The organism is Synechocystis sp. LKSZ1, from assembly GCF_040436315.1.
Lineage (GTDB): Bacteria > Cyanobacteriota > Cyanobacteriia > Cyanobacteriales > Microcystaceae > Synechocystis.
The window spans coordinates 1,434,189-1,491,859 of sequence record NZ_AP031572.1; the positions used below are offsets into that span (position 1 = coordinate 1,434,189).

The window sequence follows — 57,671 nt, forward strand, 5'->3', positions numbered from 1 at the left end:
CCGTACATACGAGGTGAATAACTCAACCGATGCTAACCGAAGCACAATTAAACCAAATCCCGTCGCCCTGCTACGTCATGGAAGCCGCCAAGCTAGCCCATAACCTGAGTATTTTCGAGCGTGTCCAGAACGAAGCCCCAGTAGAGGTCATGCTGGCCCTGAAGGGATTTGCTCTGTTCCATAGTTTTCCCTTGATGCGCTCTGTGTTGGCCGGTGCCTCCGCCAGCTCCCTCTGGGAGGCCCAACTCGCGGCGGAAGAATTCGGCAAGGAAGTTCATGTCTATGCCCCAGCCTATCGGGCCCAGGATTTACCGGCCATTGTTCCCCTGGCCACCCACATTACCTTTAATTCCCTTACCCAGTACGAACGCTTTGCGCCGCTCCTCGCCCAGGGCCAAGCCAAGGCCGGCCTACGGATTAACCCCGAGTATTCCCCCGTGCAAACCGCGCTCTACAATCCCTGTGTGCCGGGTTCTCGCTTGGGAGTCCGGGCCAAACAACTGGGCGAAAAACTGCCGCCGGGGATTACGGGTTTCCTCTCTCATAATCTTTGTGAAAGCGACTCTTTTGCCCTGGAAAAAACCCTCAGCCAGATTGAACAATTATTTGGCCCATGGTTGGAGCAGATCCATTGGCTGAATCTTGGGGGAGGACACTTAATGACCCGTCAGGACTACCAAGTAGATCATGCAATCCAGGTACTTCAGGCTTTTAACCAGCGCCATCCCCACCTCCGGCTCATTCTCGAACCCGGTTCGGCCATCGTTTGGGAAACGGGATTTTTAGTCAGCACCGTGGAAGACCTGATCCCGACCCCAGATTTTACCCACGTTATGCTCGATGTTTCCTTTACGGCCCACATGCCCGATTGCCTAGAGATGCCCTACCAGCCAAGGATTAGGGGCTCCCATCTTCCTCAGACGGGCGACCTTTGTTACCGTCTAGGAGGGTCTAGTTGTTTAGCCGGAGACTTCCTGGGAGACTACGCCTTTGCCCAGCCGCTCCAGATTGGAGACCGGCTTATTTTTGAAGATATGATGCACTATACCCTGGTGAAAACCACGATGTTTAATGGTGTTCCCCACCCTGCCATTGGCCTCTGGCAAATCGACAATACCTTTAAGCTCTGGCGAGAATTTACCTACCAAGATTACCGTAGCCGCATGGGCTAAGAAAATACAAAGAAATGTAACAAAATAGGCAAGCATCTTTCCCTTCTCTGGGGTGAATGTTATCTTAATAACAGGTACAAGGAAGGCGATCAAGAAAGCCAACCCAACCCCCGAGTCTAGAGCCTGTACCTGTTCTGCTCGACTCCCACAGTATTTTATTCCCTGCATCACCCAAACACGATGGTTGTGTTTTCACCCTCTTCCCTAGGGGAATTAGGTTGATGATGAACCAAGACCATACCAGATAATTGAGTTAGTTTGTGATGCTTTGATTTTGATTCAAAGTACTGTGCTACCAGTAAACCTTGTTATTCGTGTTTGCATTCCACCTTGTTGTTTTTTGGAGCTTAATTCATTTGCCTACTGATTAGCCCGCCTCCCTAGGCGGGTTCACTGTTTTAAGGCGTTTTAGCTAGTTCCAATTCAATCATTTTTGCCTTGAGTTTTTGGGGGTCTCCCTGGGCAATCACCCGCCCCTGTTCCAACAAGAAAGCTCCATCACAGTAATCCAGCTCTTCAAGGCGGTGGGTCACCCACAGGGCCGTGAGGCCGCGATGCTTAACCAAGCGTTGTACTTGGAGGACAAGTTCCTGCTGGGTATCGGCATCCAGGAGTGCGGTCGGTTCATCCAGCAATAAAACTTCACAATGGCGAGCAATGGCCCCCGCAATGGCAATGCGTTGTTTTTGTCCGCCACTCAGGGCGTAGATAGGGCGACGCTCTAGATCCAATAAATTGACGGCATTCAATGCCTCGGCCACTCGCCCCCGGACTTGTTGGGGGGATAAGTTTTCCGCCACTAAGCCAAAGGCCACATCGGCCCCCACCGTGGGCATGACCAACTGGTGGTCGGGGTTTTGAAAGACAAAACCCACGGGCTGCTGGAGAAAGACCCGGCCCGCCGTTGGCTTTAATAAACCAGCTAATAAACGGAGAAAGGTGGATTTCCCACTACCGTTGGTGCCAAGTAACATCCAAAATTGGCCCTGGGGCACCTCCAGGGAGCATCCGTTGAGAATGGGTTGTTCTGGCGTCCAGGCAAAGGAAAGGTCTTGGGCAGTAATGGCGGCGGGCAAGGGCGGGCTATCCAAACAGGGTCAGCAATTTTTTAATCATAGGGCGATCGGGTATGATTAGCTATTGACGAGTCTTTAACCCCGACCTGAGAGTGCTCCTGTGTTAGACGAACAAGCCAAAAAAACCCTGCTCCGTAAAATTCCCCATGGACTCTTTATATGTGGGGTTAAGGATGGTGATGAGTTCAATGGCTTTACCGCCAGTTGGGTGATGCAGGCCTCCTTTGAGCCGCCCCTGGTGGTTAATTGTGTCCGCAAAGACTCTGGCTCCAACGCCATGATCCAGAATAGTGGTGTCTTTACCCTCAGCTTTCTGGAAGAAGGCCAAAAAGACATTGCCGCCCAATTTTTTAAGCCGAAGCGTCGAGTCGGCAACAAGTTTGAAGATCTGGCGGCCGATGATGCCCCGGCAACCGGCTGTCCAGTTTTGCAAGATTGCCTCGGTTACGTGGAATGTCGCGTTGTCGGGCAAGTAGAGCACGGCGACCATACCGTATTTGTGGGAGAAGTGATTGGTGCGAAAGTCCACCGGGATGGCAATCCGTTGCTGTTAGAGAGTACCGGCTGGCAGTACGGCGGTTAATGCCGGCGTCCCTAGTCTTGCCTAAAAAGTTATCTCGTCTTTTGTTCTGATTGAAGCAATGCCCTTTCTTAAAATTCAAACGGCCCTGCCCCTAGAGGCCATCGCCTCCTCCGTAGAACCCCTACTAGCCGAACTCTCCCAAAAATTGGCCCAGCACCTCGGGAAGCCGGAGGCCTACGTCATGACCAGCTTTGAACCCAGCTTCAAAATGACCTTTGCCGGCAGTTTTGCCCCGACCTGTTACCTCGAAGTGAAGAGTGTCGGCACAATGTCACCGGCCCAAACCCAGGCCATGAGTCGGGATTTTTGCACCATTGTCCAACGTCATCTGGCTATTCCCCCAGACCGCACCTACATTGAATTTAATGATGCCAAAGGATCAATGTGGGGCTATAACGGGACAACCTTCTAAGCGCTTGCACTGCTAATTTACCGATGATTTTATATGACCGCCATGTCTTCTCCCCTGCCTGATGCCGCCTCTGATTTGGCCCAGTTAAGCGATCAACTCAACCAAGGTGCCGAAAAAAGTCAACGACAGGTGATTGCACAACTGGCGGCCCTGGGGGAAGTAGGATGGCCCCTTTTGCAGGACTTTTTAAAGACCAACTACTCAGACACCCCAAAGTTAGCTATGGCCGAGGCCTATCAGGCCCTGCGTCTAGTTGAGCAAGAAGCCGTACAAGAATTCCTGAATACCCAGTTTCCCCTAGGCATTTTTCCCCTCAAGTCCGCCCGCAACATTGATTATCGTCCCTTGCAGATGGCCCTGGCCCAGCAGGAATTTGAATTGGCCGATAACCTGACCCGTGAGAAGTTGTGTGAGTTAGCCGGCGAAGGAGCCATACAACGCAAATGGCTCTATTTCACTGAAGTTGAACGGTTTCCTGGCCTAGACCTGCATACCATTAATGCCCTGTGGTGGTTGCATTCAGGCGGAAAATTTGGTTTCTCGGTACAGCGAAAGCTTTGGCTCTCCGTTGGCAAGGACTTCACTAAGCTCTGGCCTAAAATCGACTGGAAAAATGGCAATAGTTGGACAAAATACCCCGCTGGTTTTACCTGGGATCTCTCGGCACCGGCGGGCCATTTGCCCCTACTGAATCAGTTACGAGGGGTGCGGGTCGCGGCCTCTCTCTATGGCCATCCCGTCTGGTCGGAATACCAATGGTAATTTTTATCGGGATGCGCGAGCAATACTCCTCTGTGCGCGAGGGGAAGAATATCAGAGACTAACGATGCCCGACCATTGGACATTTTTGGCCCCGGTGCGGCGGTAGGAAAAGAAATGGTCGGGATTTTTGTAGGTGCAGTAGGGAGCAATAGATAATTGTTCTGGTTTGAGACCAAGGTTTGTCAGTTGCAACTGATTAATACAACGCACATCGAGGCGGTAATGGTCTGGCTTGGTATCGGGTAAAAGAGGTGGCTCAGCTAGAGTCATCAGGCCTGCCAGATAGACATCCTCTGCCAGATCTGCATCCCCAGGATCTTGGGTACTTTTCCCCACCGCCAGGGCCACCTGACGATGCACTTGATAAACTTCTCCGCTAATGGCGGGCCCCAGGGCCACTCGTAGATCGGCTAACTGACTGCCATTCGTTAAAAATCGCTGAACCGTAACGGGCAGAATCCGTTGGGCCGTTCCTCGCCAACCCGCATGAACCGCCGCCACCTGGCCGGTGGTGACATCTCCAATTAGGGCCGGGGTACAATCCGCACTGGCCACCCAAACCGCTTGACGGGCTTGGTCACTCAAGACTCCATCAGCTCCGGGTAATATGGCTTCACTGTCTCCCTGGTGCATCTCGTGGGCAATTTCTTGAGGTGTGAGTACTGTATTGCCATGGACTTGCTTGACCCGAAAAACCTTAGCCTGAGGGTCTAGGGCCATCACCAAGGTTTCCGGCGTCTGGGGTGCAAAGTGCTGGGTAAAAAAACCGTGGGGCCAGGAAGCCAGAAGCTGACAGGTGAGGTAAGGCTTTTCCTGCCAAGTCTGCCATTGCCAAAGGGAGGAATCAGTCATGGGGCCAGAAATCACAAACGTTTCACCGCCCACTCTAGCAGACTCCCTGACTTACCCTGCGTTGAGGGGCTGCAACTGCCAATGGCCCCCCTCTAGAATTTCTAGACACTGACGATGGTAGCGGGTCAGGCTCGTGCGATGGCCAACGCTGACGTAGGTAGTCCCCAACTGCTCCAGGGCCTGATAAAGACGTTCTTCGTTATGAATATCCAGGGCACTGGTGGCCTCATCCAAGATGGCGTAGCAGGGCCGACTGACTAAAACGCGGCCCAGGGCCACCCGCTGTTGTTCTCCCAAGGACAGCACATTTTCCCAGTTTTCCTCCGCCGCAAAGCCGCCAAACCGCTGGGCCAGATCTGGCAAATTGACCGTTTGCAAGACCCATTGCAGAAAATCCTCATCAGCCTGTTGTTCGGGATTGGGATAGAGGAGTTGTTCCCGCAGACTGCCACGAATCATGTAGGGCCGCTGAGGTAAAAAGAGCATTTCGTGCAAGGCCGGCCGTTCGATCAGGCCCTGGCCCGTATTCCAAAGACCCGCAATGGCCCGCAGGAGAGAACTTTTTCCCGTTCCACTGGCCCCCATGATCAGTAAATGTTGCTGGGGCCCTACGGTTAAGGACAGGTCACGGATCAGACGACGGGAGGAATTAGGTGGCTGGAGCGTCAGGTTGGTTAACTGGAGAGTCGGCGCAATCTGGGTGAGGATTACCGGCGCAACTTCTGGAGATGTCTCCGGGTCGGGTTCCGCTAGGGATTCATAAAATTCCCCTAGACGGTTAATGCTAGCAGCAAATTCCGTAATCCCCTGAATTTGGTTTGTTACTAGAGACAGGGCCGATAACACCTGGCCAAAGGCGAGACTGGCCTGAGAAATGGCCCCAAAATCCAGTTTGCCCGATAGGTATAATGGGGCCACGATGATGTAGGGAATTAAACTCGTAAAGTAGTTATAGCCCAGTTGGAAAAGACTAATTAAAGACTGCCAAATAATCAGTAAATCGAAGTTGCGAATGGCCTGGAGGAGACGGGTCAGTACCTGCTCCCGTTCTAAATTTTCCCCTTGATAAAAGGCAATGGATTCGGCATTATCCCGCACCCGGACTAGGCTATAACGAAAATTTGCTTCCAGTCGTAATTGTTCATAATTAATCCGAATCAGGCGCGTCCCAATGGCAATGGCAATGGCCGTTCCGAAGACCGCATAGCCCACCAGGCCCCAGGTCAGGGCCTTGGATAAATTAAACAAAATGGCCGTGAAAGAAAGCAGAGTCAGGATAGAATCCAGAATATCCAATAAAAAATCGAGGGTAACGCTGGTAAAGGATTTGACATCCTGGGTAATCCGTTGGTCGGGGTTATCCAATTCGGTATTAACCGCATTGGAATCAAGACGATAATAGGCTCGTTGGTGAAAGTAACGATTCAGAAAATGTTGGGTTAACCATTCCCGCCAGAGTAGACCCAGCTTTTGCCGCAGGTAGCGATAGGCCACAATAATCGGAATGGCCAGAACAATCACCAAACCATAAGTCCAAAGGAACTGCCAAAAAACATCACTTTCTTTCTGGTTCAGGGCTGTATCGATAAACCGAAAGACAAAACTGAGGATGACATTCAGGCCATTAACCACAAACAGCAGGAACAGTAACAGTCCTAATAGAAGCCATTGCAGCCAGCGTTGACGAAGTTTAGACCGCTGAGAAAAAAAGGCACTGGCGGCCAGGGCCAATAGGCCAAGAAAAATTAAGGGTAGAGGCGATTTTAAAATTTGTTCAACCTGTGTAACCAGGCCCTGGGCCCCATTGCTAAAAAAAGCAGGAAATAGAGCCTTTCCTGCCAGGGTCAGGCCAATCGTCAGGAAAAAAGTCAGGCTAATAACAGTAATTAATAAGACAACAATAAGACCCAGAAAAATACGGGTTTGCTGATTGCCAACCGGAAAAAAATAGGGCTGGGAGCTTTCAATGAAGCGCCACCACAGTTTCTGATTAAATTGAAATTTCGTTTGGGACATACTTTAGGATTTGCGAATGACCGGATTGTCTAGTGGGGGACTGGAGGCAAGCCCAGCAATGGGAATAGCGGAATTCGATCTACTTTATCCTAAGGGTTATACGCCAATCATCATTAAAACCCATGTCTGACAAGTATTAAAGAACATCCTTACGTTTTTGTAGCCAAAAGGCGATCACCGAATACAGCAAAGCATGGAGCATCAGCAGTTGCCAGTTTAGGCTGAGGTTATGCCAACTGGGGTCATAGACCGCTGTGATCTTAAAGGGCGGGGCGATCTCGCGACCGTCGGGGAGTTGGATGGGGGCGGGAACCAGTCGGTTAATATCCACCAAAGCCCCGTAGGCCCCCACTGACCAGCGACTAATGGTCAACCAGGACAAATATTTACTGATTAATCCCTCGGTTTTGAATAGAACCCCAGAGAAAATAATTTGAGGCAAAAGCAAGATCGGCAGGGCACTGTTGGCTTGGGTGCTATTTTTTACCAGGCTGGAGATCATTAAGCCCAGGGCCATGGCCGCAAAGAGCGTTAAGAAACTGGTAATACTGACCCCCAGTAACCAAGAAACACTCCAGGATTCTGGTGCAGAAAAGCCCCAGGCAATCGCCGCGACCATAAAGACCGTTTGCAGGAGGGCCAGTCCGGCCAGGATCACGACTTTGGAACAGAGGTAAGCAAGGAGATTGAGATTCACCAAGCGTTCCCGCAGATAAATATCGTTTTCTTTAACAATTTCCTGCAGAGAACTGGCTAGGCCAACCCAGATGGCCGCACAGGTGAAAACAAAGACTACCGTTTGGGCCAAGGGGGCCAGGGCCGGATTCTCTTCTGTTCCTAGAACAAAAGGTTCTTTTTGCCGGATGGCCAGGTCAATCAGCAGAATACTGATGGGGGCCGTTACCAAAGTAGTGCCGACGCTAACCGGGTCTCGCACCAAGAGTTGAAAATAGCGTTGGCAAAGGATCGCCGTTTGCTGAAAAAAGTTGGCTTTGACCTGTTCGGGATGAGCTTGACTAGCCTGGGAGGGGTCAATGGCGAGGCGTTCATCAATATATTTCTTCTGGTAGGGAGACTGTTGATAGCGGCTGGCGGTGGCCAGGACGGCTCCTGGATTATCCAGTTGGATATAAATATCGGCAAAATCGCCGCCGTTCAGCGCAAAAAATTGGGCGGCATCGCTAAAATCGCCAAAATAGCAGAGATTGCCTCCCTGACCCAGAAATACCAGGCGATCACAGAGATTAATGTTACTGGTGGCATGGGTGACGAGGATAATGGTGCGTCCTTGGTCGGCAAGTTTCCGCAGGAGTTGCATCATCTTTTTGTCCAAGCCGGGGTCGAGGCCAGAGGTGGGTTCATCCAGGAAGAAGAGTTTCGGGTCAACCAGCAGTTCGACGCCAATGGAGACCCGTTTGAGTTGGCCGCCACTGAGATTTTTGACCAACACCTCCCGCTGTTCCTGCATTTCAATCTGTTCTAGGGTCTGGTCAATCACCCCATCAATGTCGCTATCAGCCGGGAGACGCAGTTGGGCCGCATAGCGCAGGACTTCTTCGACCCGCAGTTCCCGATGCACAATGTCTTTTTGAGGGACGTAACCGATCTGGTTGCGGTAGATATTGAAGTTGTTGCGGAGGTCTTCACCATTGAGATAGACTACGCCCTGAGTGGTGGGTTCAATGCCTAGCAGGGTGCGCATCAAAGTGGATTTACCGGCCCCGCTCCCCCCGACAAGGGCCACTAACTGCCCCGGCTCGATAGGTAGAGAAATATGGTTAAGTAAGGTAATTTCTTCGTTTTGCTTATTCTTAACCACCCGCAGAATATTTTGGGCATCTAGGCGGATATGGTCTCCCCGGTCGGCGATCGCCAGATGATTATTTTGTAGAACCAGCGTGAAGGGGGCAATTTTGATAATGGCACCGTCGTTGAGGTGAATTTTGCCCTTAACTTTGACATCATTGACGAAAATGCCATTGGTACTATAGTCGTGCAGAAGATAGTGATTGGGTTCTAGGTAATCCAGAACAGCGTGTTTACGCGAAACGGTGGGGGCCAGCAACTGTAGATTCGCGCCGGGGTCGCGGCCAATGACCGTGGACTTTTGAGCAACGGAAACGGCATTGAGAGCGGAAACAGAACGACTGGAGCTACTGCGGGGAGAAGCTAGAAATTTAAGGGTGATCAGAATCTGAAAGTTTTGCCCAATTTTGATCAGGTCGCCATCCTGGAGGCAATAGCCTAAGTCGTGAGTGATGAGATGATTGTTGATGAATAAGCGATTACGGCTGGGCTGGCGGCGATCGCCGTCGAAGATGTGGTAGCGACCGTTAATTTCCAGTAGGGTGGCCTGGCAACGACTAATCACGCCCCAATCCGGGGGGACGAGCAGATCTGCTAGCTGGGGGTCTCGACCAAGAATATGCTGGCGTTGCGTTAGAACAAAAGGAGAGCAGGTTTGCCCTTGATTATTGAGGATTAAGATAGGTCGATCAATCTGTGGCATTGGTCACACGTTATCAAGATAGTTTCTCGCAAAATTCAGCATTTCTTCAGCCTGGGCAATAACGGCTTCCGCTTCTTCTAGGGTAATTTCAATGTTGATGCTGTAATCCGTCACAGTTCGGAGCTTCTGGGCTTCAATCAGGTAGCGGTGATACTGTTGTGGAACCTTACCTGTTTTCGATAAGTACTTGCCGAAAGCGGCAATCACACCAGAATGCTTGGAGAAGCTCAAATTTTCTCTCTCTAGTAAGGCAGTCGCAACATAAAACATGGCATAGTAAGCCCTAGAGATTGCAAATTCAGGGGTTCCCAACTGGTTGATTTGTTTTGCAACTTCTAAACTTTTATTGGCTTTTTTAAGAAACTCATGGGGAACAGAGGTCATAAAGAGATTCCCTCTAGATGAACGTTGCGATAAAACGCATTATCTTCAGTGTTCCATTTTTCTAGGGTTGTAAACACACAAGATATTAGAATTTCATTTTCAATACACAGATCACTAATATAACCACTTATCTTTTTAACTTCTGAGTAATAAGAAAATTTATCTTTAAGGACAATCAAAATGTCGAAATCAGATTCTGGCCCTGCATTCCCCCTGGCGCGAGAACCAAAAAGAATAACTTTATCCAATTGTTCTTGATAGAGTCGGCTTAGATAGACTTTGAATTCTTGAAGAATTTTAAGGTCTCGGGAAGACAGTTTTAGGGAATTCATTTTTATTTAGAAGTTAGGCTGATCTCGGAAAGCGCTTTGAAGATGTTTCTGAGTCTCTAAAGTTGTTTGATTATTGCTTAAAATTGTGAAGCATTTTTATTGTTTAAGATACGCTTTTAGGGCGTTCTCTATCGCTGTTTTAATGGAAGCATCAGGGTTTCAAAGCATGATTTTTTGAACGGGATTTTCGTTTAAATTTAGGATAATTTATATGGAATATTGAAAATGACTTTGATGATTGGGCGAAAAAATTTTAAGACTCCAAAAGGTGGTGTGATTATCTATTACTTCTAGCAAAGGAAAAAATTTGATTTGAACGAGGACTGCCAACATAACGCCAATGCCAAGGCTCAAAACTGACTCCCTGGCTATTTCCTGGGGGAAAAGATAGTTCAAAACCGTAATTATGAGAATTGCGAGCTAGCCATTGATAGGCTGGAGTTGATTGAAAATCAAACTTAAGATCGGCACTAGGCTGAGTTCCATCACCAATATCTAGAGCATAACCAGTATGATGTTCACTATGGCCAGGAGGAGCACTTAAGCGAGCGGCGGCCTGTTTACTTCCTCGTCTTTGGATCTGTCTTTGAAACAGTTTTTCTTGATCCGCAATCGAACGAAATCCCGAAATAATGGTTAACTGAATACCTTGGGCTTTAGCATCACGTTGCATTTGCCAAAAAGCATTAGCGGCTTCTTGATCTAAAGACTCTGTTCGATCATAGTATTTGCCTACAGTAACTAGACGCTGACGAGGATTCTCAGCAAAAGTATGATGTCCTAAATAAGTTTTCGCTTGATTAGGCGGCAAATTATTATAGGCAACCTGAGGTTGTAGATTTTGCTGAGGAATATTGAGAGATTCAGGTGGCATTTCAGGTAATAAAGGCCTCATATTAGCTTCCGATACTTCAGGCGGCTTACCAATTGATGTCATTACCGAAGGATTCGTTTTAATGAGAGGAGAGTCTGGGGAAGATTGAGCTTTAGATTTCTCTAGAGTTTTTTTAAACTGTTCATTGAATGAGGGAGCAACTGATTTATCTACCTCAGATTTTTGATTGGTAGAAGCTAGATCCTTTGAGTTGGGAAGATACCACCAACCAAAGAGAATACCAACAATTAGAGAAGCCAAGAAAAAGTTAAAAACTTGGAAATTATCGGCTACAATCTTGGGGAATTTCATATTACCTCAGTACTAGTAACTAAAAGTTGACTAATTGACTAGCCATCCACCCTGTCGTTCCAGAATCGGGATGATAGACCCGATACCAAATATATCCCCCAGCATCAATGTCATTTCCCAAAATTTCTAAAGAATCACCTGTATATCCTTGACCAACAACACTATAATTAGTGCCAGGCCCCGAACGAATATTCTTGCTTCCTGATTGCCCGCCAATGGTTGCAGAACTACCACTACTACTATTACTAGGATTGTTAACAATAACTCTTCGGACAATAGTTTTTGGCGTTGCGGCCGCTTTCCTTTCTGCTTCCAGTCGCTTTTGCTCAGCTGCTAAGCGATTTTCCTCTGCCTTTGCTCTGAGCTTTTCAGCTTCTTCTCTGTCTTTTTTTTCTTCTTCTAATGCCTTTTGAGCTTCTTCTTTCTCTTTTTCTATCTGAGCCATTTTAAGATCAGCTTCTTTCATTTGATACATGATGAAGAAACCAGCAGATAACCCAACAATAGCAAGAATTGATGTTATAGCAACTGTGATTACACTAACACCAACAGAATTACTTTTTTTACTATTACTTTGAAATTGTTCAAAACCACTATTCCCTAAAACAACTGTAGGCGTTGGAGACGCGACCATCGGAGCTACTGCAATAGTATTGACTGTACTGAGATTATTTGAGGATACTGGAGATGAAGAGTGGAGAGCTAGAAGCATATCTTCTGCAGAAGAAAAACGACTGGCAATTTCCATTTTTATCGCCTTACTTAAAACAGACTTTAGCCGTTGATCTAAATGAGGAACGTCATATTCCCACTCTAGTTCGCCTGTAATTGGACTAGTTGAAAACTCTACGGGTAACTTGCCTGTCAAAGCATAAACCATCGTGAGCCCCAATGCGTAGAGATCTGTACTGAATACTGCACGACCGGCACTCTGTTCTGGAGCCATAAAACCCCTGGTACCCACAATTACTGAGCTAACTGTTGAGCCAGAGCCGAGAGTCACCGCCCCCATTGTTTCCTTAACAGCTCCAAAGTCAATGAGAACTGGTAGGCGATCCGTCTCTCGCAAAATAATATTTTCTGGCTTAATATCTCGATGGATGATTCCTTTCCCGTGAATGTGCTTCAAGGTATTCAGCAAAGAAGTCAGGATGGCAATCGCTTGTTCTGATCGAATAGGGCCAATTTGAGCAAGATTTTTTCCTTCAATATATTCTTGAACTAAATAGAACTGCTCATTTTCTATAAAATAGTCATACAAACGCGGAATCTGTGAACAGCCTTTACTCAATTCTTCTAGGGCTGTCGCTTCTTTTTTAAAGAGTTTTTCGATTAAGTCATAGGAAGAATGATTGCCAGAGTTAACAGGCTTTAGTTGCTTGACAACTACTGATTCATGAAATGGGCTTTTTGTATCTGTTGCCAGGAAAGTTTCCCCAAACCCACCGGATCCTAAAGCAGTGATAATTGCGTAACGATTAGCAAGTAATGTCGTCATAATTTTTAGGAATAAAGACAAGTCAATGCAATTATAGTGATTAGGCTTTTAGATCTTTATCTAGATGACTTTTTATCAATCAGCCATGTCTGCTCTCCATCATTCCAAACTAGATAAACATAGGGCTTTTCATCCTTGACAACTCTGCCATCATTCATAACATAAGAAAGATTTAACTTAAGCTTTGCTCGTTCAGAATTTTGACTAATTGGAATTATATTTCCTAGCCTCACTTCAGATACCTTATTCCACCAATCAATATATTGATCATAGGTTAAGGACTGGGAAAAGTTACTGCTCAGTCTTGCCCAGGTTGTCGAGTAGTCGCCATTATTTAGATCACTGTAATGGTTATCAATAAAATCCTCTGGGTTAGGACGAGCTACATCGGAGTTACTAGAGAGCAATGATTCGGAACTGGAGCGACCGGATGAATTGTTAGATGATGAGATATCACTATTCCGAGTTTCTACTAGCTTTCTTTCTTCTTCAAGCTTAAGTTTTTCCGCTTCTAAGCGAGCTTTTTCGGCTTCTTCTTTCTCCTTTTCTGCCTGTAACGCCTGCAAATGAGACTGATTCATCTGTTGCATTACTAACAGGCCTCCACCTAGTCCCAAAACGACTAATACCGCCGCTAGTGCAGTGGACAAAACTCCAGTATTTACCGATGATCCCGTTCTCTTTTCCGAAGTGGGATCACCCGAACGGGGAATTACCCGAGTCGGCTCTATCTCCCTTGCAGAAATCGACGGCCGACTATCGGGAATCACTCGCCGAGTTGCCATCTCACTGGGCGAAACCACCGGAACAGAGGGAAGCAAGGCATGGAGGTCTTGATACATCGCCTCTGCCGTCGGATAACGACGACTGGGTTCCATCTTGATCGCCTTTTCTAAAATGCGGGCCAACTGGGGGTCAAGATTCGGTACCTCCTCCTGCCAGTCCAGATCCCCCGTCAACTGACTCGTGCCAAACTCAATTGGTAATTTCTGGGTGAGGGCATAGATCATCGTCAGGCCGAGGGCATAGAGATCCGTACTAAAGACTGGCCGACCGGCACTCTGCTCTGGGGCCATAAAGCCCCTTGTCCCTACAATCACCGAACTAACGATGGAGCCAGAACCTAGGCTGATGGCCCCCATGGTTTCCTTAACTGCCCCGAAGTCGATCAACACCGGCAAGCCGTCATGGTTACGCAGAATAATATTTTCTGGCTTAATATCCCGGTGAATAATTCCTTGGCTATGGATATATTTTAATGTTTTGAGAAGAGAAGACAGCACCAGCTTGGCCTGCTCTGACCCCATCCGGCCGAATTGAGCCAGGTTTTTCCCCTCGATATATTCCTGTACCAGGAAAAACTCTCCATTATCCATGAAATAGCTATACAACTGGGGAATCTGCGAACAGTTGGCCCCTAATTCCTCTAGAACTGCCGCTTCCTTCTGAAACAACTTCGTCACGACATCATTAGGGCCTTGGGTTGGTTTGAGACGTTTTACAACGACCATCCGCTGGGAGGGAAGATGAGTATCCCGGGCCAGGAAAGTTTCACCAAAACCACCGGCCCCCAAAGCCGCCACCATCTCGTAGCGACTGGCAAGCAGAGAAGACATAGAATATTTTCAATAGTGGAGAACAAATAGGATTCAAATTAGGGGGCCTTGCTTGGCCTAAGAACAAACTTCGGCCCAGTCAGATAAAAAAGGTTGAGGCAGGTGATGCCCACTCAGTTGCTATTTAGTTAAGAAAATGAACAAAATAGGGTGTCTCGGCTAGCATTCTCACAATACCATAAGCAGACTACTAGTCAAGGCCTTAACAGCCTCCATTGTTTGGAAAGACTTGTTTCCTAATTCAGGGTGTTAATGCTCATGTTAGGAATTGTTAGAGTGCCTGTGATCGACTGAATTATCCCAGAGACAGAACAAGCATTCGTCTGGCCTATGATACCGATTACCTACAGTCCCGCCTATACCCTGGTTCCAACCTACGAATGTTTTAATCGCTGTGAATATTGCAATTTTCGAGTTGATCCTGGCCAAGGGGCCTGGTTAACCTTAACGGCGGCCCAGGAAATCCTCCAATCCCTCCAGGGCCAAGGAATTACGGAGATTTTAATCCTCAGCGGTGAAGTCCATCCCCAGTCCCCCGAGCGGCCGGCCTGGTTTCAGCGCATCTATGACCTCTGCCAACTGTCCCTGGATCTGGGTTTTTTTCCCCACACCAATGCGGGCCCTCTGCATCAGCAAGAAATGGCCCAGTTTAAAACCGTCAATGTCTCCCTGGGCTTAATGCTAGAGCAGGTGACACCGACGCTCTTGACTAGTGTTCATCGCCAGGCCCCGAGTAAAAAACCCGCCCGACGACGCCAGCAATTGCAATGGGCCGGAGAATTACAGATTCCCTTCACCACCGGCCTGTTGTTGGGCATTGGTGAACAGGAAAGCGATTGGTGGGATAGCCTCCAGGCCATTGCGGAACTTCATCAGCACTATGGTCATATCCAGGAAGTGATTTTGCAACCCCACAGTCCTGGCCCTCAGCAAACCTGGCAGGCTTCCCCTTTTCCCCTCGCGGCCCTACCTGACCTAGTAGCCAGGGCCAGACAGATTTTACCGGCTGATATCACGATTCAGATTCCACCTAACTTAATCACAGATCTGCCCCTGCTCCTCCAGTGCTTGCAGGCCGGGGCCCGAGACCTCGGTGGCCTGAGTCCTATGGATGAGGTGAATCCCAGCTATCCCCACCTTCCCTTAGCACAATTAACTCTGTACCTGGCCCAAGCCGGTTGGCAACTACAGCCCCGCCTGCCCCTCTATCCCCACCACGATGCTTGGCTTACCCCGAGCCTAAGGCAACGGGTTCAGGCCTGGCGACAGCGAGACGTTTCCAACGGGGGAATGCAACAATAAAGGCTGGCCCTGCTCCTAGAAAAAAACCATGACCGTTGCCGCTCCCCGTAAGTCCGATAGCGATTGGCGTTTACTGCTCAAGTTATTGCCCTACGTTCGTCGCTATCCCCGCTTACTCCTGCTTTCCATTATTCTCCTCATTCCCGTGGCCTTTGCCGGGGCCATTCAACCCTTAATCATCGGCCAGGCCGTATCCCTTCTGCGCCGTGAGGCCAGTTGGCCCTTTCTCCAAGCTTTGCCCCTGACCATGGCCCTCCAGCAGTTAGTCTGGATTCTCCTCGCCACGATTATTGTGCGTTTAATTTTTGTGGGGGCACAGGGCTTTTTAGTACAAAAAATGGGCCAGGAAATTACCGCTGATGTGCGGGAAGATCTGTTTGGCCATGTCATGGCCCTGTCGGTGAATTTCTTTCAGCGCACCCCCGTCGGTCGTTTGGTGACGCGATTAACCAATGATGTTGAGGCCCTGGGGGATGTGTTTGCCAGCGGGGCCATTGGGGTGATTAATGACCTAATTTCCATTGTGGCCATTGTGGTTACGATCTTTTGGGTGCAGTGGCAGTTGGCCACCCTTTTGTTGGTGATGCTGGTGCCGGTGACGGTGTTGATTGTTTATTTCCAGCAACAGTACCGTAAAGCCAACTACCAGGCCCGAGAGGAATTGTCGAAGCTAAATTCCATGCTCCAGGAAAATGTGACAGGAATTAATGTGGTGCAACTCTTCCGGCGGGAAGCCTATAACGCGGAGCTATTTCGCCGGGTTAATCAACGCTACCGCAAAGAAGTAGACCGGACAATTTTTCATGATTCGGCCATCTCGGCCACGCTGGAATGGATTAGCTTAGTGGCTATTGCTGGCGTCTTGGCCCTGGGAGGCTTTTTGGTACTCCGGGAAAATTTGACCTTTGGGGTCTTGGCCGCCTTTATTCTCTACGCCCAACGCTTGTTTAATCCCCTGCGCCAATTTGCCGATAAATTCACCATGTTCCAGGCCGGTTTTACCGCCATTGAACGGATCAGCGAACTCATGGGCGAACCCATTGCCATCCAAGACCGGGCCGTGACCACCCCCATTGAGGTTAATCCCAGCCAGGCCCAGGGGGAAATTTGTTTTGAGAATGTCTGGTTTGCCTACCAAGGCCAGGATTATGTCCTTAAGCATTTAAACTTCACCATCAAACCGGGGGAAAAGGTGGCCTTTGTTGGGCCGACGGGGGCCGGTAAAAGCTCGATTATTCGCCTCCTCTGTCGTCTCCATGAACCCAGTCAGGGGCGCATTCTCGTCGATGGCATTGATATTCGGGAGCTTTCCCAGGTGCAACTGCGGCGCTTTATCGGCGTGATCCTACAGGATAATTTTCTCTTTGCGGGGGACGTTAAACGCAACATTACCCTCGGGGAAGATTACAGCCTGGCGGATGTCCAAAAAGCGGCCCAGCTAACCAATGTCGCCACCCTAATTGAAGAATTACCCCAGGGCTACCATACGGAGCTACGGGAACGAGGCAGTAATCTCTCTAGTGGTCAAAAACAATTGCTGGCCTTCGCCCGCGTCGCCATTCGGGAACCCCATGTTCTAGTGATGGACGAAGCCACCGCTAACTTAGATGTCCGCACCGAGGCCCAAATCCAAGAGGCCCTGTTGCATTTGCTTCAAGACCGCACCGCTATTATCATTGCCCACCGCCTTTCTACCATTCGCCATGTGGATCGTATTTTTGCCCTGAAGCAGGGGGAAATTGTCGAAACCGGCAATCATGAACAACTCCTGGCCCAACAGGGCCTCTACGCCAGTCTCTACCAATTACAAATGTTAGGCAAAGACTAAAAATGGGAACGCTGGGCCATTAACCGCTCTTCTAGGGCCGCGATGCGATGGTAGGCCGCTGTTAGTTGGGCCGTTAGGCGATAAATTTGCAACTCCGAGGTGGCGGGTTGGGCAATATCGAGGAACCAGAAGGGAGGGGACTCCGGCTCATCAGGCAAAATATCTTTGTGTTGTAGGCTGAGGACAGTTTCATCAACTTCCCCAAGACTGGCACCACTGGCAGTATCCTGGCGAGGGCCTTCTAGATGACCAGGGGCCAGGACCTCAGAAAATTGACGGCTGAGGTGCATCACCATTTGCTGAAGTTGGTCAATTTTATGGCTCAGATCTTGGATTTGTTGTTGAAGTACATACTGTTGATTCATAAATTCACGAGGCAAAGAAAAACCGCTAGACAAACGAGGGCGGCTATTTTCCGATTCTAGAGGCCGACACCAAAAAACTGAAAAAGTCAAGGATTAATTTAAGAAATCGCCCTTTCTCCCCCGACTGACCCCCACCCAGGAACACCATTCCCAGCCCGGCTTGGATACGCTAAGTTAAGACAACGGGCAAATTTCACGCCTAGACTCCCGATTGCCTACGACCACGACAACATCTCTATGCTCAATATTCAAGCGTTAACTGATCACGCTCAGCAGGCCGCCCAAACCCTGGGAATCTCTCGATACGATATCTATGGTTCCTCCGTTGATGAGGCCGGTGTCGAAGTCTCCTTTGGGGAACCCAAGCAAGTCCAGGCCTCCAATCGTTCCAGTGTGATCGTGAGAGTGTGGAATGACCAGGGCCAAGTCGGCGTCACTAGCACCACAGACCTGGATGCCGATGGTATTCAATTGGCCCTGCAAACAGCGGCCGAAGCCAGTGATTTTGGCGTGACGGAAAATATTCCTGAATTTAGTCCCGAGGCCCAGGCTCCCATTACCGACATGGAAATCAAGACGGTGCCGGCTTCGCCCATTAACGCCCTAACCACGGCTTTGATTGCAGCAGAACAGCAACTGATGGCGGCCCATCCAGCCATTACCGGCGTCCCCTACAATGGTTTGTCCGAAGAAACCATTGAGCATTTTTACCTCAACAGTGAAGGGGCCCTGCGCCACGAGGCCCGTTCCTATGCCTCCATCTACCTCTACAGCCGGGCCGAGCAGGAAGGCAAGAAACCCCGCAGTGCTGGGGAAATGAAGATTAGCCATAGCCTTGCCGATTTAGATATTGCCGGTTGCCTAGCCAAGGTAACGGAAAAAACCCTTAGCCACCTGGATTATCACCCCATTGCCTCGGGCAAGTATCCTGTGGTCTTTTCCCCCACAGCTTTTTTGAGCTTGATCAGTGCCTTTTCTAACCTCTGGAATGCCCAAAGCATTTTAGACAAACAAAGCTTATCGAGTCCTGAAAGTCTCGGCCAAACCATCGCCTCGCCCCTACTCTGCCTCTCGGATGATGCCCGTCATCCCGATAACCTGGGGGCCGATAGTTTTGATGGAGAAGGAACGCCGACCCGCCGGGTTAGCTTGATTCACAACGGGGTATTAGTGGGCCTGCTCCACAGTGCGGGAACCGCTAAACGCTTTCATACCCAACCCACGGGCCATGCCAATATTGGCGCTAAAGTCACCGTCGGGGCCCACTTCTATCATGTCTTTTCAGAGCAAACGCCGGCCCAGACCTATTCCCTGGCTGAGACAGAAAATGTGGTTTTCATCGACAAGCTCCAGGCCCTTCATGCCGGAGTGAATGCACTCCAGGGGTCTTTTTCCCTACCCTTTGATGGCTGGTTAGTTAACCGAGGGGAACGGGTCAGCATCGATGCCGCTACGGTGGCGGGAGATTTCCTAGACGTCTTGAAATCCATCGTTTACATCGAACCCGAGGCCGAAGTCACCCCCCGAGGGGTTTGTCCAGCAGTTTGGGTCAAGGAGTTGGCGATTACGGGAGAATAACAACGATGCCCAGATTGGTCATTCCTCAACAGCTTAAAGTCAGCCTAGAACAATTTGAATTGTTGGCCCAAGCCAATCGAGAGATTGGTATAGTTTGCCTGATCCTTTGCCAATGATTTATACCCTGCCCGACGAGTTAGTGCGCTTAATTGCCGCCGGGGAAGTCATTGATTCGTTAGTAGCAGTGGTGCGGGAACTGGTGGAAAACGCCCTTGATGCCGGGGCCACTCGTTTAACTATCCACCTCGACCCCGATCATTGGCAGGTACAGGTCATCGATAATGGCCAGGGTTTATCCAAGGAAGACCTCCAGGCCTGTGCTCATCCCCACAGCACCAGTAAACTGCAAGCCTTGACCGATTTAACCCAGGTTCAGAGTCTTGGCTTTCGGGGCGAGGCCCTACACAGTTTGGCCCAAGTGGCCCAGCTCGAAATTACCAGTCGTCTGCACCAACCAGGGGCCTTGGGATGGCAAGCCCGTTATGATCACCAGGGCCAAGTCATAAGTCTAGGGCCTACCGCCATGGCTCCGGGCACCGTCGTCACCGTCAAAGAGTTATTTGCGAATTTACCCCAGCGCCGTCAAGCTGGCCTCAGCCATCAGCCACAACTCAAGGCCCTCCAGCACTACCTGCAAACCCTGGCCCTGGTTCATCCCCACCTCACCTGGCAGGTCTGGCAGACCTCCCGACTTTTGCTCAGTTTGAGTCCCGGTACCAGTGCGCGACAAATCTTGCCCCAATTCCTCAAAAGCGTTAAACCCAGTGATCTCCAGGACAGCCAGCATTGCCTGGAACTCCCCACGGAATCAGCCCAACAGGGCCAAATTTATCTGCTCTTTGGTTTGCCCGACCGCTGTCATCGCCATCGCCCCGACTGGATTAAAGTGGCCCTCAATGGCCGTCCCATCCATTGCCCAGAGTTAGAGCAGGCTACCCTGGGGGCCTTTCACCGGACATTACCTCAACATCGTTTTCCCCTCTGTTTTCTCCATTTGCAGGTGCCACCGGCCCACGTGGATTGGAATCGCAACCCTTCTAAAACCGAGGTTTACCTGCAGGATCTCCGCTTTTGGCAGACGCAGGTTAGCCAGATCCTACAGCAGGATCTTCAACACATACTGACGGGGCCTTGGCCTCAGCAACGCCTCAATCAACTGCTCAAGGCCCAAGAGGCCCAACCCCGTTATCAGCTCAATCCTTTGGAACAATCCCTCACAACGGCCCTGGCCCCCCTAACGGTAAAAGCCGTGGCCCAGGTTCACCAGACCTATATCGTGGCGGAACATACCTCAGGTCTGTGGCTAGTGGAACAACACATTGCCCACGAGCGCATTCTCTACGAACGACTCCAGGCGGATTGGCAGGCCGTTCCTCTACCGCAACCGATGCTGCTCCAACGATTGCGGGAGGCCCAGGTGGAACAACTCCAGCATCTTGGCCTGGAAGTAGATCCCTTTGGCGAAGACATCTGGGCGATTCGGAGTATTCCTCAATTGCTCATCCAGGCTCCAGAGGCAATGGAAATCCTCTGGGAAATGAGTCTGGGGGGAGACCTGGCCACGGCCCAGGCCACCCTTGCCTGTCGAACGGCTCTTAAGAACGGCACCCCCTTAACCCTAGGGGAAATGCAATCTTTACTGGATCAGTGGTGTGCAACCCGTCATCCCCAAACCTGTCCCCACGGACGACCGATCTATCTAGCCCTGGAGGAATCGAGTCTGGCCCGCTTTTTCCGCCGCAACTGGTTGATTGACCGTACCTAGGCCAGGAGGATATGAATAGGGGAAGTATCTTTGCCAAGCCCCGAAACTTAACAAATTGCGGCGAGACTGGTCAATTGTTTCTGAGAACAGTTAACATAAATTAACAACTGCCGTTGACTAAATGTTATTTTCCCGCCGTTGGAGGCCTATCGCGTGAATAAAAATAATAAAAAATGGCGTAATGCCGGCCTTTATGCCCTACTTCTAATCGTTGTTTTAGCTTTAGCATCTGCCTTTTTAGATAGACAGCCCCAGAGCCGCGAAACCCTGACCTACAGCGACTTTGTACATCAGGTCGAAACCAATCAAATTGAGCGCATCAACCTCAGTGCTGACCGTACTCAGGCCCAGGTGCCCAACCCCAACGGCGGCCAGCCCTACCTGGTCAACTTACCCAACGACCCCGACTTGATCAATATCCTAACGAAACATAATGTAGATATTGCCGTCCAGCCCCAGAGCGATGATAGCTTCTGGTTCCGGGTCGCTAGTAGCCTTTTCCTCCCCATCCTGCTGTTGGTTGGCCTCTTCTTTCTTCTGCGGCGGGCCCAGAATGGCCCAGGTTCCCAGGCCATGAACTTCGGTAAATCCAAGGCCCGGGTACAGATGGAACCCCAAACCCAAGTCACCTTCGGTGATGTGGCCGGGATTGAACAAGCCAAATTGGAACTGACGGAAGTGGTAGACTTCCTCAAAAATGCTGATCGCTTTACTGCCATCGGGGCCAAAATTCCCAAGGGCGTTCTCCTGGTTGGCCCGCCGGGAACGGGTAAAACCCTCCTGGCTAAAGCCGTTGCTGGCGAAGCGGGTGTGCCCTTCTTCTCTATCTCCGGTTCTGAATTTGTAGAAATGTTTGTCGGGGTCGGCGCTTCCCGTGTCCGTGACCTATTTGAACAGGCCAAGGCTAGTGCGCCTTGTATCGTCTTCATTGATGAAATTGATGCCGTCGGTCGTCAGCGGGGAGCCGGTCTAGGCGGTGGCAACGATGAACGGGAACAGACGTTGAACCAACTCCTGACGGAAATGGATGGCTTTGAAGGTAACACCGGCATCATCATCATTGCCGCTACCAACCGCCCCGATGTCTTGGATGCGGCTCTCCTGCGCCCCGGTCGCTTTGACCGTCAAGTAGTGGTGGATCGCCCCGACTATGCTGGCCGCAAGGAAATCCTCAATGTCCATGCCCGGGGTAAAACCTTGGCCCAGGATGTGGATCTCGATAAAATTGCCCGCCGTACCCCTGGCTTTACTGGGGCCGACCTGTCGAACCTACTTAATGAAGCCGCGATTTTGGCCGCTCGTCGTAACCTGACGGAAATTTCCATGGATGAAGTCAACGATGCCATTGACCGCGTCCTGGCCGGGCCAGAGAAAAAAAATCGCGTCATGAGCGAAAAGCGGAAAACCCTGGTGGCCTACCACGAAGCAGGTCATGCCTTGGTCGGTGCCCTAATGCCCGACTATGATCCAGTACAAAAAATTAGCATTATTCCTCGGGGCCGGGCCGGGGGCCTCACCTGGTTTACCCCCAGTGAAGACCGCATGGAATCCGGCCTCTATTCCCGCTCCTACCTGCAAAACCAGATGGCCGTTGCCCTAGGGGGTCGCGTTGCCGAAGAAATTATCTTTGGAGAAGAGGAAGTGACTACCGGGGCCTCCAATGACCTGCAACAGGTGGCCCGCGTTGCCCGTCAGATGATTACCCGCTTTGGTATGAGTGAACGCCTTGGCCCTGTGGCCCTGGGTCGGCAGGGAGGCGGCGTCTTCCTAGGCCGGGACATTGCTTCCGACCGCGACTTTTCTGATGAAACGGCAGCTGCCATTGATGAAGAAGTCAGTCAACTGGTGGAACAAGCCTACCAACGAGCCAAATCCGTTCTCGTGAACAATCGCCAGACCCTAGACCAGATTGCAACCATGCTGGTGGAAAAGGAAACCGTTGATGCCGAAGAACTACAGGCCATTCTGAATCGCAATGACGTTCGCATGGCAGCCCTCGCCTAGCGCCATGGGATAAAACTTCAACTTCAAACTAAAGTCTGACCCCTGTTCCTGATGGAATGGGGGATTTTTTTCTCACAAACCGATAGACATGCTGAAGATTCTCGATGCGGGCCAGGACAATAACGCTACAATGGATTCTGCATGCAAGTGCTCAAAGCCTTGACTTGTCGGCAATCCTAGACCCGTGACAATATCCCAATGGTAACAACGCCTCCTGCTCCGACCCGCTCTGTTTCTAAAGTAGAAGAGATTAAAGCCAAAAGTAATTACCTCCGCGAACCCTTAGCCAGCGAATTGGGCAATGACAGTAACTTCTTCACTGACGATGCAGTCCAAATCTTAAAATTCCATGGTTCCTATCAGCAGGACAATCGGGACAATCGGGTCAAGGGCCAGGAAAAAGATTATCAATTCATGCTCCGGACGCGCAATCCTGGGGGCTTTATTCCACCGCAACTCTACCTGGCTCTGGATGATATTGCTAACCAGTACGGCAACCAAACCCTGCGGGTCACGACGCGACAAGGCCTACAGGTGCATGGCATTCTCAAGCAGAACTTAAAAACGGTAATTAGTACCATCGTCAACAATATGGGCTCGACCCTGGGGGCCTGTGGCGATATTAATCGTAATGTGATGGCGCCACCAGCTCCCTTCCGTAACCGACCAGAGTACGGTTATGCCTGGGACTACGCCAACCGCATTGCCGACTTGCTTAGTCCCCAGAGTGGCGCCTACTACGAAATTTGGCTCGATGGCGAAAAGATGATTAGTGCCGAGGAAGCGCCTGAAGTAAAAGCGGCCCGTCAGGCGGGAATACCGGGAAGCAAGGTACAGGACGCCCGAGAACCCATCTACGGCCAGCAGTTCATGCCCCGTAAGTTCAAAATTAGTGTGACGGTGCCGGGGGACAATTCCATCGACCTCCTGACCCACGATGTCAGCCTGGTGGTGATCACCAATGCCCAGGGGGAACTGGAGGGCTTTAATGTCTATGCCGGGGGCGGCCTGGGCCGGACGCATCATAAGGAAGAAACCTTTCCCCGGGCCGCTGACTCTATTGGCTACGTCGAAAAAGCCGATGTTTATGACCTGATCAAGGCCATTGTGGCTACCCAACGGGACTACGGCGACCGCTACAATCGTCGTCACGCCCGTATGAAGTATCTATTGGCGGATTGGGGCGTCGAAAAATTCCGGGCCCAGGTCGAGACCTTCCTCGGCAAACCCCTGGCCCCCTTCAAACCCCTGCCGGAATGGCGTTACCACGATTATCTGGGCTGGCATGAGCAAGGGGATGGCAAGCTTTTCTGTGGCCTATCCGTCGAAAATGGCCGCATTAAAGATGATGGCGTATTCCAACTGAAACAGGCCCTGCGCCAGATTGTTGAAACCTATCAAATTCCTCTACGGCTGACGGCCAACCACAACATCATCCTCTACGAGATTGACCCTCGCCACCAAGGGAAGATCCAGGCCATTCTGACGGAACGTGGAGTTGTCACTGACCCCAACCAAATTGATACTCTGGTGCGCTATTCCATGGCCTGTCCGGCCCTGCCCACCTGTGGTCTGGCGGTTACTGAATCCGAGCGGGCCCTGCCGGCAATTAATGCTCGCATTCGCCAAGTCCTGAAAAAAGTCGGTCTTGGCCAGGAAAGTATCGTGGTGCGGATGACGGGCTGTCCCAACGGCTGTGCCCGGCCCTACATGGCGGAGTTGGGCTTTGTCGGCATTACCCCCAATACCTACCAGATTTGGCTGGGAGGAACGCCCCACCAGACTCGTCTGGCCCAGGCCTATACGGATAAGCTGGCCATCGACCAACTGGAAAGCTTCCTCGAACCGCTGTTTGTCTACTTCAAGCAGAACCGCCAGCCCCAGGAAAGTTTTGGGGAATTTTGTGGGCGGGTCGGCTTTGCGGCCCTACGGCAATTTAGTGCGGCCTATGTTCCGGCCCCTGCGACTCGCCAACGGACGAAAAATCAGCACCGCGTTAGCGTTCCCGATGAGATGTTTGCCCAGCTAAAACAGGCCTCTCTGGAAGAAAAGCGGCCGATGAATCAGATTATTCAAGCGGCCCTCGAAGCCTATTTTCGGCAATCCTAGCGGTTTTTAAGCATCTAAACAGGGCCTGGCGAGCTAGTATTGAACGGTTATCGGCCCGACTGAATCGAGACGCAAGACAGCGGGTGGATTAAGCTAGAATCCCTATAGCATTTGCCAATCGTTATTGCTGGGTATTTGGCCCGCTCATTGACCCTTGCCTATTTTGTCAACCATCTTTTCCAACTTGTCCCGTTTGACCTTGGGGGGCCTGGTGCTATTGGCCCTCGTGGCCTGCCAACCACCCGATCCACTTGTAAAACCCTCCCCCAGCAACAGCCCCCAGTTGAAAAGCCAATTGACCCTGACCAATGCGACCCTAGAACAAAGTAACGCTAAAGGTCAGACCCTCTGGAAAATTCAGGTCAAGGATACGCAATACACCCCAGACCGCAAAAATGCTAAGCTCACGCAATTGAAGGGAGACCTCTACAGCAACGGCAAAGTCGTTCTCAAAGTCAAAGCCGACCGGGGAGAAATCCTAGAGAATGGTGCGGTTATTTTGCTCAGAGATAATATTGTGGCCGTGGATCCCCGTAACCAAGCGGTGCTCCGCAGTCAAGAAGTGGAGTGGCAACCCCAAGCCGCCCTCCTCATTGCCCGTCGTGACCTCCAGGGAGAACATCCCCAAGTCCGCTTGACCGCCCAAGAGGGCCGCTATGCGACCCAGGGCCAGCAGTTAACCCTCAAGGGCAATATTGTTGCAGTCTCTGACCAGCGTCGTTTGGAACTCAAAACCGAAGAGCTCGTTTGGGAAGTCCCCCAAAACAAATTGATTGGTGAGCGTCCCTTGAACATAGCCCGCTACGAAGGTAAAACCATTACGGATAAAATTACGGCGGCGAAGGCCGAGGTGCTACTCAAAACTAAGCAAGTTTTAGTCAAAGACAATACCGAGTTTCGTTCCCTCAAGCCCCCTCTGCAAATCGCCGTTAAAAGCCTCGTCTGGAACTATGCTGATCGCCTAGTAGAATCCCAGGAGCCAGTGCAAATTTTAGATTACCAGGCCCAGATGACCGTGACGGGCAACCGTGGCCGCGTCGATTTAGCCCAGGAAATGGCCTGGTTGACCGACGGGACAAAAGGGACTAGCGAAGAACACCAATCGCAACTCTTTGCTGACCGGTTGACCTGGAATATGCGCGCCCAAACCCTAGAAGCCGTAGGCAATGTTATTTACGAACAAAATCGGGGAACCAAGTTTAACTTAACGGGGGATAAGGCCCTGGGTTCCCTCAGCAATAATACGGTTGTGGTCACGAGCTATAATCCCGACCGCGTCGTGACGGAAATTTATCCCTCTCCTCGCTAACATTCCTATCCCTATGCCCACTGCTCCAGCCCAGCTCCAGCCCTATGTTCTTCTGGTCAATACGGATGAAGTTCTCACCTACAAGGCCAGCCAAGACCTCCAGGAAGCCGGCTACAAACCGTTATTTGTCAGTGAGGTGGCCCAGGTTTGGACAGAATTGGAACGTCTCCAACCGGCCCTGATGGTGATCGACCGGCTCCGATGCGGAGCCGAGGGCCTGTTGCTTTGCCGTGAACTCCGCCGCCAAGACTATCCCATTACCCTGTTGATGGTAGTTGACCAAGAAACCGTTGAAGAGCGGGTCGCCTGTTTAGAGGCGGGGGCCGATGACTATCTGCTGAAGCCTTACCGGGCTGAATCCTTTCTCCAGCGCATTCGTTTCTATCTCTCTCCTAGTGAAACAGCGCTGGAACAGCTACAGTTTAGTAGCCTAACCCTCGATTTGGCGTCCCGTCGATTATTTCTGTCGGGCCGTGTGGTTGAATTGACCATGAAAGAATTTGAACTTTTAAAATACCTAATGACCAATGCCAAGGAAGTGGTGACCCGTGAGCAAATCCTAGAGCATGTTTGGGGATACGACTTTCAGGGTGAATCGAATATCATCGAAGTCTATATTCGCTATCTACGCCTTAAGCTAGAGCAAAATGGCCAAAAACGCTTTATTCACACTGTGCGGGGGGTCGGCTATGTTCTGCGGGATAATTAACCCCCTTATTCTCTAGGAGGAAAACCAATGTTGACTGCTTGGTCTCGGCCCTGGCTATACCTTTTAATTGCCAGTTTTTTACTATCTAGCTGTTGGTCAGTGCTATCGGAGGACAATCCGGCCCTGAGTGGCCAGGGCCAGCAGCTACCGGTCACGGCTCAACTCCCGGTGGCGGGCCAGGTGATTGACTTGGAGGTGGCCCAGACCCCCGAGCAACAGGCCAAGGGTCTTATGTTTCGAGAACAGTTGGCCCCTAACCGAGGGATGCTCTTTGCCTTTTCGCCGCCTCGGGTAGCTCGCTTCTGGATGAAAAATACCTTGATTGACCTGGATATGATCTTTGTCTACCAGGGCCGTATCGTGATGATTCTTGACCGCGTTCCCCCCTGTCGCCAGGACCCCTGCCCCGTGTATGGCCCTTGGGCGGAAGTGGATCAGGTCATTGAACTAGCCGCTGGACAAGCAGAACACCTAGGGCTAAAGGTGGGAGATTCCCTGACCGTGCGAGCTGTTTCTTCCCCCAAACCTTAAGCTTTACTTTAGAGTTAAGCCATCATAAAACCGCTAGAGTATGTCTTAAGGTAGATTGTCTGCAATAAGATCTTGAGTTATCTTAATGGGTCTTCCCTAGAATTATTTGATTGTTCCTGGGCCTGACTCTAAAGGCAATGGTTATGATGCTTCCTTAGCAAGAACTAACCTAATCCATCAATGGTTGAGCTGAGGGGTGTGAGGAATTAATAATTCTTGAAAAATATTATCTAAAGACAGTTATTGCTCGGTTTAAGGGGCTAAACTTTGCTCATTACCCCGGCAGACTCTGAGCGTATTGTCTTTAGTTCTTTGCCAGAAAACTATCCCTTGACATTTTTAAAATTGTCCTAGATACTGCTCCAACAGTGTCTTCGCCCGTTACTATAACTGCAACTCGTTACCCAATCAATTTACAAAAACTATTTAAGATAATGACTCTCTCTTACGCCTCCAATCCCCTCTTAAAATTTTTAAAGCAAGAATTGGCCCTCTCGGATGCATCCTTGGCGGTGGCGAAACGCACGGCTCAAGATAATTACAATGCCCTCCCCATTGTCCTATGGCAGTATGGCCTAATTACCCTGGATGAACTAGACCGTATTTACGACTGGCTAGACCAGGGTTAATCTTGACCCGTCCCTAGAGGGGCGCAACTTGAATTTCGATTTCAGCAAAAACTTCGGGATGGAGCTTAATTTGAGCTTTATAAAAACCAAGCTTGCTGATTTCGGGCAAACTCACGCCCCGGCGGTCTACCTCTTGATTCGTGGCCGCTTTGATAGCATCTACCACATCTTGGGTCGTAACCGTTCCAAAAATAGACTCCCCTTCACCGGCCTGTTTCGAGACCACAAAACGACCAATGGTTTGCAGGGCCACTTTGCGGGCCTCGGCTCCAGCTTTTTCCGCGGCTAAACGGGCCTGCTCCTTGGCGCGGCGCTGTTCCACTTGGCGTAAAATTCCCGGCGTTGCCAGAACCCCAATACCTCGGGGAATGAGATAGTTGCGGGCGTAACCAGGGGCCACCTCCACCAGGTCACCGTTGTAACCTAATTTATTAACCGATTGATTTAAAACGACTTGTACGCGCTTAGGCATGGGCTTTGATTTCCAACACGAATGATTTACAGCATTGCGACGATCTACTATCATACCTAAAAGTCTCCCCAATGGGGATTTGTCAGATTTCACCTCGATCAAAACCAGGACACTCTGCAGAAGGGCTACGGGGTCAAGGCTCCCCTGGGGAAAACCAGACGCTAACCCCCCATGGGCAACCATCCCTAGGCCGAGCCCGCTGGACTGGGCTGTTCAGCTCTTTCGTAGGCCTCAACAATGCGCTGTACCAGGGGATGACGCACCACATCCGCTTGGCCGAGATAACAAAAACTAACGCCTTCCACCGCTTTGAGAATCTGCTGGGCAACCTGGAGGCCCGAGGCCTGATGACTGGGCAGATCGGTTTGGGTGATGTCCCCAGTTACAACCATTTTGGAGCCAAAGCCTAGACGAGTGAGCACCATTTTGAGTTGGGCTGGGGTCGTATTCTGGGCCTCATCCACGATCACAAAGGCATTACTGAGGGTGCGGCCCCGCATATAGGCCAGGGGGGCCACTTCAATTTTGCCCCGCTCCATCAAGTCTGGAATTTTTTCAGCATCAATAAATTCATAGAGAGCATCGTAGAGAGGCCGCAAAAAAGGATCTACTTTCTGTTGGAGATCACCGGGGAGAAAGCCCAATTTTTCCCCCGCTTCCACGGCAGGACGAGTGAGGATCAGACGTTCACAGTCATTATTGAGCAGGGCCTGAACCGCGAGTACTGCGGCCAAAAAGGTTTTTCCCGTCCCCGCAGGGCCAATACAGAAGGTAATATCGTGGGTCTGAATCGCTTTAATGTACTGCCGTTGCCGGAAGGTCTTGGCCCGAACCACTTCTCCCCGACGGGTCTTGGCTAGAATTGTTTGCTGGAGGGCCTGGTATTCTTCACCCCGGCCGGTATCCAGGGCTTGAAAGGCCGTGAGAATATCGGGGCGGGCAATGGCCTTAGCGTTTTGCCAGTAGGAGGCCAGAGAGTTCAGGACGTTTAGGGTTCGTTCAACGGCTTTCGCTTCCCCTAGAATATGGAGTTCTTGCCCACGGAGAATCAGTTTGGTGCCGGTATGCCTAGCCAGGTAGATTAAATTATCTTCTCCCACCCCCACTAGGGCCATCGCGCTTTCGGGACTCGGGAGATGCAAAATTTCTAAGGTTTCGGCCATAAACCGGAGTAAATAAAACTATGTGCCTGATTCTAGACGTTTTTGCCAATCGTGATCAATTTGCGCCGAGCGTTCTACTTCCTGTTCTAGGAGGTCTTGCTCTGTGGAATAGGCAATGTCGTCTCCGTCAATCACCTTGGTTTGCACCAGGGCCTTGGCGTAGTCTAGCTTATGGCGTAGGTCTGGCCCCGGTTGTAATAGCGGTTCGACGCGGCCCTGGCGTTCTAGATTGCGTCCCTCCAGGCGTTGGTTAAGCCACTGTAGGCTAAAGTAGCGTCCCAGGGGAATGGCCAAAAAGCCAACACCGTAGGCCAGTAGGATGTAGTAAATACTTTGTACAAAACCCACAAAGCCAATCTCCGCCACTTCAGCCCCATAACTCCGGAAAAGGCCCCCCAGCACGAGAGCCAGGACGATATTAACCGAGCCTAGAGCAACGGCTCCGAGAATTTGCCCGCTACTGGCCTTACTGAAGCGCCAGGGTTTTTCCTTGAGGTAGGCTCCTAGGGAACTTAGCTTGCGCTGTTTGGCCGAGACCTGTAATTCCGGAAAGGTGTAAACCAGGCCCCCCTGCTCCGTTACTTGGGGGAAACCATTAAAGCGGGCCAGAACGGGAAGAATATAATCCTCGTTTTCCTGGTTATAGATTGTGACGTTGTCGAGGTAGGGAGCGGCCTGCTCTGCCGTGATCACCCCCCCAGCATTGCGGATTAAGGTACCGATATCCCGCCAGCGTCGTTCCTCTAGGTCTTGATTGGGGTTGCCGTCCCCAAAGAGAAAGGAGAAAACCGCTTCTAGAAAATTGAGGTCTTGGTCTTCGGTTTTGCCTTTAGCGCGCTGTCCTGCTTGGCCCTGACTAACACCGGGGTCAAAGATCCAAAAAATATCCGTGGGGAAAAAGAAAAAACTCGGGCCGTTATTTCCCCTGGAATCGTTATCTCCATCCTTAGAATTCAGTGCGATCAGAATGGCCGCAATGGCCACAAACATCAAAATAATAGAAAGGATCAGGATAATGCCAAAGGAAATACGAATCAGGTAAAATAGAAAACCCCAAATTTTTTGGGCCAGGGCCTGGAGACGCAGGCGCCAATACTTGTTCTGGAGGGCCGAACGGAAATTGCGCGGAAACTGAAAGACAATATCACCGGACTCTGCCACCTGGAGATGACCACCAGCCTCTGATGCGAGGGTCAATAGGCCCTGTTGAACAATATTCAGTTCGAGTCCCGCTTGACTGGCCACATCACCGACCGTCACCACATAGTCTAATTGTTCGACGGATTTCATGATTTGCGGATTGAGTACGGGCAAGCTATTCATGGTTCACAGTCCGATGGGGAGACAGGATTCTGTTTTTACTGTAGCAAAGGCTTTTCTCGCGTTGTCTCTCTGTCTTTGACGGTTAATTGCCAATTGGCCTGGAGTAAGGCTATGATATAGATGCATAAGCAAGGGGCCGCAACGGTTTCGACAGGTTGGCGAAAGCTCCCCCGTGATGCAGGTCGAGAGCGAGTCTCCTCTCGTTAATCCAAGGCTCAAAAAAAAAGTAACTGCGAATAACATCGTCAGCTTCAAACGCGTAGCCATCGCTGCTTAAAATCTCGTCAGAGAGCGTTTACTTCTAGTTCGACTCCGTTAAGAGTTAGAGGTTAACCCCAACGGATGCACTGCTCGGCTTTTCTCTTACTAGCCCTGCAGTAAAGACTCAGTAAGAGCATCCCACCATCGGGGATAAGTGATGGTTCTCGCCCTGAGGATTAGAAGGGATAAACCTGTGAATGAGCGGACAGTGAATACCCAGTTTGGACAGCAGTTCGACTCTGCTCGGCTCCATTATTTTGACTAATTTATTCGGTGTCGTCGTCATTGTTTTGGCGGTGGTTGAGCCACCGTTGAAATGATTTTTGACTTTCCCCAGAGGGTTGGCCAAGAATCAAATTTTTAGAGCTAATATCCTCATCTAGTTGATTCCAGTGGATGCCACTGCCGCCAGCAATTAAGCGATAGTCATTGCGCTCTTCAATGGAAGCATGGAGCAGTCGGGGATACCAGGCCAGAGGCACAGATATAGTACGACCATCGGACAAATCGACACTGAGGGTATCATCTGTAATCGTTAATTGTTGAATAGCCAACGTTTCCAAGAGTTCAAGAGTGTATGCATTTAGAAGCGGATAGGTCGGCTTGGGATATTCGGCACTATCCCAAAACCCTAAACTAATGAGCTTGTCTAGCCCATCTGGGATTGGAGATAATTCTGGAGGCCAATTTTTTCAATCAGACCCAATTGCTTTTCTAGCCAGTAGGCGTGGTCTTCCTCGGTATCCGCCAACATTTGCCGTAAAAGTTCGCGGGTCTGGTAGTCTTGCTCCGTTTCGCAGACAGCGATGGCTTCCTTGAGGTCTTCAATTACTTTGTACTCAAGATCTAGGTCACTTTGGAGCATTTCCGGAACCGTTTTGCCAATTTTGAGGCCATCCTGCTGGGAGAGGTCGGGAATCCCTTCTAGAAAGAGAATGCGTTGAATCAGGGCATCGGCGTGCAGGGTTTCATCCTGCATTTCATGATCGATGCGTTCATAGAGTTTTTGCAGGCCCCAGTCTTGGTACATGCGAGAGTGGGTGAAGTATTGGTCTCTGGCGGCTAATTCGCCACGGAGGAGTTTGTAGAGTTGCTGGAGGACGGCATCTTTTCCTTTCATAGTATTGTCTTTATATTCGGGAGGGATAGTTAGAAATGAAGTTGAAGTTAAGGCAGTCGCGGTCTAGATCATCGATTGTAGGTAGTTTTCCAAACCCGAGTTCTGGATGAGCCACTGCTGAGATTCCAGCCAATCAATTTGCGCTTCGGTTTTTTCGAGCAGTTCCGTCAGCAGATCGCGGCTAACATAGTCCTGTTGGCCCTCGCAGAAGTGGATACTGGCGATCAAGCCTTGGCGAATTTCTAGACAGATGGTGAGGTCGTTCTGGAGCAGTTCGGGAACATTTTCTCCGATCAGAAGCTTGCCCAGATTCTGGAGGTTGGGCAGGCCGTCTAAAAACAATACCCGCTCAATCAGGACATCGGCCTGTTTCATGGCCTTAATCGAGTATTTATACTCTAGATCGTTTAATTGATTTAGCCCCCAATTTTTGCAGATGCGGGCATGGAGAAAGAACTGGTTAATGGCCGTCAGTTGGGCTTTTAGCGCTTCGTTAAGGTGGCGCTTGACCTCTGCATTTCCTTCCATGGTATTTCTCATAACTTATTGGGCAAGCTTCTTTGCCTAATTATCTCTGAACTCGACCCCAAACACCAACGATTAGGGCCTTGACCTAGAGGAACCCCTGAGCCATAATGACAATTAATTGCAATAAATTTGCTAAGAGCTTTCATTAGTCTCCAGAGCAGGATAAGTGCGTGTATATTTGTATTTGTCGAGGCATCACTGAGCGAGACATCGCCCAAGCAGTTCAGCAGGGAGTCTCTTCCCCCGAACAGCTCGCAGAAACTATGGGGGTAGGGGCCGATTGTGGCTGTTGTCTTAACCATGCCTGCCAGGCCCTGGCCCAGAACTTAGGACGAGAACCCAGCGATTACTGTACTGCTGTTTGTCCTTCCTAGACTAGAGAAATTCCCGCTTAAGGTAGGGTTGGAGCACCTCAGGCACCCGGACACTGCCGTTAGGTTGCTGGTAATTTTCAACGATGGCGGCCATGGTGCGGCCGATGGCGAGCCCGGAACCATTGAGGGTATGGACGAATTGGGTCCCTTTTTTGCCCTTTTCCTTAAAGCGGATACTGGCCCGCCGGGCCTGGAAGTCATGGAAATTGGAGCAACTGGAAATTTCTCGATAAGTCCCTGCGGCAGGGAGCCAAACCTCTAGGTCGTAGCATTTAGCGGCCCCGAAGCCCAGATCCCCCGTGCAAAGTTCTACCACGCGGTAGGGGAGTTGCAGGGCCTGAAGAATAGCCTCGGCATCTTGGACTAGGCGTTGATGTTCCGCCTCAGACTGGTCGGGGTGGACAATTTTCACCAGTTCCACCTTATTAAATTGGTGTAGGCGAATTAATCCCTTGGTATCCCGGCCGTAACTCCCGGCCTCCCGACGAAAACAAGGGGTATAGGCGCAGTGCTTAATCGGCAGGCTCTCAGCCTCCAACACTTCATCGCGATAAAAATTGGTCACGGGCACCTCGGCGGTCGGAATTAACCAGAGGTCATCGTCCTTGCACTGAAAGCTTTCTTCCGCAAATTTAGGCAGTTGACCTGTTCCCAACAGAGAATCACTGTTGACTAAAATGGGCGGTAAAATTTCCACATAACCGGCTCTAGTTTGTTGGTCGAGCATAAAGCTCACCAGGGCCCGCTCCAGGGCCGCACCAAGGCCGATGAGACTAATAAACCGGCTTTGGGCCACTTTGACAGAGCGTTCAGTATCTAGAATGCCTAGTTTTTCTGCCATTTCCCAGTGGGGCAGGACGGCATGGGAGATCTTGTACTCATCTCCCCAGCGACGGACTTCTATATTTTCCGTTTCATCTTTGCCAATTGGTGTCGTGGCGCTCGGCAAGTTAGGCAATTGCAGGAGCCGAGCCCGGATCTCGGCTTTGATTTCTTTTTCCTGAGGTTCTAGAGCACTGAGTTGACTTTTCAGTTGATTGCCTTCGGCTTTCAGGGCCGCAATTTCCTCTGGGTCGGCCCCCTGCTTACTTTTTTGCCCCACCAGTTTGCCAATTTCATTACTGCGGGCCTGGAGTTGGGTGCGCTGGGCCTCGAGTTCCCGTTGTTGTTGATCTAGCCCCAGAATGTCTTGTAGGGTGGGAGTATAGTCGGCATTACGGCGATTGAGACCTGCGGCGATCTCAGCCAGGTTATCACGGATTTGTTTGAGGTCTAGCACAGAATTAAAGATCTCCTTCTCAAGATTTTTTTAGTTTGCGGGCCAAGCGTTCAACTAACAGATCAACCTCTGGCAATTTCAACTGTACCGCCAGGATGCCAAAGATCAGTAACGCAATAACGGTGCCTCCCCCCAGTTGTAGGAGATCGAGGCTAAAGTTGCTAACGCCAAAATAATTTTCCCATTGCTGACTAGCTAAGCGACTGCCTCCGGCGGCTAAGGTGGTAATACCCATTAGGGCCAAGAGGGCCAGGCTCCATTCTCCTAAGGGCAGGCCCCCCAACCGACGATGAAGCACCCCCAGAAAAATGACCATAGAGATAATATTGACCCCGATGGTGGCAAAGACCAGGCCCGATGCACCAAAGGGTTTGTAAAACAAGAAATCCAGAAAAGCGTTCAGCAAAATATTTAAAATACTGACCTTGAAGGGTAGAGTCCCATCCCCCAAAGCATAGAAAACCCGCACCAAAACATCCCGTGCCAGGTAGAAAAATAGGCCTGACCCGTAGGCCACCAGGACAGGAGCAACATCCTCTGCCGCACTGGCATTAAAGGCTCCTCGTTGGTAGATCACCCGCACGATTGGCCCAGAAATGGCCGCAAAAATAGCGGTTAAGGGCAACATGGTTAAAGCCGTGAGCAATAGGCCCTGGCGAATGCGAACCTTCAGCTCTGGCCAATGGTCGGGAATGGCCAAGCGGGAAAAGACCGGCATAAAGGGCACCAAAATCATATTGGAAATAATGCCCAGGGGAGTGAGGGCGATAAAGTTGGCGTAGCGCAGGGAAGCCGCTGCATTCTCGATAAAGGAGGCAAAGAAAAGATCGGTGGAAACATTGATGTAGAGCATCCCTGAAGAGAACGTGGCCGGGATCATTACTGCCAAGACTTGGCTCACACCGGGGAGCCGCCAATCAAAGCGGAGACGAATCCGACCCAAATTGGCTTTGGCCTGGGCGACCACCTGGGCTAACCATTGCAGGACGCAACCTGCCGTCGTTCCCCCTGCCAGTAAAACCGAGCCAAGTAGGGCGTACTGAGGCGTATTCAGTTGGGAGCCGTAGAGGGCCAGGGCCAGTCCCAGGGGAATAATCACCGTCAAACTGGAGAGTAGAGGACTGATACTGGGGAGCCAATACTGATCCGCTGCATTCAAGACCCCAAAGCCAATACCAATCAAACCGGCAAAAAAAGCCAGGGGGGCCATGATCTGTAACTGCTGAACCGCAATGGCCTTGACAGAACTTTCCAGGCCGGGTGCCAACAGGTCAATTAAGTCGGAAGCAAAGACCATGAGTAGTACCGTCATCCCCAACAAGACCAAGCTAACCAGGGTAGTCACCGTTTCCACCAAGGGGGCCACTTCTTCTTTTTCCCGTTTGGCCAACACACTAATCAAGGCACTGTGGAAAGGGCCGTTAATCCCCCCTAACAAAATCAGCAAAAAGCCGGGGATGACATAGGCGTAGGCGTAGGCATTGACTACTGGGCCAACCCCGAAAGCCGCGGCGACGATTTGTTCTCGAACCAGGCCAAATATTTTACTGATCAGGGTCGCAAAGGCCACGATGCCCGCGATGCCCGCTAGGGAACGAGATACTTTATTAGAACCAGACACTGGCTTTGCTCCGAAGGAAACGGCACTTATTATCTGGGATTTGGGCGGCCCTGCGATAGTCTGACCGAAAAAGGCTAGTCTAGTTCAAACTCCTGTTGCCATTGATTATCCTGAGGCCGCTGGGGTTGCTCGGTTTTAGCTAGTAGATAATTTTCCAACACTAAATAATCCATCTCCGTTCGCATAAAACAGCGGTAGGCATCCGCAGGAGTACAGACAATGGGTTCTCCCCGCACATTAAAGGAGGTATTAACCAGAACCCCACAGCCGGTTAGGGCCTCGAATTGCTGAAGGAGTTGGTAGTAACGCGGGTTGGTCTCGGCATGGACAGTTTGGATCCGCGCGGAATAATCAACGTGGGTAATGGCCGGCAGGCTAGAGCGGGGAACCTTTAATTTATCGATACCAAATAAGCCGGCCTGTTGTTGTTGACTATCGGCCAAACACAGCTCGGGCCGTACAGAAGCCACCATCAGCATGTAGGGACTCGGGCCCTGCCAGTCAAAGTAATCTCCTACCCGTTCCGCCAATACTGAGGGGGCAAAGGGACGAAAGGATTCTCGGTACTTGATTTTGAGGTTCATCACCGATTGCATCTGGGGATTGCGGGGATCGCCGATGATCGAGCGCCCCCCCAAGGCCCTCGGGCCAAATTCCATCCGGCCCTGGAACCAACCGATCACCTTCCCCTCCGCCAGTAATTGGGCCAAACGGGGGAAGAGGTCAGCATCGGGAAAATAGTGATAGACGGCCTGCCATTCATCCAGCACCGCTTGGATCTCAGCGTTGCTAAACTGGGGCCCCAGATAGGCCCCCTGCATTTGGTCTTGGCCGGTAGCCGGACGCGGTTGGTCAAGGTATTGATGCCAAACCGCCAGGGCCGCCCCAATGGCCCCCCCCGCATCCCCTGCTGCTGGCTGTACCCAAATGTTTTTAAACTTACTTTCCCGCGCTAGGCGGCCATTGGCCACACAGTTGAGGGCCACACCCCCCGCTAAACAGAGGTTATCTCGGTCCAGATCTTGGTAGGCGCTCTTGGCCAACCGTAAAACAATTTCCTCTGTGACCACCTGTACCGATGCCGCCAGATCCATTTCCCGCTGACTCAGGGGACTTTCTGGGCGACGGGGCGGGCCCCCAAAAAGCCGATCGAAATTGCCATTGGTCATGGTTAAGCCAATAGCATAGTTGAAGTAGGCCATGTTCAAGCGAAAGGTGCCGTCATCCTTTAAATCCACCAGATGCTCGAGAATGACATCGACGTATTTCGGTTCACCGTAGGGGGCCAGACCCATTAGCTTGTACTCACCGGAATTGACTTTAAAGCCTGTGTAGTAGGTAAAAGCAGAGTACAGTAGCCCCAGGGAATGGGGAAAGTCAATTTCCCAGACCGGCGTTAGACGCGATCCATCTCCCTGCCAAAGGGATGTCGTGGCCCATTCGCCCACCCCATCCATACAGAGAACCGCCGCTTGCTCAAAGGGACTGGGAAAGAAGGCCGATGCGGCATGGGATTGATGGTGCTCATTAAATAACAGGGGGGGCAAGGCCCGAAGCGAACAGCCTGCTAATTTGGCTAATTCCTTTTTAAGCACCGTTTTGAGGTAAAGCTTTTCCTTGAGCCAAACCGACATGGCGGAAATAAACGAGGTCAGGCCCTGGGGGGCATAGGCCAGGTAGGTTTCTAGCAGACGTTCAAAGGTGAGGAGGGGTTTTTCGTAAAAAACGATGTAGTCCAAGTCCTGGAGTAGTAGGCCCTGGGATTGGAGGCAGGAGGTAATGGCCTGGGCCGGAAAACAGGCATCATGTTTCTTGCGGCTAAAGCGTTCCTCTTGGGCCGCGGCTCGGATTTGGCCATCCTGTACTAGGGCCGCCGCACTGTCATGGTAGTAAGCCGAAATTCCTAGGATATTCGTCACGGTCTGCCCGTCTCTCCCTGCGGTAACGAAATATTGCCAGAATAGCACAGCCCAATTTCCCTTTCCGGTTCCCCAGGGGCTTAGAATACGAAAATGTGACCACTGTCCTTATTAAAGCTTTTGTTCTATATTTTAAAATTTCTATGACTGATACTTTGCCCGTCCTTTATCTCTCCGGTTTACTGGTTATTCTGGTGGGTCTGGGGGTCTTTGTCTTGAGTCAGGTGCTCAAGGCCCGGCGTTTAGAAAATAGCTTCGCCAAACTCCAGGAAAAACTGAAAAAAGAAAAGGGATCTGCCCAGGATTACTATCAACTCGGCAGTATTTACCTCGATAAAAAACTCTACGTCCAATCGATCAATTTATTTCAAAAGGCCCTGAAGGTGGGAGACGACGTGGAGCCGGAAAACATCGCTCTGATCTACAATGCCCTCGGTTTTGCCTACTTTGCTCAGGAACAGTACGATTTGGCCATTCGCAACTACAAAGAGGCCCTGAAACGCTATCCCGACTATGTCATTGCCCTCAATAATTTGGGGAATGTTTACGAAAAGAAACAATTGATTAGCCAGGCTGTTGAAGTTTATGGCCAAACCCTGGCCCTCGATCCTGACAATAAGACCGCCAAGCGTCGCTTTAACTCCCTACAAAAGCGCCTGGTGGAAACCCCCTAGAGCGCCATCACTTGATGATCCTGACTCACCATCCATTTCCGAGCCTTGTCCCAAGGGAGTGTCCTTGATCCATGTCCAAGCGGCGATTAAATCCGACTTTACCTAGTCTTTCCAGCCAGAGAGCCATGGGATGGCGGGTTTTGGGAATGCTTCTGTTGAGCCTCGGATCATTTTGGGTGGCACCGGTTCAAGCAAGGCCGGTTCCATCCTTATCCCCCCTAACCCAAGCTCCAGGGGAGAAAACCGCAGAAGCCTTATTAGACCAAGCCTGGCAATTGTTCATCCAAGGAACAGCGGCATCCCGTCAACAGGCCCTGGAAATTTTGCAACAGGTCATAGAGCGCTACCAGCAACAGGGCCAAACCCAAGCCCAGGCTAAGACCTTACAGATGCTGGGTCTTGTCCGCTATGCTCTCTCCCAGTATTCGGAATCAGCCCAGGCCTATCAACAAGCGTTGCAGTTATTTCAGCAGTTAGGCCTCCGTAGCGAAACTGCCTATCTCCAGGTCAGTTTGGCCATGACCTATCTCAACCTCAGCGATTATCCCCAGGCCCTCTCACTACTCCAGCAAGCCCAGGCCACGTTCCGGGAACTCCAGGATAACCAAGGCCTGGCCAATGCCTTGAGTCAGACCGGGCAAGTCTATTACAAACAGGGACAAACGCCAGCAGCCATTGCGGCTTTAAATCAGGCCCTTACCCTACAACAGCAACTGGGAGAGAAGGATGCCCAGGTGGCAACCCTGCAAAGTTTAGCCATCTTTTACATCAACCTGGGTCAACTCCAGGAAGCGGAAAAAGTGCTGAACCAAGCCCAGGCCCTCGACCCCACCAACCAAACCCTGGTGGATCAGATCGCGACCATTCTCCGTTCCCGTGCTTTGCCAGGAGATATTATGACCCTCGAAGATCTCGAAGGGCTTCTGGCACAATTCAAGGCCGCTGGCGATCGCCATAATACTGCCACCACGTTAATGTCCATGGGCACCATCCACAGTAGTCGGGGGCGTCACCGCCAAGCCCTGGCCACCTACCAAGAGGCCTTGGCCCTCTACCAAGCCGTGGGCCTCCAAGATGGGGTCGCCTCTGCCCTCAAAAATATTGGCCAAGAAAACCAAGCCTTGGGACAATATCAAGCCAGTTTAGAGGCCTTTACCCAGGCCCTGACCTTAGCCCAACGCAGTCAAAACCAGTCAGAGCAAACGGGGATTACCCTGAGCCTAGCGGACATCTATGCAACCCTGGGCAGTTACGAAACCAGTCTGGACTATTACCAACAGGGTTTAACCCTGGCCCAACAATCCCAAAGTCGTTTTCAAGAAGCCATGGCCCTGATGGGATTGACCTATCTCTATCGGCTAAAAGGAAACTATACGCCAGCCCTCGCCCTAGCCCAAAAGGCCGTGGTGATCTGGGAGCAGGAAAAACAACCCCTCTCCGAAGCGGCCGCCCTCTCTAGTTTGGTGCGTCTTTACGAAGCGATGGGGAATTATCCCCAGGCCCTGGCGGAGAATCAACGCATTCAACAAATCGCGACTCAGATTAAGGACCCCTGGATTGGGGCCTTGGCCAATGGCTTCTACGGGCGTATTTATCTGGCCATGGGCCAGCCGGAATTGGGTCTGAAACCAGCCCAGGCAGCAGTCGCTAGTCTGCAACAGTCCCAACAAAATGTGGCCCTGGCCCCCAACTTGGTCAACTTGGCTAAAATTTATGTCAGTCTCCAGCAAGTTCCCCAGGCCCTACAAACCTACCAACAGGCCCTGACCCTCTGGCAACAACTTGGTGACCGCCTAGGGGAAGTCAGTACCCGTTACGAAATCAGTCGTCTCTACCGGGCTCAGGGCCAATTACCGGAAGCCCGCCGGGAGATCGAACAGGCCTTAGCAATTACCGAAGACCTCCGCAATACCGTTAAATCTCAGGATCTCCGCCAAAGCTACTTTTCTACCGTTCAGGACTACTACGAGTTTTACATTGACTTGTTGATGGAACTGCACCAGCGTCAACCGGATCAAGGGCTCAATCGGCTGGCCCTGGAGACGAGCGAACGAGCCAGGGCCCGTAGCTTATTGGAATTACTCACCGAAGCCAATACCGACATTCGTCGTGGCCTTGATCCCAAGCTCCATCAACAGGCGCAACAACTACAAATCCAACTCCAACAATTAGAAGCCGGTCGTCAGCAAGTCCTGGCCAAGGGAGAAACGGGAGAGGCGTTAACGGATCTGGATCAGCAACTACGTCAAACCCGCCAGGCCTACCAAAGCCTATTGGAAACAATTCGTCGCCAAAACCCTGACTATGCGGCCTTGACCCAACCTCGTCCCTTAACCCTCCAGGAAATCCAAGGCCAATTGGATGACCAGACCCTGCTCCTGGAGTATTACCTCGGCACGGACAGGAGCTATCTCTGGCTAGTGAGTGCCCAGGGGATGAGCAGTTATATCTTGCCGCCCAGGGCCGAACTGGAAAAGGCCGTGCGCCAATTTCGTCAGTTTCTCCAACATCCAGGCAAAGTAACCACCGTCGGCTATCCCCCTGCTTCGGCAGTGCAATTGGGCCAGGCCCTCCTCGGGCCGGTTCAGTCCCAATTTACTCAAAAACGATTCGTAATCGTGGCCGATGGCGCGTTACAGTATTTTCCCTTTGCCGCCCTCCCTCTACCCGGTCAAAAGCAACCCCTGATGGTCGAGCACGAAGTGAGCTATCTTCCCTCCGCTTCTACCCTGGCTATCCTCCGCCAACAGGCCCGCCAACGGCCAATGGCCCCTAAGACCCTGACATTATTTGCCGATCCGGTCTTTAACGCCCAGGATGAACGATTCAGGGCCATCCACAAACCCCAGACTTCGCCCACCGTCGTCGCCGCTGGTTTATCCGTGGCCCGGGCTGCCCAGGCCTTGGGGATTGAGTGGAATCGGTTACCCGGTACCCAGGCCGAAGCGCAGGCCATCGCCGCCTTAGTTCCCGCAGCTCAACGACAGACAGCCCTCGGTTTCCAAGCCAGTCAGGCCGAGGTTTTGCAACCGGAGTTGAGTCAATACCGCTTCATTCACTTTGCCACCCATGGTTTGGCCAATACGGAAAAACCCGAGTTATCCGCCATTATTATGTCCCTACTGGATGAACAGGGCAACGCCATCAATGGCTTCTTACGCTTGCAAGACGTCTACAATCTCAATCTCGGTGCAGACTTGGTGGTGCTAAGTGCCTGTCAAACGGGCTTGGGTCAAGTGATTCGGGGTGAAGGTCTGATCGGTCTGACGCGGGGTTTTATGTATGCCGGGGCCCCGCGGGTCGTTACCAGCCTCTGGAATGTGGATGATGCCGGGACGGCTGTCCTCATGACTCATTTCTATGAAGGGATGCTGCGGGATAATCTCCCCCCCAGTGCGGCCCTGCGTCAGGCCCAGCTCAAACTTTGGCAAACACCCCAATGGCAATCCCCCTACTATTGGGCAGCGTTTACGCTCCAGGGAGAATGGCGTTAGAGCGACCGCTCAGGGTCTTGTCCTGAGGCGGAAGCGGAGAGGCCCTGAACCGGATAAGAGGAGGTGAGTTTTCCATGGATCACCGGCTCAAAATCCGATACATTTAAGGGAAGTATGCTCCTACTTTCCTCCGGGCAGGCAGGGGTCTAGTCGCTCTTTATGGAGGACATCAGTTTGGATCAGCAGAAAATCCTCGGCTACTTCATTGAAGAGGCCAAAGAACACCTTGAAACTCTAGAGCGTGGCATCCTAGAGCTCACCACCGTCATTGATGATCAGGAGCGACTGAACGAGATGTTCCGGGCGGCTCACTCCGTTAAAGGAGGAGCAGCAATGTTGGGTTACACCAGCATTCAAAAAACAGCCCACCGTCTAGAAGATGCCTTTAAAATTCTGCGGGAGCACCGCGTTTCCGTTGACCAAAAGCTAGAGTCCCTCTTTCTCAAGGGCTACGATATTCTCCAGGATCTGGTAGAAAAGCTCCAGAGTCCCCAGGGCCTCCAGGCCGATGAAGCCGACTCCATTGTTGAAGGTGCTCATCAGCAATTTGAAGACCTGCAAAACTACCTCAACTATCTCCTCACCCAGGGCGAGACCAGTGCTCCTAAAGCTGAAGTAGCCCCGTCGCCACCGACTCCCGCTCCGGCTCCCACGACTAACGCACCCCAGGAAATTAAATCGGTGCTACGGAAAATGCTCCAGGGCTTTAAACAGGAGGTCAGTCCAACGGGCCGTCAAGCCCTCCAGGAACTCTGTGCCAGCTTAGCTCCGTTGGCCCCCCGACAAAACCGCTGGCAAGACCTGGTGCAACTTGCCGGTAAGGCCATTGCCAATCCGCGCCACTCCTACCGTACCCTCGCTCCTGTTGTGCTGAAGGATCTCAAGCAAGGCTGTGACTATATTGAATTAGAACAGACCGATAAAATTGCCCCCAGTCCCGGTCTAAAACAACTAGCAGAGGCGTCTTTGCCCCAAGTCCTAGTGCCGGCTGATCCCCAGGGAGCCGCCAGGATTCTGCTCCAGGTGTTTAATCCTCAACAGGTCAACCAATTAGTGCAGTTGCTAGCCCAAAGCCACTAGATAGGAGCAAATCTTGGTAGAGTAGGTAATTGTTTTGCAAAACGTTACCCCCCAACGTCCAAGGTTATGACCAACGCAGTGGATGATAAAACCATCGTTAAGGATTATTTCAATGCTACGGGTTTTGACCGGTGGCGGCGCATCTACGGCAATGGAGAAGTCAATAAAGTCCAGAAAGATATTCGCATTGGCCATCAACGTACCATCGATACGGTTCTGGATTGGCTCCGGGCCGACGGCAACTTGGCGGGGCTTCTGGTCTGTGATGCAGGTTGTGGGGTCGGCAGTCTGAGTATTCCCCTGGCCCAGAGTGGGGCCTTGGTCTATGCCAGTGACATTTCGGAAAAAATGGTCGGGGAAGCCCAACAAAAGGCTCGGGAAATTTTGGGCTATGGGAATTGTCCAACGTTTATGGCCCAAGACCTGGCCCAGTTGAGCGGCAAGTACCACACGGTTATTTGCTTGGATGTGTTAATCCATTACCCCACCACCGAAGCCGCCCAAATGATTGCCCACTTAGCTTCTTTGGCAGAACATCGTTTAATCTTGAGCTTTGCCCCCAAAACCCTCGGCCTCACCCTACTTAAGAAAATTGGTGAGCTTTTCCCTGGCCCTAGCAAAACCACTCGGGCCTACCAGCATCAGGAAGCGGACATTGTCCAAATCTTAAAAGAGAATGGTTTTACCCTACGACGCAATGGCATGACCAGCACTCGTTTTTACTTCTCCCGCATCCTCGAAGCGGTGCGGGCCTAAACTCCTATGCCCATTACTCCCCTCACCCTCCAGGACCGGAAACAGGCCCAGCGTCCCATTGTCGCCTTAACCGCCTGGGATTGGAGCCTTGCTACCCTCCTCGACCAAGTGGGGGTCGATGTCATTTTGGTGGGGGATTCCCTAGCAATGGTGGCCCTGGGCTACGAAAATACCCTGCCCATTACCCTTGACCAGATGATTCACCATGCGGCCGCAGTGAAGCGGGGGGTGAAACAGGCCCTAGTGGTCTGTGATTTGCCCTTTCTCAGTTATCAAGAAAGTCTGGCCCAGGCTATTCATTCCGCCGGTCGTCTACTCAAGGAAGCCGGGGTTCAGGCCGTCAAACTAGAAGGGGGCCATCCTCGTCTGCTGGAAACCGTGACTCATCTCGTCGAAGTAGGCATTCCGGTCATGGGCCATGTGGGCCTAACGCCCCAATCCGTTCACCAATTGGGCTATCGCCAACAGGGCCAGTCGGCTCTCGCCGCCGAACGAATTTTTAACCAGGCCATTGCCCTAGCCGAAGCAGGGGTATTTGCTTTGGTACTAGAACACATTCCGGCTCCCTTGGCCCAAAAAATTACCGCCATGGTGGCCATTCCGACTATTGGTATTGGGGCTGGCCCCCACTGCGATGGCCAAGTGCTGGTAACGGCGGATCTCCTGGGTCTAACAGCAAAAGCCCCCCCCTTTGCCAAGGTTTATCTGGCCCTGCAACCGCTGATTACCCAAGCCATCCAAGACTATAGTCTCGACGTCCGAGAAAGGCGTTTTCCTGGGGAGGCAAAAACTTAAGGTTTCTGGGTAAAAACCTCCGCTATAATCACGCCGTCCCCCTCTTCCCCCGTTGTGTGATTCCCATGGCCCAGGTGTCTTGTTTACCGGATAATCAAACCGTGCCGATTAACTCAGGAGAAACAATCCTGGAGGCCCTCACCACTGCCGAGATTCCCATTACTCACGTTTGCGGCGGTCAGGCCTACTGCTCTACCTGTCGGATTATGCTCCTAGAAGGTATTGAAAATTGTACTCAACCCACCCAGGCTGAAGTCGCCCTAGCTAAGAGTCTGGATTTTCCCTTTCATGTGCGGCTGGCCTGTCAAACCAAGGTGACGGAGGGTAATGTTTCGGTGCGACGCCTCATCCTCGACCAAGAGGATATCAGCATTGTTGACCATCAATTTGTGAGTAAGCTGTCGGGAAATCGCAAGTTAGTGGCCCTGTTAGTGGCCAGAATCCGAGGCATCCATGATTTTGATGAAGTGAACTTTCCCTACGATGTCTTTTATGTGATGAGCCGTTATTTTCAGTCGGCTAATCAGATTATTAGCAAGTACGGGGGGAGCACGAATAACTACTTGGGAACAACCCTGGTGGCGACCTTTGGCCTAGAAGACGATGCTAATCCCCAGGAATTTACCGAGCGGGCTGTCTGGGCCGGCTTAGAAATGTTGAAGGCGGTTAAAGGCCTGAATGAATTTCTCACTCAATTGTCCTATTCCCCCATTAGTCTCAGCCTGGGCATCCACACTGGCCCAGTGGTCTTGGTGGCCGTGGATACGCAAAATCAGCAATTGGTGACGCCCATTGGCAAGGCAGTTAACTTGGCTAGCTTGATCGAATCGGCCAATAAAGAAGGCAATACGCAACTGTTAGTGTCGGAGTCGGTGTATCGCCAAATTCAAGCAAAAGCAGTCAGCGAGCGGACGGGCCGCCTAACGACTTCCGACGGTGAGCTTAAAATCTTTGCCATCAGTACCCTGGAGGGGGAAGCGCCTCCCTTTACTGCCAAAAATACTGGGCTAGCTGAATCCTCCCTACTCAAGCGGGTCGCTGGTTTTATGGAGCGCTTTGCGGGCCGCAAGAGCAAACAACGTTAGTCCTCCGCCTGTTGGCCCCCAAGGAAAAGGGCACCGCTAACCGATGCCCTCAGTACTTTGATTCAGTTGCTTAACAAAAGTCTAGTTGACCGTGCCACCGGCGGCCTGTAGACGCGCCCGCGCTTTTTTCAAGGCTTGGTTGGCTTTGATTTGCTTGGGTTTTTCACCGGTGCGATTGGCCTCATTTAAGACTTCTTGGGCCTTGCTGTAGTCTTGGCGAGCGGTTTCTTTATCAATGGCGCTCCCCATTTCAGCGGCATTCACGAGAACTTTGATCTCGTTATTTTCCACCTCGGCAAAGCCCCCCATCACCGCAATATTTTGCCAATCCTTGCCGGGACGGACACGCATAACGCCGATGTCTAGGGCCGTTAGCAGAGGGGCGTGGTTACTGAGAATACCCAGTTGGCCCGTTGTACTGGGGAGGATGACTTCCTGTACTGCATCATCCCAAACCACCTTATCGGGGGTAATAACTCGTACTGTTAATGTCATTTTTCTATGAAGTTCCGTTTTAGAGAATACACCGGGCTAGTACCAGCGAAGGACTGCTCCGGCCAGGAGCGGGCCCCAAGCAAGAACAATCCTTTTGATGGTGCTGAAGGATTAGCCTTTGAGTTTTTCGGCTTTTGCTTTCACTTCGTCGATATTACCGACCATGTAGAAAGCTTGTTCTGGCAGGGAATCCAACTCGCCAGAGAGGATCATCTGGAAACCTTTGATCGTATCTTCCAGGGTGACGTATTTGCCAGGAGAACCGGTGAAGACCTCCGCCACAAAGAAGGGCTGAGACAGAAAACGCTCAATTTTTCGGGCCCGGTCAACGGTTAAACGGTCTTCTTCCGACAATTCATCCAAGCCCAGAATGGCAATGATGTCCTGTAATTCTTTGTAGCGTTGCAGGGTGGACTGCACGGTACGGGCAACATTGTAGTGCTCTTCACCTACGATGGAGGGCTGGAGCATGGTGCTGGTGGAATCCAGGGGGTCTACCGCCGGATAAATTCCTTTCGCCGCCAAACCACGAGAGAGCACAGTTGTTCCATCCAAGTGGGCAAAGGTGGTGGCCGGTGCGGGGTCGGTTAAGTCGTCCGCCGGAACGTAAACCGCTTGAATGGAGGTAATAGAACCTTCTTTGGTCGAGGTAATCCGTTCCTGCAGGTCCCCGACATCGGTACCGAGGGTGGGCTGATACCCTACGGCAGAAGGCATCCGGCCCAGGAGCGCGGACACTTCAGAACCGGCCTGAACGAAGCGGAAAATATTGTCGATGAAGAGCAATACGTCTTGCTTGTTAACATCCCGGAAGTACTCGGCCATGGTCAGCGCCGACAGGCCAACGCGCATCCGTGCTCCGGGGGGTTCATTCATTTGCCCGTAAACCAGGGCGATTTTAGATTCTTCAGGGTTGTCCGGGTTAATTACCTTAGACTCAATCATTTCGTTGTAGAGGTCGTTCCCTTCGCGGGTGCGTTCCCCTACGCCACCAAACACCGATACCCCACCGTGTTGGATGGCGATGTTGTTAATCAGTTCCATCATGATCACGGTTTTACCCACGCCGGCACCCCCAAAGAGGCCAATTTTGCCGCCCTGACGGTAGGGAGTGAGCAGGTCAATCACCTTAATGCCGGTTTCAAAGACCTTCGGCTTGGTTTCCAGGTCGGTTAACTTGGGAGCCGGACGGTGGATGGGGAAGGTTTCTTCGGTGTTAACCGGGCCTTTTTCATCAACGGGGTCCCCTAACACGTTAAAAATCCGACCCAGGGTCGATTTACCCACCGGTACACTGATGGGAGCACCAGTATCGACGATGTCCATACCCCGAACCAGACCATCAGTGGTACTCATTGCCACGGCACGGACTTGGTTATCCCCGAGGAGCTGTTGCACTTCGCAGGTGACGGCGACATCCTGTCCGGCAGAGTTTTTACCTTTAACTTTAAGGGCATTATAAATGCGGGGCAATTTACCACTGGGGAATTGAGCATCGACAACAGGCCCAATGATCTGGGTAATTTTACCAACGTTAGTTGCTTCTTGTACGGCTACCATGCTGATTGTCTAGGGATTTGTTTATAGTTAGACTACAGGACAAGTATTGAGCTTTAGTCAAATTTTCCACTCTATACATTACCACCTCAGGGGATCGGCCAACAGGGAAGCCCGGAGCAAATCAGCCCTACTTTTGGGCAGAGCGGGGAGTAAGGGGAAAACTCAAATAGGTCATACGTTTGATCTCCCGACGACCTCGGGCCACGGAATCCAAAATCAGGCCACAGGTAAAACTGATAAAACCGAGGGAGAGAATAGAAGCTGCTACGATCAGTGTCGGAAAGCGAGGTACCTGTCCCGTTTCCAGATAAGTCTTGAAAATGGGAATTGACAAAATCAAGGTCAAGCAGGACAGCAAGAGAAAAATCAGGCCAAAGAAGAGCAGAGGTCGCACTTCTTTAAAGAGTAGAATTGCCGTTCCTAGTACCCGCCAACCATCCGTAAAGGTTTTGAGCTTGCTTTCAGAGCCGGGGGGCCGAGAACCGTAGAGGATGGGGTCTTCGGCAAAGGGAATCTTGAGTTCTAGGGTATGAACCGTTAACTCGGTTTCAATCTCAAAGCCATTGGACAGGGCCGGGAAGGACTTAACAAAGCGTCGTGAAAAAATCCGATAGCCCGATAGCATGTCATCTAACTGGGCATTGAAGAGGAACTTCACCACCCCTGTCAAGAATAAATTGCCGCCTCGATGGCCCAGGCGATAGGCCGTTTTATCCCGCTGATCCGACCGTCGGGCCCCCACCACCATATCGAGATTATCTTGAATCAGGCGTTGAATCAGACGAGGGGCCGCCTCCACCTCATAGGTATTATCGCCATCCACCAGAACATAAATATCAGCCTCAATGTCCGCAAACATGCGGCGCACCACATTACCCTTACCCTGCATCGGCTCATAGCAGACAATGGCTCCAGCCTGGCGGGCCAAGGCCGCCGTCGCATCGGTGGAACGATTGTCATAGACATAGACCTGGGCCTGGGGTAGTACCTGTTGAAAGCCCTGTACCACCGGGACAATGGTGAGTTCCTCGTTGTAGCAGGGAACAATCACCGCAATGCGATAGGTTTCGAGGGTGGGCATAGGGGACAGGGACAAGGACTCAAGCATGGGTCTGGGGCCGGCCAGGGCCGCCGGGGAGGGACAGGAATGGAACCAATTTTAACCGCAAGGGGCCGTTGCCCATGCTGGGGGAAGCAATCCCGTCGATTCGCTATAGTGGAATCAATGATTATTTTTTGCTCAGTACACTTTCTAGGCAAACACCATGGGACTTTTCGGATTCGGTAAAAAAGCGGCCATGCCCGCTCCCACAGACGCTCTACCGGGTCGGGCAACCCCCATGCCGGTACCGGCTCAGCATTTTGTCAATGGCCACCCCATTCAGGGCCCCTTTCCCGCTGGTCTGGAAATGGCCCTATTTGGGCTGGGTTGTTTTTGGGGCGCCGAGCGTAAGTTTTGGCAGTTACCCGGCGTGTATTCCACCGCTGTCGGCTATGCTGCGGGTTATACGCCCAACCCCACCTACCACGAAGTCTGTACGGGGATGACGGGCCATAATGAAGTGGTTTTAGTGGTTTTCGATCCCCAGCAGATTAGCTACAGCCAACTCCTAAAAGTATTTTGGGAAAGCCACGACCCCACCCAAGGTATGCGCCAGGGGAATGATGCCGGCACCCAGTACCGTTCGGGGATTTACACCTACTCCGAGGCCCAAGGTCAGCAGGCCGAGACCTCCAAGGCCCAGTATCAACAGGCCCTGGCCCAAGCGGGTTATGGCCCTATCACTACGGAAATTTTACCTGCGCCGGCTTTCTACTACGCCGAGGATTATCACCAACAGTACTTAGCCAAAAACCCCAATGGTTACTGTGGTCTGGGAGGAACTAATGTGGCCTGTCCCCTGCCACTGAATGTTCCAGTTCAGGCCTAAACTTACCTTCTGTTTGTCCCCCGGTGCTGGCTCGTATCGGGGGATTTTTATCGGTTCTGACACCGCTATCGCAGTAATTCGGTCAAAAGTTGCGCTTGCAGGGCCGGGCTTAGTTGTCCTTGGCTCTGGAGACAATAGACGAGAAATTGATTAACTTGATAGTACTGATCGAAGACCTGCTGTGCCGGTGGGGTCAAGGGCGGGAGCGTAAACCAGGCTCGCTGTTGTTGGAGAAGTTGTTGTAGTTGAGTTAACCAATCACCGCCTTGGCTTTGCCACCAGTTCTCCAAAGCCTGGGGGTCTTGAGTCGGAGTGGGGAGGCTATTTTTAAGGATTTGCCAGGCCCTTTGACAGTCTGGGTTAAGGGAAAAACGACCTTCAAGATCCAGGGCAAAGTAAAGGTTCAGGGCCTGCTCTAGATCGAATTGGGTCGTCAGTTTCTGGGTTAAGCAACCCAGGCGATGGAAGCTAAAATCGAGGCCGAGTTCCCTGGGTAACTGTCCTGCTAGGGCCGGCTCAAGGGCAATGGCCAAACTAAAATCCTGGTTATACCAGAGGCTAAAATAAAAGGCCCGTAGGGCCGCTGGCGGATAGGATTGCCTCAAGGCCTGGACTTTTTGATCCAGGTGGTGCAGAAAAGCAGTTAACAAGGGTTGGCCTTGGCTAAAACGCTGGATACTGCCCTGGAGATGCTGAAATAGACTGTCGGCATTGGTCAATAAATTAGCCACCAATACGATCACTTCCTGCCAGGCCGGGTCGAGCATTCGATTCGTCAGCCATTGCCAATCCTGGCCAAGGTTCCCCTGACGGGCCTGGGCCACAATCTTGCGGGCGCTGAGGTAGGACTGAAAGGTTTGGTGAGAAAAGGCATAAATATTTTTGGCCCGCTCCACCAACAGACCGTGGTGAGCTTCCATCTCTTGGAGAATCGCCTCACTCTGAAGCCAAAGGCCCTCTCCCCCAGGGGGGGCTCCAGGCAGACGCACTAAGTAATCAGAAATCAGGCCTAATACCGTCTGCTTCTCAAAAAAAACCTGTCCCTGTTCCAAGGTCACTAGGGCCAGATCTCCCAGTAAGGTTAACTTATCCGCCAGACTGAAGCTTGGGTTCTGGGGTTGGCGTTGAATGCCCCGGTTGCGGTCCCATTGTTCTAGCAAAATTTCTAGGGCGGCCTGATACAGGGGAGCCCGCTGGGGAGGGAGGTCGCCCCGGTCTTGAAAGACCGTACAGATCAAATTAAGCAGGAGGGGCGTTTGGGCCAGGAGGCGCAGGGCCTGGTGTTGCCGTTGGTTAAGCACTTCGATTAATTGCTCTGCCCGGGCCGGACTAGAATCCGCAAACCAGTGGCGAATAAAACCCTCAATTTGCGTTGGCTGAAAACGCTCCATCTCCACCGCCATGAATCCCGGTAATGGATAGACTGAGTAACCCAGTCGCCCGGTCATCACCACGGGAGTTTGCGGGTAGAGGGTCAGAAAATACTGGAGTTGTTGATAACGTTCCCCTTGGTCAAAGTCGGGAATTTCGTCCAGGCCATCGAGCAACAACAAGATCTGACCCGTTTGCAGGAGGCCCTGAAGCTGACTGGCACTGAGGGAATAGCCTTGCCAGAGATGCCCTAGATAATCCTCTAGGCCATTGAAAGCGGGATGACGAGCCGCGATGGCCCAAGCTTGCAGAGATACCAACCCAGGTAGATGATCTGCTGGCCCCTTTCCCTGGGCGTAGAGGAGAGCGAGGTGTTGCAGTAGCGTGGTTTTTCCCGCACCTGGATGACCCAAGACCAAGATCCGATTCTGGCCCACGAGCAGGTCAACCAGGGATTGGGCAGGAGTGCTCGCGGGACGAAGGGCCTGGAGATCCTGGATGCCTAGCCATTGCTGATGGCTCAATCGGGTCTGGACTTTGACCTCTACATAGCTATGGTTCAAAGAACGGGCGGGAGGCCCTCCCAACCAGGGGTTACGTTGGCCAGGCTGTTTTTGGAGATCCGTGACGAGGAGGGGACGTAGCCGAGAAATGAGGCTTTCCGGTGTTAATTCCGGCGGCGATGCTGGTGAAGTAGGCCCTTTCGGTTCATCGGGTTCCTCTAGCTCATTGAATTGGGGCAAATCGGCAATATCTTCCCAATCGAGGTCTAACTGGAAACAGATCTCCATAAAAATTTTGCGGTCAATGGCCCGGCCACTCAGGAGCTTCCAGACTGAATTCCGGGTGGAGAGGCCAGCTTGTTCCGCTAGATAGTCCTGAGTCCAGCCCTTCCGTAGTAGACATTGTTTCAGGCGAGCAATTCCCTGCTCGGAGGCGCAGAGGGAGCGCTTAACCATGGTGACTGATGAGGTAAAGCAGACGGGCCGTATCCATGAGGCGTTCTTGTTCCCAAGCCGTCCAGGGCCTGGCCTGGCGGTAGTGGAGTTGGAGAAAACCCTGAGCCGGTAGGGGTAAGATTAGGCCCTGGGGAGTTTGGAGGGCAGGGGCGAAGCTAGCCGTAGACATCGGTGTCGGCGTTGAGGGCATCGTCGCGACCAGTTGAGAAGCGTTTAGCCCGAGCTTAGCCAGGGTTGGATAGTTAGGGGCGACGGCTTCTAGGTCGGGTTCCGTGGGGCCAAGGCTGAAGACCAGTCGTTCCACCTGCCAAAAAGCCCGCAGTTGCTCTAGTAGGTTGGTTAATTGCTGAGTCCGATCTCCGCCTTGTACACCCTGGGCCAGCAAAGTTTGCATTAGGGTAATCCAAGTTTGTTGCGGCTGGATTTCGGCCCTCGGGGTTTCCTGAGCCAGGAGTCGTTTCACCCGTTGCCGTAGCACAGACCAGTGAATGGGCTTGGTGATGTAGTCCGTCGCGCCGGCTTGGAAAGCCTGGTCAATGGAATCCCGGTCATCAAGAAACGTAATCATTAGAATTGGCACCTCTGACCCTCCCGCACCTTGCCGCACCTGCTGACAACAACTAAAGCCGTCCATTTCCGGCATCATGGCATCCAGTAGCAACAGATTCGGTTGGAGTCGGCCATACTTCGCCAGGCAGTCTATCCCGTTGACCGCTTCTTCGACCCGATAGCCATCCTGTTTCAGGGCCATCACCAACAGCGCCCGAATGGTATTGTCATCATCGGTCACGAGGATCAGGGGCGCGTCTCCCGTCTCATCACTGCTAGGGGAAGAGGAGTTAGGGTTGATCATTGGCTAGAAATGAGCAAGGCAAAAATGTCCGTCAAAACAGGCCCAGTCCCCTACAGTAAATTGAGGTAGGCCACCAACGCTTCTCTTACTTTCGCATACTCTACTCGTAATGATTGGGCGAGTTCTGTGGCCCCTGCGAGGTTTCCCCCTCGACCCAAATTTTCCAGTTGTTTACAGCTCTGAGCAAAGGCCAGGGCCCCGAGGTTGGCACTACTAGAACCTAAGCTGTGGGCCAGTTGGCGGACTTGCAGGGGATTATCGTCGGCGATGGCCGTTTGCAATTGGTCGAGGGCAATGGGGGTCGTTTCAAGATAGTTGGGGATGATCGCTTGCAGAATCTCAGCGCCTCCCATGGCCCGAATGCCTTCAAGAATGGGCTCATCCAAGCAGGGGGCGGCGGGTTTCGAGGCCGGATGTTCTGGGAACGTCGGGAGCGCGGTGGCGGAGGATGGCTTTGGGCTGGCGTGGGGTTTCACCCGTTGCAGGGCCGCAATTAATTCGGGTTCTCGGATTGGTTTACTGATATAGTCATCCATACCAGCCTGGAGACAGTTTTCTCGGTCTCCCTGCATTGCGTAGGCCGTTACGGCAATAATCCAAGGCTGTTCCCAGGGAAGGGCCGTGGCTCGTAAACGACGGGTTGCGGTCATGCCATCCATTTCCGGCATTTCCACATCCATGAGCACCACATCGTAGGGAACTTGCTGGAGCGCTGGAATCACTTCTGCTCCGTTACTAACCACATCGGCCCGATAGCCCAGTTTTTGTAATAGTAGCAAAGCAACCTGTTGATTAATACTGTTATCCTCAGCCAGCAGAATCCGTAGAGGACTCAGGGTTTTGAGCAGGGCATCCCTTTCAGGGTGGGAGAAGGGAGAACGTGTGATTTCAGGAAAGGTTTTTTTCCAGTTTGGTAGACCATCGATGACCGTTAGGGGGGGGCGACAGACCACATCGAGCAACAGATTATAGAGCTGGGATGGTTTTAAAGGGGCCTGGAGCCAACCGGCAAATTCCACTTCGGTGCGTTTTTGTAGTTCTGCGGGAGAGAGTAGAAAGGGGGCCTGGAGAATGATGGGCAGGGCCTGACCGGCTGGGCGACGACGAATGGCTTCGGCGAGTTCAATGCCATCCAACTCCGGCATCCGTAAATCCAAGAGGGCCAAGTCAAAGGCGGGTTCCTGATTGAGCCAGAGCAGGGCCTCCCACACCGACCCCGTGGTCAGGGTTTCCATCCCCCAGGCGCGGGTCAACTGACTCAACCACTGGCGATTAATGGCATTGTCATCCACGACCAGCAGGCGTTTTCCCCGTAATTCTGGATGCTCTGAGGGGATTAGGGAACAGGTCGTTACCCCCTGGACCGGCACCGTGAAATAAAAGCGAGTTCCCCGTTCTGCAGCGGTAGCGGGTTGACTCGGCCAAGTTGCGGGCGGCCAACCGGCCATGGCCCCTTGGCTTTCCATCCAGATTGTTCCTCCCATGAGATCCACCAATCGCTTACAGATGGCTAACCCCAGGCCTGTTCCTCCGTACTGGCGCGTCACGGCCCCGTGGGCCTGGCTAAAGGATTGGAACAGTCGGGATTGTTGTTCTGGGGGGATACCGATGCCCGTATCTTCGACCATGACCTGGATTTCGTAGCGCTGTTGCGTAGCCTCTAATGCCTTTGCTTCCAGTACGACCGTGAGGGCCCCCTGTTCGGTAAATTTCACCGCATTACTCAGTAAATTCACTAAAACCTGACGCAAACGCGTTAAATCGCCGAGAACCGTCGCTGGCACCGCAGGGCCAATGCGATAGACCAAGTCTAGACCTTTGGTAAAGGCCTGACCGGCAATCAAGTCCAGGGATTCCTCTACCCAACGTTGGATCTCCAACGGATGACGTTCCAGGGTCAGCTTACCGGACTCAATTTTAGAAAAATCCAAAATATCGTTGATCAGGGTCAACAAAGTTTCACCACTACTACGAATGGTTTCTGCAAACTGTTGTTGTTGGGGGTTGAGGGACGTATCGAGGAGCAGGCCAGTCATGCCGATGATGGCATTCATGGGCGTGCGGATCTCGTGGCTCATGGTGGCCAGGAAGTCACTTTTGGCCCGATTGGCCATCTCTGCCACATTTTGGGCTGCTAATAATTCTTCATTCTGCTGGGTGAGACGTTCGCGGCTGGCGCGTTCCTGGGCCAAGAGGGAGGATTGGGCGAGGGCAATCCCCACCTGGGCGGCGACGGATTCCAATAATTCCACATCAGCTAGGCTCCAATGTCGGATATCGTCGCATTGGTGCAGGGCCACTAACCCATTGGCCTTACCTTGATAGGATGTCCGAACCATGAGCAGGGATTTGATCTGGAGGTGTTCACAGAGGTCTTTTACCGCCGCTAAGCGAGAATCTTGCAGAACATCATCGATCACAACGGCCTGGTCTCGGCTGAGAATTTTCTCTATCTGAGCATGATCGTTGAGGGAAATCGCCAGCGAAAGCATAGAGGGCGTATCCAGCGTCGTATATTCCGCCACACAGGGCAAAGCGAATACCGGCTCTTCCTGATAGAGATGGATCACACAACGACTGGCCCCCAAGCTTTGACCTAAACGATTGACTGTGGTTTGAAAGATTTTGGCGGGATCGAGGCTTTGGCGAATTTCCTCCGTCAGGGTTTTCAATAATAAGGTGCGCTGATATTGTTTCCAAAGAGAGGCTTCAGCGTATTGTCGTCGTTGGTCGTTACGGTAGGCCTCAATGATATTGGTACAGGTGATTAACAACGGCTGGAGGTAGTCGAGCAGGGCCGACTCATAGCCCCCCTGCGCCAGGGCAATGATTCCCACCATGAGTTCATTGCCGTTATCCAGGGGAATTCCTAAAAAGGTTCCCCCAAATCCATCGAGATCGCTGTCCTCAGCCAGAATCAGCGGCGCTTCCCGCTGGAGCACACGGTTGACCAAGCGCCGAAAGTGGGAGAACTCTACCCCGGTGATTTCTGGCAACGAAACGTCCGTCAGACTCTGAATTTTTTGGGCCGGTTTCCCCTCAGTTTTGAGGTAGGCTTCCTGAAGATAGGCATCTTCCTCCCCCGAAACATACACTTCCGCCACCAGACCGTAGCGACTCTGGGTGAGTTGCAACAGAAGCCCCAATAAATCATCAAAGACAATCTCCGGTTGTACGGCCCTAATGAATTGAGACTGGAGATGGCTGATCACCCGCAACAATTGGTGACTTTGCTCCAGCTCGGCTTGTTGCCGCTGGCGGAGCGTTACATCCTGGTATAGCCAAAGATGACCATAGTACTCTTGCCCCAGGAAGATGGGCACATAATCCCGCTCTAAAATGTCTCCGTTTTTAAGTCGTAATTCCTCCTGAGTGACCAGTTGCCGTCGTTCTAAAATCTCCGCAACCCGCTCTAAAAAGGCCTCGGGATCTGCAAATAAGTCCTTAGCAGCGTTGGCCGATTCCCGACAGTCCATGCCGATCAGGGCCTCTGGGGGAACTGGAATGCCAAAGAGCCGACAAAAGCTAGGATTGGTTAAGCGAATCTGGCCCTTCTCATCCTCTACTAAAATGCCTGCCTGTAGGTTTTGGATCAGAGCACTGAGGCGGGAAGTTGTGGCTTGGAGTTCGGCTTCGGTTCGTTTACGTTCCTCCAGTTCCTGTTGCAGTTGGTAATTGAGAAATGAAAGCGCATGGGTACGTTCTTCCACCCGCTGTTCTAGTTGCTGGGTGACGACTTGTAGTTGCTGATTTTGCTGCTCTAGGGCCTGGGTCAATTCCCGTAGACGTAGGTGTAAGCGCAGGCGAGCCAAAAGTTCTTCAGCGATAAAGGGCTTGGTGATATAGTCCACGGCCCCCAATTCCAAGCCGATGACTTTATGTTTGGCATCACTCAAGGCGGTGGTGAAGATCACGGGGATATCCTGGCTTGCCGGCTCGGCCTTGAGTTGCCGACAGAGGCTGAAGCCATCAATATCGGGAAGCATCACATCCAGCAAGATCAGGTCTGGAGAACACTGTTTGACCTGGGC

The 57,671-nt window shown here is 51.6% G+C and carries 47 protein-coding genes and 1 other RNA gene (1 of these 48 only partly in view); 23 read left to right on the top strand and 25 right to left on the bottom strand.

What is annotated here, in order from left to right:
• Window positions 1–29 precede the first annotated feature (29 nt).
• Entirely contained in the window at window positions 30–1,172 is a 1,143-nt protein-coding gene (gene nspC / locus ABXS88_RS06845) for a carboxynorspermidine decarboxylase (protein WP_353674435.1), read from the top strand.
• A gap of 398 nt (window positions 1,173–1,570) precedes the next feature.
• Here nspC and ABXS88_RS06850 read toward each other — a convergent pair whose 3' ends face one another.
• Window positions 1,571–2,248: an energy-coupling factor ABC transporter ATP-binding protein gene (locus ABXS88_RS06850; protein WP_353674790.1), complete on the bottom strand. Its 678-nt coding sequence runs from the start codon at window positions 2,246–2,248 to the stop codon at window positions 1,571–1,573.
• Window positions 2,249–2,348: 100 nt separating this feature from the next.
• Here ABXS88_RS06850 and ABXS88_RS06855 point away from each other — a divergent pair, with 100 nt between their 5' ends.
• The 3 genes from ABXS88_RS06855 to ABXS88_RS06865 are packed head-to-tail and all read left to right on the top strand — an operon-like array spanning window position 2,349 to window position 4,005.
• A complete protein-coding gene (locus ABXS88_RS06855; protein ID WP_353674436.1) occupies window positions 2,349–2,831 on the top strand; it encodes a flavin reductase family protein in 483 nt (160 codons plus the stop codon).
• A 58-nt stretch (window positions 2,832–2,889) separates the two neighbouring features.
• Window positions 2,890–3,243, top strand: coding sequence for a phenylpyruvate tautomerase MIF-related protein (locus ABXS88_RS06860; protein ID WP_353674437.1), 354 nt, complete (start codon window positions 2,890–2,892; stop codon window positions 3,241–3,243).
• Window positions 3,244–3,285: 42 nt separating this feature from the next.
• The gene (locus tag ABXS88_RS06865; RefSeq protein WP_353674791.1) at window positions 3,286–4,005 is read left to right on the top strand and encodes a GUN4 N-terminal ARM-like repeat domain-containing protein; all 720 of its coding nucleotides are present in this window, start codon (window positions 3,286–3,288) and stop codon (window positions 4,003–4,005) included.
• 51 nt (window positions 4,006–4,056) lie between these two features.
• On the opposite strand, the gene pgeF is transcribed toward ABXS88_RS06865, so the two are convergent.
• From pgeF to ABXS88_RS06905, 8 genes are all read right to left on the bottom strand, one after another.
• Window positions 4,057–4,857 (bottom strand): peptidoglycan editing factor PgeF, encoded by an 801-nt coding sequence (pgeF, locus tag ABXS88_RS06870; protein WP_353674438.1) that lies wholly within the window; start codon window positions 4,855–4,857, stop codon window positions 4,057–4,059.
• 51 nt (window positions 4,858–4,908) lie between these two features.
• Window positions 4,909–6,873 carry an ABC transporter ATP-binding protein/permease gene (locus ABXS88_RS06875; protein ID WP_353674439.1) on the bottom strand — a complete coding sequence of 655 codons (1,965 nt, stop codon included), beginning with the start codon at window positions 6,871–6,873 and terminating at the stop codon, window positions 4,909–4,911.
• Between the two features lie 136 nt (window positions 6,874–7,009).
• Window positions 7,010–9,382, bottom strand: a complete 2,373-nt coding sequence (locus ABXS88_RS06880; RefSeq protein WP_353674440.1) for an ATP-binding cassette domain-containing protein — start codon at window positions 9,380–9,382, stop codon at window positions 7,010–7,012.
• A gap of 3 nt (window positions 9,383–9,385) precedes the next feature.
• The gene (locus ABXS88_RS06885; protein WP_353674441.1) at window positions 9,386–9,766 is read right to left on the bottom strand and encodes a HEPN domain-containing protein; all 381 of its coding nucleotides are present in this window, start codon (window positions 9,764–9,766) and stop codon (window positions 9,386–9,388) included.
• Entirely contained in the window at window positions 9,763–10,098 is a 336-nt protein-coding gene (locus ABXS88_RS06890) for a nucleotidyltransferase domain-containing protein (protein WP_353674442.1), read from the bottom strand. The genes ABXS88_RS06885 and ABXS88_RS06890 overlap by 4 nt, the downstream gene beginning before the upstream one ends.
• Before the next feature lie 277 nt (window positions 10,099–10,375).
• Complete coding sequence (locus ABXS88_RS06895; RefSeq protein ID WP_353674443.1) at window positions 10,376–11,284, bottom strand: M15 family metallopeptidase; 909 nt, start codon at window positions 11,282–11,284, stop codon at window positions 10,376–10,378.
• A gap of 19 nt (window positions 11,285–11,303) precedes the next feature.
• Window positions 11,304–12,782, bottom strand: coding sequence for a protein kinase (locus ABXS88_RS06900; RefSeq protein ID WP_353674444.1), 1,479 nt, complete (start codon window positions 12,780–12,782; stop codon window positions 11,304–11,306).
• A 56-nt stretch (window positions 12,783–12,838) separates the two neighbouring features.
• Window positions 12,839–14,398 (bottom strand): serine/threonine-protein kinase, encoded by a 1,560-nt coding sequence (locus tag ABXS88_RS06905; protein WP_353674445.1) that lies wholly within the window; start codon window positions 14,396–14,398, stop codon window positions 12,839–12,841.
• A gap of 330 nt (window positions 14,399–14,728) precedes the next feature.
• Here ABXS88_RS06905 and cofG point away from each other — a divergent pair, with 330 nt between their 5' ends.
• Entirely contained in the window at window positions 14,729–15,700 is a 972-nt protein-coding gene (gene cofG, locus ABXS88_RS06910; RefSeq protein WP_353674446.1) for a 7,8-didemethyl-8-hydroxy-5-deazariboflavin synthase subunit CofG, read from the top strand.
• A gap of 28 nt (window positions 15,701–15,728) precedes the next feature.
• Entirely contained in the window at window positions 15,729–17,528 is a 1,800-nt protein-coding gene (locus ABXS88_RS06915) for an ABC transporter ATP-binding protein (protein WP_353674447.1), read from the top strand.
• Here ABXS88_RS06915 and ABXS88_RS06920 read toward each other — a convergent pair.
• Window positions 17,525–17,893: a hypothetical protein gene (locus tag ABXS88_RS06920; protein ID WP_353674448.1), complete on the bottom strand. Its 369-nt coding sequence runs from the start codon at window positions 17,891–17,893 to the stop codon at window positions 17,525–17,527. The two genes, ABXS88_RS06915 and ABXS88_RS06920, sit on opposite strands and share 4 nt — an antisense overlap.
• Before the next feature lie 237 nt (window positions 17,894–18,130).
• Between ABXS88_RS06920 and ABXS88_RS06925 the strand changes: the two genes are divergently transcribed.
• The 8 genes from ABXS88_RS06925 (at window position 18,131) to ABXS88_RS06960 (ending at window position 28,527) form a co-directional block, all read left to right on the top strand.
• On the top strand, window positions 18,131–19,471 hold the full coding sequence (locus tag ABXS88_RS06925) for a TldD/PmbA family protein (protein ID WP_353674449.1): 1,341 nt from the start codon (window positions 18,131–18,133) through the stop codon (window positions 19,469–19,471).
• 112 nt (window positions 19,472–19,583) lie between these two features.
• Window positions 19,584–21,236, top strand: a complete 1,653-nt coding sequence (gene mutL / locus ABXS88_RS06930; protein WP_353674450.1) for a DNA mismatch repair endonuclease MutL — start codon at window positions 19,584–19,586, stop codon at window positions 21,234–21,236.
• Window positions 21,237–21,389: 153 nt separating this feature from the next.
• Window positions 21,390–23,240 (top strand): ATP-dependent zinc metalloprotease FtsH3, encoded by a 1,851-nt coding sequence (ftsH3, locus tag ABXS88_RS06935; RefSeq protein ID WP_353674451.1) that lies wholly within the window; start codon window positions 21,390–21,392, stop codon window positions 23,238–23,240.
• Between the two features lie 198 nt (window positions 23,241–23,438).
• Window positions 23,439–25,349: a sulfite reductase, ferredoxin dependent gene (gene sir, locus ABXS88_RS06940; protein WP_353674452.1), complete on the top strand. Its 1,911-nt coding sequence runs from the start codon at window positions 23,439–23,441 to the stop codon at window positions 25,347–25,349.
• Between the two features lie 163 nt (window positions 25,350–25,512).
• Window positions 25,513–26,658, top strand: coding sequence for an LPS export ABC transporter periplasmic protein LptC (lptC, locus tag ABXS88_RS06945; RefSeq protein ID WP_353674453.1), 1,146 nt, complete (start codon window positions 25,513–25,515; stop codon window positions 26,656–26,658).
• 13 nt (window positions 26,659–26,671) lie between these two features.
• Entirely contained in the window at window positions 26,672–27,367 is a 696-nt protein-coding gene (gene nblR, locus ABXS88_RS06950) for a response regulator transcription factor NblR (RefSeq protein WP_353674454.1), read from the top strand.
• 27 nt (window positions 27,368–27,394) lie between these two features.
• The gene (locus tag ABXS88_RS06955) at window positions 27,395–27,898 is read left to right on the top strand and encodes a DUF192 domain-containing protein (protein ID WP_353674455.1); all 504 of its coding nucleotides are present in this window, start codon (window positions 27,395–27,397) and stop codon (window positions 27,896–27,898) included.
• 434 nt (window positions 27,899–28,332) lie between these two features.
• Window positions 28,333–28,527 (top strand): DUF2949 domain-containing protein, encoded by a 195-nt coding sequence (locus tag ABXS88_RS06960; RefSeq protein ID WP_353674456.1) that lies wholly within the window; start codon window positions 28,333–28,335, stop codon window positions 28,525–28,527.
• 13 nt (window positions 28,528–28,540) lie between these two features.
• On the opposite strand, the gene rplI is transcribed toward ABXS88_RS06960, so the two are convergent.
• The 3 genes from rplI to ABXS88_RS06975 form a co-directional block, all read right to left on the bottom strand.
• Window positions 28,541–28,999 carry a 50S ribosomal protein L9 gene (gene rplI, locus ABXS88_RS06965; protein WP_353674457.1) on the bottom strand — a complete coding sequence of 153 codons (459 nt, stop codon included), beginning with the start codon at window positions 28,997–28,999 and terminating at the stop codon, window positions 28,541–28,543.
• A gap of 185 nt (window positions 29,000–29,184) precedes the next feature.
• Window positions 29,185–30,162 carry a PhoH family protein gene (locus tag ABXS88_RS06970; protein ID WP_353674458.1) on the bottom strand — a complete coding sequence of 326 codons (978 nt, stop codon included), beginning with the start codon at window positions 30,160–30,162 and terminating at the stop codon, window positions 29,185–29,187.
• A gap of 18 nt (window positions 30,163–30,180) precedes the next feature.
• Window positions 30,181–31,485: a hypothetical protein gene (locus ABXS88_RS06975; RefSeq protein WP_353674459.1), complete on the bottom strand. Its 1,305-nt coding sequence runs from the start codon at window positions 31,483–31,485 to the stop codon at window positions 30,181–30,183.
• A gap of 132 nt (window positions 31,486–31,617) precedes the next feature.
• Between ABXS88_RS06975 and ssrA the strand changes: the two genes are divergently transcribed.
• Window positions 31,618–32,001: a transfer-messenger RNA gene (gene ssrA, locus ABXS88_RS06980) on the top strand.
• 11 nt (window positions 32,002–32,012) lie between these two features.
• On the opposite strand, the gene ABXS88_RS06985 is transcribed toward ssrA, so the two are convergent.
• From ABXS88_RS06985 to bfr (ABXS88_RS06995), 3 genes are all read right to left on the bottom strand, one after another.
• The gene (locus ABXS88_RS06985; protein ID WP_353674460.1) at window positions 32,013–32,300 is read right to left on the bottom strand and encodes a DUF2442 domain-containing protein; all 288 of its coding nucleotides are present in this window, start codon (window positions 32,298–32,300) and stop codon (window positions 32,013–32,015) included.
• Window positions 32,301–32,395: 95 nt separating this feature from the next.
• Window positions 32,396–32,866: a bacterioferritin gene (gene bfr / locus ABXS88_RS06990; RefSeq protein ID WP_353674461.1), complete on the bottom strand. Its 471-nt coding sequence runs from the start codon at window positions 32,864–32,866 to the stop codon at window positions 32,396–32,398.
• 63 nt (window positions 32,867–32,929) lie between these two features.
• A complete protein-coding gene (bfr, locus tag ABXS88_RS06995) occupies window positions 32,930–33,394 on the bottom strand; it encodes a bacterioferritin (RefSeq protein ID WP_353674792.1) in 465 nt (154 codons plus the stop codon).
• 170 nt (window positions 33,395–33,564) lie between these two features.
• On the opposite strand from bfr (ABXS88_RS06995), the gene ABXS88_RS07000 reads away from it, so the two are divergent.
• Window positions 33,565–33,768 (top strand): (2Fe-2S)-binding protein, encoded by a 204-nt coding sequence (locus ABXS88_RS07000; protein WP_353674462.1) that lies wholly within the window; start codon window positions 33,565–33,567, stop codon window positions 33,766–33,768.
• Between the two features lies 1 nt (window position 33,769).
• Here ABXS88_RS07000 and serS read toward each other — a convergent pair whose 3' ends face one another.
• The 3 genes from serS to ABXS88_RS07015 form a co-directional block, all read right to left on the bottom strand.
• Window positions 33,770–35,047, bottom strand: a complete 1,278-nt coding sequence (gene serS / locus ABXS88_RS07005) for a serine--tRNA ligase (RefSeq protein WP_353674463.1) — start codon at window positions 35,045–35,047, stop codon at window positions 33,770–33,772.
• Window positions 35,048–35,066: 19 nt separating this feature from the next.
• Entirely contained in the window at window positions 35,067–36,668 is a 1,602-nt protein-coding gene (gene murJ, locus ABXS88_RS07010) for a murein biosynthesis integral membrane protein MurJ (protein WP_353674464.1), read from the bottom strand.
• A gap of 74 nt (window positions 36,669–36,742) precedes the next feature.
• Window positions 36,743–38,587, bottom strand: coding sequence for a carbamoyltransferase (locus tag ABXS88_RS07015; protein ID WP_353674465.1), 1,845 nt, complete (start codon window positions 38,585–38,587; stop codon window positions 36,743–36,745).
• A 143-nt stretch (window positions 38,588–38,730) separates the two neighbouring features.
• Here ABXS88_RS07015 and ABXS88_RS07020 point away from each other — a divergent pair, with 143 nt between their 5' ends.
• The 6 genes from ABXS88_RS07020 to ABXS88_RS07045 all read left to right on the top strand — a co-directional run bounded on the left by ABXS88_RS07020 (window position 38,731) and on the right by ABXS88_RS07045 (window position 46,471).
• Window positions 38,731–39,261, top strand: coding sequence for a tetratricopeptide repeat protein (locus tag ABXS88_RS07020; protein WP_353674466.1), 531 nt, complete (start codon window positions 38,731–38,733; stop codon window positions 39,259–39,261).
• Between the two features lie 71 nt (window positions 39,262–39,332).
• Window positions 39,333–42,755: a CHAT domain-containing protein gene (locus ABXS88_RS07025; RefSeq protein ID WP_353674467.1), complete on the top strand. Its 3,423-nt coding sequence runs from the start codon at window positions 39,333–39,335 to the stop codon at window positions 42,753–42,755.
• Window positions 42,756–42,929: 174 nt separating this feature from the next.
• Window positions 42,930–43,835, top strand: coding sequence for an Hpt domain-containing protein (locus ABXS88_RS07030; RefSeq protein ID WP_353674468.1), 906 nt, complete (start codon window positions 42,930–42,932; stop codon window positions 43,833–43,835).
• Window positions 43,836–43,901: 66 nt separating this feature from the next.
• Window positions 43,902–44,591, top strand: a complete 690-nt coding sequence (gene bchM, locus ABXS88_RS07035; RefSeq protein ID WP_353674469.1) for a magnesium protoporphyrin IX methyltransferase — start codon at window positions 43,902–43,904, stop codon at window positions 44,589–44,591.
• Window positions 44,592–44,597: 6 nt separating this feature from the next.
• Window positions 44,598–45,386: a 3-methyl-2-oxobutanoate hydroxymethyltransferase gene (panB, locus tag ABXS88_RS07040; protein ID WP_353674470.1), complete on the top strand. Its 789-nt coding sequence runs from the start codon at window positions 44,598–44,600 to the stop codon at window positions 45,384–45,386.
• A gap of 65 nt (window positions 45,387–45,451) precedes the next feature.
• Window positions 45,452–46,471, top strand: a complete 1,020-nt coding sequence (locus ABXS88_RS07045; protein ID WP_353674471.1) for an adenylate/guanylate cyclase domain-containing protein — start codon at window positions 45,452–45,454, stop codon at window positions 46,469–46,471.
• A gap of 81 nt (window positions 46,472–46,552) precedes the next feature.
• Here ABXS88_RS07045 and atpC read toward each other — a convergent pair whose 3' ends face one another.
• From atpC to ABXS88_RS07060, 3 genes are all read right to left on the bottom strand, one after another.
• On the bottom strand, window positions 46,553–46,966 hold the full coding sequence (gene atpC, locus ABXS88_RS07050; RefSeq protein ID WP_353674472.1) for an ATP synthase F1 subunit epsilon: 414 nt from the start codon (window positions 46,964–46,966) through the stop codon (window positions 46,553–46,555).
• 111 nt (window positions 46,967–47,077) lie between these two features.
• Entirely contained in the window at window positions 47,078–48,526 is a 1,449-nt protein-coding gene (atpD, locus tag ABXS88_RS07055; protein ID WP_353674473.1) for a F0F1 ATP synthase subunit beta, read from the bottom strand.
• Window positions 48,527–48,653: 127 nt separating this feature from the next.
• Window positions 48,654–49,607 (bottom strand): glycosyltransferase family 2 protein, encoded by a 954-nt coding sequence (locus tag ABXS88_RS07060; RefSeq protein ID WP_353674474.1) that lies wholly within the window; start codon window positions 49,605–49,607, stop codon window positions 48,654–48,656.
• A 184-nt stretch (window positions 49,608–49,791) separates the two neighbouring features.
• On the opposite strand from ABXS88_RS07060, the gene msrA reads away from it, so the two are divergent.
• Window positions 49,792–50,457 carry a peptide-methionine (S)-S-oxide reductase MsrA gene (msrA, locus tag ABXS88_RS07065; RefSeq protein ID WP_353674475.1) on the top strand — a complete coding sequence of 222 codons (666 nt, stop codon included), beginning with the start codon at window positions 49,792–49,794 and terminating at the stop codon, window positions 50,455–50,457.
• Between the two features lie 65 nt (window positions 50,458–50,522).
• On the opposite strand, the gene ABXS88_RS07070 is transcribed toward msrA, so the two are convergent.
• The 3 genes in view from ABXS88_RS07070 to ABXS88_RS07080 are tightly spaced (at most 50 nt apart) and all read right to left on the bottom strand, a layout consistent with a single transcriptional unit that may run on beyond the window.
• A complete protein-coding gene (locus tag ABXS88_RS07070) occupies window positions 50,523–52,787 on the bottom strand; it encodes an NACHT domain-containing protein (RefSeq protein ID WP_353674476.1) in 2,265 nt (754 codons plus the stop codon).
• Window positions 52,780–53,640 (bottom strand): response regulator, encoded by an 861-nt coding sequence (locus ABXS88_RS07075; RefSeq protein WP_353674477.1) that lies wholly within the window; start codon window positions 53,638–53,640, stop codon window positions 52,780–52,782. The genes ABXS88_RS07070 and ABXS88_RS07075 overlap by 8 nt, the downstream gene beginning before the upstream one ends.
• Window positions 53,641–53,690: 50 nt before the next feature.
• Window positions 53,691–57,671, bottom strand: the 3' portion of a protein-coding gene (locus ABXS88_RS07080; RefSeq protein WP_353674478.1) for a response regulator. Its footprint extends 114 nt past the window's final position; 3,981 of the gene's 4,095 nt are visible here — the last part of the coding sequence; its start codon lies off the right edge, out of view — the gene reads right to left on this strand; the stop codon is at window positions 53,691–53,693.

Excerpts from the sequence above, each read along its gene's own strand:
- nspC (WP_353674435.1), top strand. The coding sequence starts at position 30 with ATGCTAACCGAAGCACAATTAAACCAAATCCCGTCGCCCTGCTACGTC.
- ABXS88_RS06860 (WP_353674437.1), top strand. The coding sequence starts at position 2,890 with ATGCCCTTTCTTAAAATTCAAACGGCCCTGCCCCTAGAGGCCATCGCC.
- ABXS88_RS06865 (WP_353674791.1), top strand. The coding sequence starts at position 3,286 with ATGTCTTCTCCCCTGCCTGATGCCGCCTCTGATTTGGCCCAGTTAAGC.
- pgeF (WP_353674438.1), bottom strand. The coding sequence starts at position 4,857 with ATGACTGATTCCTCCCTTTGGCAATGGCAGACTTGGCAGGAAAAGCCT.
- ABXS88_RS06875 (WP_353674439.1), bottom strand. The coding sequence starts at position 6,873 with ATGTCCCAAACGAAATTTCAATTTAATCAGAAACTGTGGTGGCGCTTC.
- ABXS88_RS06880 (WP_353674440.1), bottom strand. The coding sequence starts at position 9,382 with ATGCCACAGATTGATCGACCTATCTTAATCCTCAATAATCAAGGGCAA.
- ABXS88_RS06885 (WP_353674441.1), bottom strand. The coding sequence starts at position 9,766 with ATGACCTCTGTTCCCCATGAGTTTCTTAAAAAAGCCAATAAAAGTTTA.
- ABXS88_RS06890 (WP_353674442.1), bottom strand. The coding sequence starts at position 10,098 with ATGAATTCCCTAAAACTGTCTTCCCGAGACCTTAAAATTCTTCAAGAA.
- ABXS88_RS06895 (WP_353674443.1), bottom strand. The coding sequence starts at position 11,284 with ATGAAATTCCCCAAGATTGTAGCCGATAATTTCCAAGTTTTTAACTTT.
- ABXS88_RS06900 (WP_353674444.1), bottom strand. The coding sequence starts at position 12,782 with ATGACGACATTACTTGCTAATCGTTACGCAATTATCACTGCTTTAGGA.
- ABXS88_RS06905 (WP_353674445.1), bottom strand. The coding sequence starts at position 14,398 with ATGTCTTCTCTGCTTGCCAGTCGCTACGAGATGGTGGCGGCTTTGGGG.
- cofG (WP_353674446.1), top strand. The coding sequence starts at position 14,729 with ATGATACCGATTACCTACAGTCCCGCCTATACCCTGGTTCCAACCTAC.
- ABXS88_RS06915 (WP_353674447.1), top strand. The coding sequence starts at position 15,729 with ATGACCGTTGCCGCTCCCCGTAAGTCCGATAGCGATTGGCGTTTACTG.
- ABXS88_RS06920 (WP_353674448.1), bottom strand. The coding sequence starts at position 17,893 with ATGAATCAACAGTATGTACTTCAACAACAAATCCAAGATCTGAGCCAT.
- ABXS88_RS06925 (WP_353674449.1), top strand. The coding sequence starts at position 18,131 with ATGCTCAATATTCAAGCGTTAACTGATCACGCTCAGCAGGCCGCCCAA.
- mutL (WP_353674450.1), top strand. The coding sequence starts at position 19,584 with ATGATTTATACCCTGCCCGACGAGTTAGTGCGCTTAATTGCCGCCGGG.
- sir (WP_353674452.1), top strand. The coding sequence starts at position 23,439 with ATGGTAACAACGCCTCCTGCTCCGACCCGCTCTGTTTCTAAAGTAGAA.
- nblR (WP_353674454.1), top strand. The coding sequence starts at position 26,672 with ATGCCCACTGCTCCAGCCCAGCTCCAGCCCTATGTTCTTCTGGTCAAT.
- ABXS88_RS06955 (WP_353674455.1), top strand. The coding sequence starts at position 27,395 with ATGTTGACTGCTTGGTCTCGGCCCTGGCTATACCTTTTAATTGCCAGT.
- ABXS88_RS06960 (WP_353674456.1), top strand. The coding sequence starts at position 28,333 with ATGACTCTCTCTTACGCCTCCAATCCCCTCTTAAAATTTTTAAAGCAA.
- rplI (WP_353674457.1), bottom strand. The coding sequence starts at position 28,999 with ATGCCTAAGCGCGTACAAGTCGTTTTAAATCAATCGGTTAATAAATTA.
- ABXS88_RS06970 (WP_353674458.1), bottom strand. The coding sequence starts at position 30,162 with ATGGCCGAAACCTTAGAAATTTTGCATCTCCCGAGTCCCGAAAGCGCG.
- ABXS88_RS06975 (WP_353674459.1), bottom strand. The coding sequence starts at position 31,485 with ATGAATAGCTTGCCCGTACTCAATCCGCAAATCATGAAATCCGTCGAA.
- bfr (WP_353674461.1), bottom strand. The coding sequence starts at position 32,866 with ATGAAAGGAAAAGATGCCGTCCTCCAGCAACTCTACAAACTCCTCCGT.
- bfr (WP_353674792.1), bottom strand. The coding sequence starts at position 33,394 with ATGGAAGGAAATGCAGAGGTCAAGCGCCACCTTAACGAAGCGCTAAAA.
- ABXS88_RS07020 (WP_353674466.1), top strand. The coding sequence starts at position 38,731 with ATGACTGATACTTTGCCCGTCCTTTATCTCTCCGGTTTACTGGTTATT.
- ABXS88_RS07025 (WP_353674467.1), top strand. The coding sequence starts at position 39,333 with ATGTCCAAGCGGCGATTAAATCCGACTTTACCTAGTCTTTCCAGCCAG.
- bchM (WP_353674469.1), top strand. The coding sequence starts at position 43,902 with ATGACCAACGCAGTGGATGATAAAACCATCGTTAAGGATTATTTCAAT.
- panB (WP_353674470.1), top strand. The coding sequence starts at position 44,598 with ATGCCCATTACTCCCCTCACCCTCCAGGACCGGAAACAGGCCCAGCGT.
- ABXS88_RS07045 (WP_353674471.1), top strand. The coding sequence starts at position 45,452 with ATGGCCCAGGTGTCTTGTTTACCGGATAATCAAACCGTGCCGATTAAC.
- atpC (WP_353674472.1), bottom strand. The coding sequence starts at position 46,966 with ATGACATTAACAGTACGAGTTATTACCCCCGATAAGGTGGTTTGGGAT.
- atpD (WP_353674473.1), bottom strand. The coding sequence starts at position 48,526 with ATGGTAGCCGTACAAGAAGCAACTAACGTTGGTAAAATTACCCAGATC.
- ABXS88_RS07060 (WP_353674474.1), bottom strand. The coding sequence starts at position 49,607 with ATGCCCACCCTCGAAACCTATCGCATTGCGGTGATTGTTCCCTGCTAC.
- msrA (WP_353674475.1), top strand. The coding sequence starts at position 49,792 with ATGGGACTTTTCGGATTCGGTAAAAAAGCGGCCATGCCCGCTCCCACA.
- ABXS88_RS07070 (WP_353674476.1), bottom strand. The coding sequence starts at position 52,787 with ATGGTTAAGCGCTCCCTCTGCGCCTCCGAGCAGGGAATTGCTCGCCTG.
- ABXS88_RS07075 (WP_353674477.1), bottom strand. The coding sequence starts at position 53,640 with ATGATCAACCCTAACTCCTCTTCCCCTAGCAGTGATGAGACGGGAGAC.